The organism is Proteiniphilum sp. (genome assembly GCF_040307845.1).
In the GTDB taxonomy this organism is placed as follows: domain Bacteria; phylum Bacteroidota; class Bacteroidia; order Bacteroidales; family Dysgonomonadaceae; genus Proteiniphilum.
Genome location: NZ_JAWRIS010000058.1, coordinates 230,686 through 278,928, shown reverse-complemented (window position 1 = coordinate 278,928; position 48,243 = coordinate 230,686). Strand labels below are relative to the sequence as shown.

Below are 48,243 nucleotides of genomic sequence, written 5' to 3'. Positions count from 1 at the left end.
TTTGGATATTCGTTGATCGACATAACTTCTCAGATTGTGGAAAATCCTTAAAGTTACTGATAATCAACGAATTATCCAAATTTTTAAGCAGCTATTTTATTGATAATCAGACATCTATTTTATTTTATAACGAACCATTGTAATAAATGTACCGGCCTTATAATTCTTCATACACTCTTTTTCTGCATTTCTTGGAACAAAGATAACGGTTATTCTAAGAATAGGCACTGAAAATAGAATAAAAATAACACTATTCTATAAAAATGGCACCAAATTAGAATAACACTCTACTTATTCTACTTTTTGCTTATTGTAAAAAAGTTCAATACATAGATTCCTGATACAACCCCCATAAATTTTTACATTTTATACACAGTTTTTTGAGATATTCAAGTAATCTGATTACTTTTGCAAGTAGCATATTTCATATAGAATAAGCGAAACGACACAACAAAACCATTTGTAAAATAAGCAACAACGAATTACAATGAACAGAATTAAGGAAGTGTTGGAGCAGAAAGGAATAAAGCAAACTTGGCTGGCTGAAAAGTTAGGGAAAAGCTACAATATGGTGAATGCCTATGTACAGAATCGGCAACAACCAAGATTAGAGACCTTAATGGAAATTGCTGAAATACTTGACGTAGACGTGAAAGAATTGATAATCTCAAATAAAGAACAGAAATAATATGCCAACACTCAATTGGATAGGAAAAGATAAGGTGGTAACCCACCACCAAGACGTACCATACCGAGTATTGGAACACAAATATGGTTTTACAGTAGATAATGGAGAACAACCTGAGCTGACAAACAGCGGAAACAAAATTATTCATGGAGATAATCTCGAAGCTTTAGAGTTTATGGCAAGAAAGAATATCATTTTCAAAAAAATTCCAAGGGACATCACTAAATTTTAGATTATGAATGACTTAGTTCCTAAAAATAATTTTATTTTGTATAACGCTCCCAATGGTGATGTTACTTTAAATGTATTATTACAAGATGAAACCATTTGGTTGACCCAAAAAATGATGGCTGAATTGTTTGATGTAGGTGTTCCCGCCATCAATAAACATTTAACTAACATATTTGAAAGTAATGAGTTAGAAGAAAGTTCAGTTATTTCCATTTTGGAAACAACTGCCTCCGATGGCAAAAACTACAAAACAAAATTCTATAACTTGGACGCCGTAATATCAGTGGGCTATCGCGTAAATTCAGCCAAAGCCACACAATTCAGGATTTGGGCCACCAAAACGCTAAAAGAATACATCATCAAAGGTTTTGTACTGGACGATGATCGATTGAAGCAAGGCGAAGCTGTCTTCGGTAAGGACTACTTCAGAGAGTTATTGGAACGTATCCGCTCCATTAGAGCAAGTGAACGCAGGATTTACCAACAGATTACTGATATATTTGCTGAATGCAGCATAGACTATGACCCAAGATCTGAAATCACCAAGAATTTTTATGCGATGGTACAAAATAAGTTTCATTTTGCTATCACGGGGCAGACAGCAGCGGAAATCATCTACAAAAAAGCCGATGCCACAAAAGATAATATGGGGTTGACCACTTGGAAAAATGCTCCTGACGGTCGCATCTTAAAATCAGACGCATCCATTGCAAAAAATTATCTGCAGGAAAAAGAGATAAAACGCTTAGAGAGAACTGTAACAGGTTATTTTGATTATATCGAAAATCTAATAGAGCGTGAGAACGTATTTACAATGGAGGACCTGGCAAAAAGCGTCGACAGATTTTTGAATTTTAATGAATTCAAAATATTGGAAGGTAAAGGCACAATGTCACATCGACATGCAATTGAAAGAGCAGGCAAAGAATACGACAAATTCAACAAGACCCAAAAGATTATTTCTGATTTTGATAAACAGATCAAGAAATTGAAAAAATAGGCTATGGAATTAAAGAACTACCAACAAAAGGTGATCGAGAATCTTGAAGAGTACTTGAGGTATGTGCAAGAGCAGAAAGATTTGGGCAAGGCATTTAACCGGTACTGGGAAGATAAAATTGGCCCTTACAATCCGTTGGACGGCACAGGGATGCAGCCTTATAAAAACAACATTCCCAATGCAGCGCACGTCTGCATAAAAGTGCCGACGGCAGGAGGGAAGACTTTCATAGCGGTCAATGCCCTTCATTCCATTTTCTCGGCTTATGATTCAACCAAACCCAAAGCTGTCATCTGGTTAGTGCCTTGGAGTAACTTATTACAACAGACCGTCAACACGCTATCCAACCCGGAACATCCTTACCGGCAGAAACTGAATACGCTGTTCAATCACCGGGTGGAAGTATATCAGAAAGAGGATCTGCTACAAGGTTCCAACTTCAACCCGACGGTAGTAAAAGACCAGTTGAGTATTTTCGTGATGAGTTTTGCCAGCCTACGGGCAAGGAACAAAGACGACAGAAAGGTCTATCAGGAAAACGGACAGTTGGGAGACTTTGTATCGCAATTCAAAAACGACGAGCATATTTTAGAGGGTGTGGACGACACCGCTCTAATCAATGTGTTGCGTTATCTCAATCCCGTGCTGGTGGTAGATGAGAGCCACAATGCCGAAAGCGAATTAAGTGTGGACATGCTCAAGAACTTGAATCCTTCGTTCATATTAGACCTGACAGCTACCCCCAAAGAGAATAGCAATATCGTGAGCCTTGTGCCTGCCATAGAATTGAAAAAAGAACATATGGTAAAACTTCCGGTAATTGTGTATAACAACCACGACAAGACGGAAGTGATCAATAACGCTTTGCACTTGCAGCGGAAATTGGAAATCCTTGCGAAAAAGCAGGAGGCCGAAGGTGGAAAATATATCAGACCCATCGTCCTGTTCCAAGCACAGCCGAAGACAAATGATGACAACACTACTTTTGAGAAACTGAAAGAGCAACTATTGAGTTTGGGAATCCCGGAAAATCAAATCAAGATTAAAACGGCCAATATCGACGAACTGAAAGGCGTCGATTTGATGAGCAAGGATTGTGAAGTCCGCTATATCATTACCATCAACGCCCTTAAAGAGGGATGGGACTGTCCTTTTGCCTACATCCTGGCATCGTTGGCAGATAAGTCGAGTGCAGTCGATGTGGAACAGATCTTGGGGCGTATATTGCGTCAGCCTTACGTACAAAAGCACGGAGCATACCAATTAAACGTCTCTTATGTACTGACCGCTTCGGTAAAATTCAATGAGACGTTGCAAAGCATCGTAAAAGGATTGCAAGAATCGGGATTTAGTGACAATGATTATCGTAAGGTCGATAAAATGACGCTCGAAGAAAAGAAAACGGTTACCAAAGATCCGGTTGAAACGTTCTTGTTTCCGGAACGGCAAACAACACCCGAGGAAGAAGAGGTCATCGATTCCGGCCGTGTGACTTTTAATCCAAATGCGAATGAAGAGGAAACTGTGCTTCCTGCTGCTATCGAAGAGATCGAAACCATGACGGAGATACAAGACCGTCAAATGGAGAAACAGATAAAAGAACAGGAACAACAACCAGTCGACGAAAATATATTTCAGGAAATGGGAAATAAGGTAAAGCGATATCGGGTAAAAGAGGCTTATAAAGAGGCCATTGACAAAATCAAGTTTCCGCAATTTTTCATCAAGGTTACAGCAAGTGATCTGTTCGGCACGGATGAGGAACTACTGAACCGTGAATCCTTGCTCAAAGATTTTAAATTGTCGGGAGAAGACATCAAGATTGATTTCGACCAGATCTCTTCCGATTTGTATAAAATCGATTTGGAAGAAGCAAGGAAAAACGAATACACACCTTCGTTTACCAAGATTGAAGACAGCATGTTGAAAGACCCAATAGCAGAATACATCTTAGCCAAGCCAAAAGAGAGCCAGATAACCGATATCACCCATCAGTTGATGCAAATTATCGGGAATATGTATCCCATTCCGGATCAAGAGATCAAAGTATATATCGGACGTATCCTTAACAGCATGAACACAGAACAACTGAGAGATATTTTGACACGTAAATTAAGTTATACCGACAAGATCAAAGCTAAAATCAGACAATTAGCCGATTTGTATGCGGAAGGCCGATTCATGGATCTGATCAAATCGAAGCGAATCAATACCAAAGCAAACTGGAATCTGAGCAAAGAGATTGTTCCGAGCAATACCGGCTCTGCCATTGGAAACTCGCTCTACGAAAAAGAGGGGGCAATGAATAATTTTGAAGAACGGGTAGCGATGGAAATCGGGACTTCTTCCAATATTATATTTTGGCATAGGAATCTGGAACGTGGCAAAGGTTTTTATATCAACGGATTTAAAGCCAACCACTACCCCGACTTTATCATGCAGACAAAATCAGGAAAGACCATTTTGATAGAAACCAAAGGAGATCATCTGGACGGAACCGACAGTACCGCAAAATGCCGGCTTGGAAACGAATGGGAAAAACAGGCAGGTCAGGACTTTGCCTATTTTATGATATTTGACAAAAAAGAAATTGACGGAGCATATACATTGGATAAGGCAAAAGAACTGATTAGTAAGATGTAAATGCCGATATGAATGAAGACAACTAAGACAAATGCAGTCCGTTTGCTGGACAAAGCCAAAATTGCGTATGACCTGATTCCGTATGAAGTGGATGAGTCGGATCTCAGCGCGACACACGTGGCTAACCAGCTGAAAGAACCTGTTGAACAGGTATTCAAGACATTGGTACTAAAAGGAGATAAAACCGGCTATTTCGTCTGTATCATTCCGGGAGCGGAAGAGTTGGATCTCAAAAAGGCGGCAAAAGTGTCGGGAAACAAGAAGTGCGATATGATCCCGATGAAGGAGTTGCTTCCAACAACAGGATATATACGCGGCGCTTGCAGTCCGTTTGGCATGAAGAAACTGTTTCCGACCTATATTCACGTTTCCTGCGTGACATACGACCGGATCTACGTAAGTGCCGGGCAAAGGGGGTTACAAATACACCTTACACCATCCGACCTGATCAAGGAAATTCATGCGGAAATTACGGACTTAGTCCAATCTGCTTGAGTCATGGAAAAGATTTATCTTTGGTCATGTCATCAATGTCCCGAGCAAAACTACTCTATAAAATGTTATCCGGCAACGTCTCTTTTGGAAGACAGAATTTCAACCAGAGATATCCCAATATTCCAGACACTATACTTCCGGCTATAACTCCCATTTTGGCATCATTCAGAAATTCCGGATCTATCATCTCATAGGAGAGGTTTGCAAGAAACATGGATACCGTAAAGCCGATTCCTCCCAGTAAGGATACCCCAAAAATCATCTTATAGTTGAGAAATTCAGGCATCTTTATCAACTTGCTTTTTATCACTATCCAAGTAAAAGAAAATATGCCAAGAGGCTTACCAATTACTAATCCCAAAAACACGGCAATGGAAATACCGCTGATAGCTGAGAATGAAAAACCGTCGAATGATATTCCGGCATTTGCCAAAGCAAAAAGCGGTAAAATCAGATAATTTACAAGAGACGTAAGATTGTCTTCGAGTGATTGCAAAGGACTGATTGCCTTATCCGATATGCTCTCAATATTTTTCAGCGTGGATAATTCCGAATTACTTAACAATCTCACTTCTGACTGGTTTTGCGGCAGTGTTTTCAAACTGGCTCTCATGTCGGCGATATAAGAGGACAGATTGAGTTTGGGACGGGCAGGAATGGTTAATGCAGAAAGCACTCCTGCTATAGTGGGATGTATCCCTGCGTGCAGAAATAAACACCAAACTATAAAAAAACCGACCATATAAAACAGTTTGGAGGTAATTCCCATCTTTCCTCCCACATACATCAAAACAAGGGTGACCAATGCAAAAAACAACAAAGAAAGGGATAGGTGTGAACTGTAGAAAAGAGCAATCACTATGATTCCTGCGATATCGTCGACCACTGCAAATGTGGTCAGGAATATTTTCAACGAGATGGGAACACGTTTTCCCAATAAAGACAATACAGCTAACGAAAAGGCGATATCAGTAGCCATTGGTATGGCTGCACCGCGTTGTGCCGCACCTTCGGGAGAGATAAGAAAGAAAACAATCACGGGAACAATCATCCCCCCGCATGCAGCTATGACAGGTAGCATAGCTTTACGCCACGACGAGAGTTCACCTATCAATATTTCGCGTTTAATCTCCAGCCCTACTGAAAGAAAAAACAGAGCCATCAAAGCATCACTTATCAACGAAGCCAACGTCATCGGTTGCCCGTTATGATTGAAAATATCTACCCCGAAAATACCCAAAGACATCTCCTGCGACAATATATGCTCATACATTTCACCCCAGGGCGAGTTTACAGCGACTATTGCTATTACGGCAGATACTATTAACAAGGCTCCTGCGCTGACTTTCTCCTGTATTAGCCTGCGTAGAGGAGTTTTATAGATTTCCTGGTTCATAATATTGAATAATTAGTTTCGAATTATGTATGCCTATTCTCAAAAATAACATAGAAAGGATTCGCGGTACACATATACCGGAATCTGGTCTTTTCTAATTTCATCATTGTTTTAATTAGAAGTATATTTCCGAAAAGATTTGGTTTAATTCAACATAAAGGGTATCACCCTTCTCAAACAATTTTACTTTATCCTCCCGCGCAAGCCAACCTAATGCAAGAATAATATTCTGCCCTTCAAAGTGGGTATACTCGGCTATCTGCCTTATCGATAATATCCTCTGTTCCGATAACAAATTCCATATAATTTCGGCATTGATGTTAATATCTCTTCTTAGCATAGATGTATTTTTTTGAGATTATTTATTCGTATTGTTCCACACGCCAAATTGAATCTGCCTATTTGCCTATTGATTACAATTCAGATGCTTTATCTGTTGAATGAGTCGGATTTTAGTATTTTTCAGTCTACTAATCACACTCAAAACAACCTATCTGAGTATATTTGCAGTCACTATATTTTGTTCCTAATTATCATTGTATGAAATCGAGCAACCCCATTCCCGTAGTGAGCCTCACTGAAGAGATCCGTCTGGAATCACACGTGGAAGATGAAAATCTCGCTAATTATTTTTATCCTCATCGTTTAGATCCGGGGTGTCTGCTATTCGTGACCGAAGGAACAGCCGACGTGACTATTAATCTTTTGCATACGGTTATCCACAAGCATAACATTGTCACTTTAATGCCGGGAAGTATTGTGCAACTTACCAACCATAGTGATGATTTTAATGCGGAGATTCTCATATTTTCCCGTGAAATCATAAAAGATATCTCCTTCATTAAATCGGCCTTTCCATACATTGAGATCATCCGTGATAATCCTGTGCTGACCGTCAGTAATGATTATGCGGAGCTAATGGCCGACTATTACTCTATCTTGTCCCGTCTTTATCGCAAGCTAAAAAAGGATGTGGTTGACAAGGGCGGCAACATCATGCAAAATCTGCTGTTTTCTTTCTTCCACGGTGTCATAGCGCTATACGAACGTATCAGCATCAACAACGACAATTCCCCTTCCTCACGGGGAGATGAAATTATCCGTGAACTGCGAAATCTTATCATTGCACATTATCAGAAAGAACGCTCACTCAGCTTCTACGCCGATAAATTACACCTCACCCCCAAATATCTGAGCGAGGTGTGTAAAAGAATGACGGGAAAAAGAGTGGCCGATTTCATATCGGAATTGGTGATCTTCGACGTCCAATCGCAACTCAAATCAACCACCCTGACCATCCAACAAATATCCGACTCGTTGAATTTTCCCAATCCTTCTTTTTTCAGTAAATATTTCAAGCAACACGCAGGCATGTCACCCAAAGAATACAGGGACAGCGGAAAATAAATCCGCAAGGGAGCAGTTAAGGAGCAGGTACTACACTGGCGATTCCGCTTCCCTGTATTATGTGAATTTTTTTCTTCCGTTCTTCATAAGGGAAAAACAGTGCCAGCAATGTGCATCCTATCCCGGCAAATATTGTCCATCCGGTAATTTCCTTTAATGCAACAAGGGTGGCCTGCACTTGTACACGCCCCTTCGTGGAAATTGCCGCCATTTGTTCAGCTTGTTCATAGCTCTTGCCCTGCATCATCATTCCCATCCGTGTGCCATCATAGGTGGCGGCAACTTCCGGATTCATCCGGTCCACATCCTGCGACAAACGCACAATATAATGCTGCGTGCGCTGGTTGAGGGCGTTGGCATAGAGCGAAGTCCCCGCCACCGGCCCGATAACGGATCGTGCGGCCAACATCAAAAAGATCCATGTTCCCAGGAATTTGTCCGCCCGCAAACCAGTCATCCCTAAGGTTCCAAACAGGGCGTACAGCATCAGCATTCCCGTCGCCCTCGTGATAACGGGAAAGATCATATTTCCATATACTCCCATACTCTGGTATTGGAAATACAGGTAGACAGCCGATAGTGTGATCAAGGCGAATCCGAGGCCGAACATATACCTATACGGTACCCTCTTATAGGTCATCACCACTGCAATGAGACATCCTATCAGATAACCCACCAACGACCAATTGCCCAGGCTGGCGCTCCGGTAATTGTCGAGTTTCATTGAAACCGCCGTGAAAGCATTCACCAGCATCGAACTGGAGTTGAGGATCATGAACAGGGTAAAAAAGAGCAGCGCTGCAACCACTTTTCTGACTTTGAAGATATTCAGGTCAAAATAGGGTTTCCTGGTGTTTACCACCAGAAAGAGCAGCACTCCCGAGGAGATAATGAAAATCGCGCTCGCCAGCCGTATGGAAAAGTTATCGAACCAATCGAGTGTTTTCCCGTAAATCAATATATACGAGAAAGCAGCCAACGCCGCGGAGGCGGCAATGATATCCCCCGAATAGGAAAAATTGATTTTCACCCCTTTCTTTCTGGGCATATACCGCATGGTCACTGAAACAAGCAACAGCGCTATCAGGATAAGCACGCAGATTGCCCAATAGACGTACTGCCATTCATATTCGTAGGCGAACCACGCCGTCACGGCAGATCCGACTTGTCCAAGCGACACAAAAAAGAGGTAAAGCACGGGCAATCCCAACGATTTAAGCCTCTCTCTCTTGGCGACCTCTTCGGGTGCTTCATGGGGGTTGTACACCGTGAAGATTCCGAGGATATCGATTCCGGTCAGGTATTCCGCCATTGCAAAGAGCGTATTTAAAATCAATGCTACCTTCAACAGCCCCATCAGGAAACTGCAGAGGAAGAGCAAGGGCATGTAGGTAGTTTGCGCGGACACCCAACTCAAGAAGAAGAGGAGGAGGAAACCGGTCTGGAACACCATTTTAGGCCTCCTTATACGTATATAGGGGACCAAAAGAGGGCCGAAAACCGCCATCCCCACCGCCGAAAGGAAATTGGCGAACTGTATATGTTCGGAGATGATGCCCAGTCCCGCCGTCATTTCGCCTGCCGTGCTGCTGTACGCGCCGTTCACGAAAAGGATCGGCAAAAACAACAGGAACAGCACGATTACGGCAAGCCACTTGGGAACCCAGCTATGAAAAAACGCGAAATCACGTTTCGATGATAATGAAAGATCCATAGTTAGCGGATGTTTGCTTTTACAACAGCCATCATGCCGGCTACCAGCATGCGGTTATCCTCGTCTGAAAAGTCCTTGAAATCGATACGTACCGGCACCCGCTGTTGTATTTTGACAAAATTCCCGGCTGAATTATCGGTGGGGACAAGGGAGTATTTCGAGCCGGTAACGCCGGATATGGCGGTGATATTTCCCGTAAATACCTTGCCGGGAAAAGCGTCCACTTTAATTTTTATCTCCTGCCCGATATGCAGGTTTTTCACTTGTGTTTCCTTATAATTCGCGATGATCCATTTAGGAGTATCGGGCATGATATAGGTGATGGTTTGCCCGGCGTTCACCAATTGCCCTTCTTCCAATGCCCGACGTCCCAGCCATCCGTCAGTCGGTGCGGTGATCACCGTGTACGAAAGGTTGAGTGAGGCCATATCCACGGCGGCTTCGGCACGCATGATCCCCGCTTCTATATTCTGTTTGCGGGTTGATACTTCGTTTACCGACGACTCTGCCGTCCGTTTCTGTTGTTTGATGGCCGCCAGACGGGCTTCGGTAGCCGTTAGTTCGGTCTCAATCTGTTCCAGTTGAATGGGGGTGGCCGCATTACGTTCCACGAGGTTTTTGTAGCGGTCGCGGTCGCGGCGCAATTTTTCGATCCTTGTCTCCACTTCGGCGAGCGACGCATCGAATACCGACACGTTGCTGCGGGTGGTGTTGATGGTAGCATCAATCACATTCCCGCCTGCCTGCGCGTCTTTCAGTGCGGCCTGCGCCTCCATCAGCCTGATTTTGTATTCCCGGTCGTCGATGACCAACAGGGTATCGCCCTTACGGACAAATTGGTGTTCGGTGAAACGGATTTCCCGGATATACCCGGGTACTTTCACATTGATGGGTGAGACGTATTGTTCTACCTGCGCGTCGTTGGTAGTTTCCGTCCGTTTATAGTCGATGAGTGTTGCAATGGCTGTCCAGATTCCGAATACGATGACGATGGCGCCTATCACGGTAAGTACGATACGGGTGGTACGTACTTTTCTCATTTTCTTTGCTTTTTTAACTCTATCGGGTGTCATATATTGGTTTGTTGTTAGCGAGTCAGCAGGTCGAGTTGCCCGGTAAGTTTCAGTAACCCGAGTTCTGTGCTCATATAGTTGTATAATGCTGTGGTATAATTTATTTGCGCTTCATTCATGCGGAGTTCATCCTGCAGCAACTCGGTCATCGAAGCCACTCCCTCTTTATACCGGTCAGTTGTAACAGCATAGACCTCTTCCGCCAACCGGTAATTATCGACCTGTTTTTGCAGGTTCCGGCTATTCACTTGCCATTCATTCAACGAATTCCGGTATTGCATGTCGAGTTTATTCTTCGCATCCTCGTGGGCAAACCTCAATTTATGATAATCGGTGTTATTCTTACGCGCCATGTTTCTTTTCGCAAAGCCGTCAAAAATAGGCACTTTCAGCGAAAGCCCCCAATAGGTGGTATTATACCAGCGGTTTGATTGGTGTGAATGGAAGTAATTTTTAAATTCGTCCGTGAAGTTGCTGTAAGAGAGTTGTCCGACTAATGAGAGCGACGGTATGTAGCCCTGGTTGATTATCTTCCCCTGTTTTTGTATCAACTCTTCCTGTGCGTCCAGCAGCTTCAACTCATATAAATCGGGCGACACACCTGCCAACAGATGTTCACCACCTGAAATGTCCTCACGGATCGGTGCCAGGTCGAATTCCGTTTCAGGCGACAGGTCGATCACATAGCGAAGCATGTTCAGCTGCTGTTCATACATCGCATTCAGATTATTGAGTTGTATTTGCAGGTTCTCCAGATTGATACTCACACGGCTTACATCCACATTAAGTACCATGCCATTGTCGTGGAACGCCTTCGTGATATTTTTCAACTCCTCCAGCCGGCGGATATTGTCGTGTACCAGCCTTATCTGTTCAGCAGTCGACTGCCCCATATAGTAGAGTTTGCTGATTTCCACCGTAAGATCCTCTTTTGCCTTCCCATAAGAATAGCCACTGATCTCTTCCACTTTCTTCGCGATGGAGATACCGGTATAGACGGTCTGGTCATAAAGCGGCATGGATAGCTGCAGACCGCCCGTGGTGGCATACCGTAGCGATTTACTGGGCATATACGGCAAATCGAGACCAAACAGTTCACCAAGCCCCGACCCGTCGGTCACCATGGTTCCGGGATGGACGTTGTTGGTAAAATTGCCGAATCCCTGAATGACGGGCAACAGTCGCGAACGGCTTTCGGATTTTCCTATACCCGCTTTTACGACATCCTGCCCGGCACCTTTTATCGACAAGTTGTTTTCTATGCCCCATTCAATACACTCCCGCAAAGAGAGTATATTCTCCTGTGCACTGCAATAGAGCGGCACTAAAACCCCCACTATTGCGGTTAATAAAAACTTTTTCATTTTGCTCCTTAACTTTAATTTTCTGACGTGCAAAGGTCGGGACAAACAGAAATTCAAAAAAGATTAGGATTTCGGTATAACTTGTCTAAATGTCGTATTTATCAAAACGAAAGAACTCTTATAAAACTTTAAGGTTCTGGGAAAGATAGAATTATCCAGCTCCGGTATAATGAATAATCTACTTTCGCCAATGAGGGTACATCATCAGGATTTGATTTTTGATAACGTCCCCATTTTAATGGGCCACTAGTGATTGCGAATAATGAATCAATATATTATCCAATGGAAAATATTGTTTATATTTGTACTGTCAATTATACAATAACAGATAAATAGTATGTGTAGTTATGGAAAATAAGCAAGTAACCACATTGTGCCAGATCAGAAATGTATATCGGGCCATTTATGAATTTGAATTTGAATTTCAAGACTCTTATGATCTTTGTCTTAACGAAGGGATGTTACTCTGTTCGCTGAATCAGCAGAAATATTCATCCAACGAATTGGCTGGACTATTAGGTCTTAGCAAGTCTAATACATCAAAGGTTATAAAGTCGGTCGAGAATAAATCTTTAATAAAACGAATCGTAGGCAAAGAGGACAAACGTCAAATGTATTTTGTTCTAACTGACGCGGGACAAAAGAAACTGGAATCAATCAAATGTGGAAATTTTAAAATTCCCCAATTGTTGAGACCGTTAATTAAAACAGAGGAAGTATAGGCCTTGATGAAAAACCTGTCATTCTACTTAATTTCCATCTTATCCAATATCACCTCCAACGGACAAAACTTAGTGAAAGATGACTGGATAAGATTTAATCCAACAAAAGCAGGCAGTAACAACCATTCTATTGTGACAAAATAGGCTAACGAAATGCCAATCAGCACCATCGAGCCGGCTACTATACGGATAATAAATTCACGTTTCATAACTATATCATTTTAGAAAAATTCTCTACATCCATGATGAAGGCATGCACAGGAAATGGGGTGTTGGCCTCAATGTTACAACCGTCAATTACTGCGATAGCCTCTTCCGCAATCTCTTTCGAGGTAAAACTAAAAAGCATAATCGAATTGGTTTTGGCATTGTTCCCATTGGCAGCAAACCATCCCAGATTTTCTTCCCGCTTTTTATAACCTACCATATCACTCACACTAAAACGTGTTATTCCTGCATCTTGGAGCAGGCTTGCGACCCGCTCCTGGGATTCTTTTATGCTCAGTACAACTAATAACTTCATAATTATTTTACTTTTTTCTTCAACATCTTGAAATACAATAACGGCACAACAATCAGTGTCAGCACGGTAGAAGTAATTGTTCCACCCATCAACGATATTGCCAAGCCTTGAAATATAGGGTCGAACAAAATAACGGTTGCTCCCAGCACAACGCCTCCGGCTGTCAGTACTATGGGTGTGGTTCGTACTGCCCCGGATTCTATCACAGCCTGTTTCAGAGGAATACCATCTTTCAGGCGGATGTTGATAAAATCGATCAGCAACACCGAGTTACGCACCATGATACCGGCAAGGGCTATAAATCCAATCATGGAGGGTGCACTGAAATATGCTCCCATAATCCAGTGTCCTCCGATGATTCCGATCAGCGACAAAGGGATGACTGACAACTGCACCAGAGGAGTAATAAAGTTTTGAAACCAAGCCACAATCAACACATAGATGATAATCAGCACGAACATAAACGCCAGTCCAAGATCACGGAACACCTCGTAGGTTATCTGCCATTCTCCATCCCACTTTAGGCCAAAATTGTCTTCATATTTTGGTTGCTTGCTATACTCCTCGCTCAGGGTATAACCTTCGGGCAGGTTCACTTCCGACAATCTCTTCGATACCTCAGTAATGGGATATACAGGGCTTTCGAGGCTTCCTGCCACTTCGGTCAGTACATATACCACACGTTTTTGATCTTTCCGGCTAATACTTTTTGCTTTCTCGCCTTTAATCACTTTTACCAAATCACCCACCGGAATAGCCATTCCATGCTGGTTAACAACCTTCATGCTAAGCACATCTTCGATGCTCGACTTTTCTTCTTCCGATAATTGCAATACAATTCCCACCTGATTGACTGTCGAAGGTTGATGCAACACTCCGACCGACATTCCCGACAGTGCAGCATACATATTTTGCACTACTTGTGCGGTGGGTATACCCAACTTCATTGCTTTGTCTTTGTCCACTTCAAACTTGAATTCGGTTTGGGTATCCTCTACCGACCAATCCACATCTACCACATTGCCGGTTGTCGCCAATATTTCCTTCACTTGCCTGGCTACCTCTATTTGTTGCCCATAGTCCGGACCATATATCTCGGCGACGATGGTCGACATTACAGGCGGCCCGGGAGGTACCTCTACCACTTTCACGTTGGCATTGTATTTTCGCCCAATGGCTTGCAATTCCTCACGCATCGAACTGGCTACCTCGTGGCTTTGTTCTCTACGCTTGCTTTTATCTATCAAGTTGACCTGTATGTCGGCTACATTCTCGCCCATACGCATGTCGTAGTGGCGTACCAATCCATTGAAACTGATAGGAGCAGATGTACCCACGTATGTCTGGTAGTTGGTTACCATTTTATTACGGCTCACATATACAGCCAATTCTTTGGCTACAGCAGCTGTACGTTCAAGCGTTGTGCCTTCGGGCATATCTATTATTACCTGAAACTCGTTTTTGTTGTCAAATGGCAACATTTTTACAGGCACAGATTTTGTGTAAAACAGTATGAATGAAGCAAAAAGAACTACTGTCAGCCCAATCATAAATATCCATCGATAGCGTCTGTTTTCGAGAAACGGAGTTATTATTTTCGCGTAAATCTTGTATTTTCTTGTTTCATGCAGTGCTACTTCTTCGTATGCATCTTCTTTCTCTCCTCCATTTTTATTTTTATGCCTTAAGAATAGATATCCGAAGTAGGGGGTTAGAGTAAGGGCAATAACTAACGAAAATATCATGGCAATGGATGCTCCTATGGGCATCGGGCTCATATAAGGACCCATCATTCCCGACACGAATGCCATAGGCAATACAGCCGCTATGACAGTCAATGTTGCCAAGATGGTCGGATTACCCACCTCGTTGATGGCATATAATGCGGCTTGGAGAGGGGGCAATTTCTTCATCTTGAAGTGTCGGTGCATGTTTTCGGCAATCACAATGGAGTCGTCTACTACAATTCCCGTCACAAATACTAAGGCAAAAAGTGTAATCCGGTTGAGCGTATAGCCCAAGAAATAGTATGCAAACAGCGTAAGGGCAAACGTTACAGGGACAGAAAGGAATACCACCAATCCGCCTCGCCATCCCATTGCTACCATTACAAACAAAGTGACCACGATGATGGCAACAGACAAGTGCCAGAGAAGTTCCGATACCTTGTGCGATGCTGTTTCGCCGTAGTTGCGGGTCACTTCCACTTGAATATCACTGGTAATAATGCCTTTTTTCAGATGGTCTACTTTGGCTATTACCTCCTCTGCTAACTTCATGGCATCAGCCCCCTTCTTTTTGGCAATGGAAATAGTTACTGCCGAATAGTCATCAGGCATATCTGTTTTCTTACTGTCTGATGCAATACCATAACCAAATGAAACATATTGCTTTGGGATTTCTGCCCCATCTTCCACTTCGGCAATTTGATAGAGGTAGACAGGTTGATTGTCGTTAGTGCCTACAATCAGGTTGCGGACTTCTTCTACATCAGAGAAAAAATTGCCCGTTTTTACGGAATAAACCACATCGCCCGAAACAATGTTTCCACTTTGCATCTGCGCATTATTAGCCTGTAAGGATTGGGCGACTGCCCCAAAGTCTATTTTGCTTCCTGCCATCTTATCCTTATCCAGCATCACCTTCACTTGCCTGCTTTGTCCACCAACAATGTTTACCTGAGCCACATCGGGTATTTTCTTTATCTCGTTACCCACCACTTCAGACACTTGACGCAACTGATAGTCTCCCACTTGGTCACTCCACAGGGTGAAAGCTAATGCCGGCACATCATCTATGGCTCGCGATTTTACAAGGGGCATGGTTGCCCCTTGTGGCATACGATCCATATTCTTCATCATCTCGTTATACAGTTTTACCAATGAACGTTCTACTTTTTCACCCACATAAAACTGCACGGTAAGCATGCCCATACCATTCATCGAGGTTGAATATACATGCTCTACACCTTGGATGTTCGAGATGATTTTTTCGATAGGTTGTATTACCCCCGATTCTACTTCCTGGGGTGTTGCTCCCGGATAACCAATTATGATATCCGCCATAGGAACTTCGATTTGAGGTTCTTCTTCGCGCGGAATGAAAGATATGCTGAACAGTCCTAAGAGCATAAAGGCAAGCGCGAGCAAGATGCTCAACTTTGACTTGATGAATGCACTGGCTATTTTTCCTGAAATTCCGTTTTCCATCATCGTATTTATCTATATACAGATACTTTTACTCCATTATATAACTTGCCTTCGGCTTTGGCCACAATGCGGTCGTGCCCGTCCAATCCCGAAAGGACTTCTACCTGGTTGCCTATTGTTTTTCCCAAACGTACCCAACGCAAGTTGGCTTGGTCTTGACTGTCTACCACATATACGCCCGTAAGTTGGTCGCGGCGGACAATCGAACTTTTATCCAACATAACCTTCGAAGTAAGATTTTCTCCTGTTTTGTTCGGTATCAAAATATTGGCATACATGCCCGGATGAATATTTGTTTTATCCTTTGCGTCGATAGCCAACTTCATCGAATATTGCCCTCCTGTACGGAATGCAGACGGACTTAGTTCCGATACTTTACCATCGATAGTTATACCTAACGATTTTAACTCTATTTTGGCGGCATCGCCCACCTTTACATATTGTATATAGTTTTCGGGAACAGAAGCCACCACTTGCAATTCACCGCTTTGTTCCAGCATAAGAATTGGCATTCCCGGATTTGCCATGCTACCCTCGTCCATCATCTTTTGGGTGATAATTCCCGAAAAAGGGGCACGGATATGGGTGTAAGCCAACATGGCGTTGACCTCGTTCATCTGCTGACGAGCCATCTGTACTTTGGCATTCATTGACGTGTTCTGCAAGGCTACGTTTTCCAGTTCCTTGTCCGATACGCTGTTTTGTGCACGTAAGGTTGTAAATCGTTCAAGATCGCGTCGCGAGTTGGCGGCAGCAGCTTCGGCTTCAGTAACCATGGCTTGCACTTGCGCACGTTTTGCCTGAATATCGTCGCTACTGATAGAAACGAGCAGTTGTCCCGCCGATACCTTATCGCCGGGTTTTACATATATTTTGTTGATGTAGCCCATCATGCGTGTGCTGATTGCGGCTGTTTGCTTGGCAGTAACTTCGCCACTGAGGTAAAAACCTTCATTGGATGACTGGGCCGGTGAATAGATTTCCACTTTCACCATCGGTGTACTTATCCCTGCTTTTTTGTCGGATGATGAACAGGAATAGAATGTGGCTACTCCGATAAAAACTAATGTTGTATTCCTAAAGAATTTCATTGTCATATTATTGTTTTGTTATTATTCCGTTTTTGCCAAAAATTGCCAATAAGCCGCTGTAATATTGTACGACATGATGGTCTGTGCCAATAACAGCCGCTGTTGCGATAACTGTGCTTGTGCCATCAACAAATCGGTAGTGCTTGCCAAACCTTCGCGGTGGCGGTTGCCAAGGATGCGCAAGGCTTCATCGGCTTGCTCTACACTGGTCTTCTGTTTGTTGATTTCTATTTGCGAATCGTTGAGGTCTCGTTTGGTTTTGTCCAGTTCCAACTGACTTTGCTTAATGTGCAGATTAAGTTCCTCTTGCATCTTGTCGCGTTGAAATTGAGATGACTTGATTTTACTTCGGTTCTGATTTCCCGAAAAAATAGTCCAACTCAATTGGATGCCCACCAGATACGAATCGTTTCTGAATTTGAAAGCCTTATCATCATTCAGATTGTACGTTCCAAAAGCATTAATACGAGGTAGGAACGCCATTTTGGAAGACTTTACCATCATGTTGGTGGCATCTACGGCTTTGTTTAGTGCCATAATATCGGAGCGATAGGACGATAGTGTTTGCGTTTGATGCAATGCCATTTTTTGCTGTAACGAATCAGTTACAAAAACTTCACGCTCGTTCTCCATTCCCATAATCAAGCGAAGTCCATCCGACGCGTTATGTATATTGCTTTCGGCTTTAGCCAATGCGGCTTCGATAGTGTTTACCTGCACTTGAGCATTCAGCACGTCCGATTTCTGGATTAAACCCTGATTGTAAAAATTTGTAACCGATTGATGTATTTGTTCCACATCTTCCAACGACTTTTGCAATATGTCTCGTGCCTGGTACGACATTTGTAATTGAGCGTATGCCTTACACACTTCAAATTCGATGTATTCTTCGGTTCGTTCTGTTTTATATTTATACATCTCTTCTTGCGCTTTAGCTCCTTTGCGGGCATAAATCATATCAAGATTGAATAAAGGCAATTTAGCCTCCACTTGCGTACTATAGTTTTGCGTAGATCCCGGATTGTTCAGCTTTTCCGGATCGAAATCCATTGCCGTTACCGATTCCTGCTGCAATAGAAATCCAAAAGCATTCAGCGGATTGTTTGTGCTGAATGCAGTATATCCAACACTGATTTGCGGCAAAAATATTGCATCTGTCTGGTGATAATTGGCATTGGCAGTTTTCTCATCCAGCTTCGACATTTTTATGTTGCTGTTATTTTGCAAAGCAATAGTTACCGCCTCATCCACGGAGATATATCGGATACCTTGTGCTTGAACAACGATAGCCGAAAGCGTACATGCCAGTGTTGCTACTATGGTTTTTACTCTCATCTTTTTAGTTCAATTACATTAGACTATTTGAGTCGCCTGCGCTCCTCTATTTTCAATTCTCGCTATGGCATAGAATGAGCAAGCTTATCCTCTGCTCATTTAGCTTATCGAAATAGTTCAATTTCACCAATAAATAATTATGTCCTTTGGAAATATATTACAAAGGAAATAATTATTTTCTAAGACAACAAATTTCCAACGGAAAATATTTTCCGGGTAGAATAATCGAGACGGGGATAATGTTTACCGACGATCAGGCAAGAATAAAGCGTAAGAAGCTTTATCTGACAATTTTACATTGACATGACACTTGTGAGTTAATTACAACAATAGTAAAACAAAATGCAGGTCGATATGAATTGGGATTTGAAGAAGGTATGATTTTCTTTCAACTACGGGCACGATCAAACAACTTCATTGTAAAGATTGTTTAAAGAGACATTGTCATACAAACAACAAATAAGTAAAATGAGCAACTTATTTTCTCCCATAAAAATAGGCGGGATGGAATTGAATAATCGTATAGTTATTCCCCCAATGTGCCAATACTCTGCAGGAGACGGGCAAGCCAATGAATGGCATCTGGCGCACTATGGAAATCTCGCCATGTCGGGTGCCGCTCTGCTAATCATCGAGGCAACCGGCGTTAGCCCACAGGGACGTATCAGTTATGCCGACTTAGGATTATGGGACAAGAATACTGCCCATGCTTTAAGCAAGGTAATCAACTTTATCCGTTTGCATTCCGATATCAAGATCGGGATACAACTTGCCCATGCCGGAAGAAAAGCATCTACCGATTTAGGCTGGAAGCCTCATCGATATTTTCAACCTGATGATCCTCGCGGTTGGCAAGTTTATGCACCGTCTGCCATACCGTTTGGGGCAAATGGCATGGTTCCCAAATCCCTGACAAAAGAAGAGATAAAGGCCATCATCGCTCAATTTGCTGAAGCTGCGAAACTGGCATATTCTATCGGCATCGACATGGTGGAAATACATGGCGCACACGGATACCTGATCCATCAGTTCCTTTCACCCGTCTCCAACAAACGGACGGATGAATACGGAGGAAGCCCGGAAAACAGGATGCGTTTCGGCCTCGAAGTCTTCGATGCAATCAAAGCGGCTGTTCCGGCAGATTTTCCGGTAGGCATCCGTATATCAGCTACCGATTGGATAGAGGGTGGATGGGATATCGACCAGAGTATCGAGTTCGCCCGTGAACTGGACAAAAGGGGCTGTGGTTATATCCATGTTTCGACAGGTGGTCTGGATGGATCACAACAAATGCCGGCCTTGCACCCGGGCTATCAATTACCATTTGCCGAAGCCATAAAAAAAACTGTGAAAATGCCTGTAATCGGTGTCGGGCTGATTACAGATCCGGCAGAGGCTGAACAGGTAATCAAGGAAGAAATGGCAGATTTGATCGCAATAGGACGGGCCATGCTGTATGACCCGCGATGGGGATGGCATGCTGCAGCGGCTTTGGGTGCGCAGGTTACCCCTCCTCCTCAATATGTACGGAGTGAGCCACACGGTCAAAAGGAATTATTCAAAAAATAAGATTTATATCATTCTACTTCATGATGTAAGATTAACATTTACCAATCCGTTGTAGAAATCAATCAAAAATAGCTAAAGAATAAGAAAACCAATTCATTCACAAAATAGTAGAAATATGGGTACGGAAAAGATGAAAATTGAGATCTGGGCAGATATTGCCTGTCCATATTGCTTTATAGGTAAAAAGAAATTGGAAAACGCACTGCAGCTGTTTCCTCACGCTGATCAGGTGGAACTTGTCTGGCATAGTTACGAACTTGATCCCAGCTTAAAAAAGGAACCGAAGGATACTTCCTACCTCGATTTTTATAAGAATGAAAAAGATATCCTGGACGAGCTTTATCAATTGTCGGAGGCGGTCGGCATAAAATTCAATTTCGACAGGGTGGTTATTACAAGTACAGCAGATGCGCTACGGACGGTGAAGTTTGCACGCAACTATCATCTGGCAGCGGATACCATCGAAGCTTTCTTTCAGGCTTATTTTACCAATGGGGAATGTATCAGCGACAGAAAGGTCATCACAGAGATCGCGAAGAAGGTAGGTCTGCCTGTCGATGAACTTGTCAGAACGCTCGACAGCAACGAGTATATAGCCGAGTTAACTCAAGACATCCGTTACAGTGAGGATATATTGATTTTGCAATATATCCCGTTCTATCTGTTCAATAACAAAACAGTTATTCAGGGTTCCATTCCCGATGAAGTATATCTGGAAACATTAGAGAAGTCTTTTGCCAATTGGAATGTCAATGGAATATCTACCTCCGAAGAAAAGGAATTTGCCTTCTGCTATTCACCCAATGCATCCGGGCTGTCATGTTCTATAGGATGACCGTGCTATAATCTTTCCAATAAATTTGTAATATATAAGCAAAGATGTATTTACGAGGACATGCCATATCATATTTCTTCTAACTCTTATCGGATAGCCAGAACGGATAATTCTGCGGCTGAAACTTCTACCTCGTTTTCGTCGGTATGGGTCGTAAAGCGAATACGCATTTCTTTAAGCATAGACTTTACCAAGTTGCTTTGCCTTTCGTTTCCGGTTGTAATTATTATTGTTTCCATACTGATCTCCTTTTATTTCTCGTAAAGATATACGATTTTTTCCTTTTATCAAATACAAATATTTTTATCCGATAAACAAAAAAATTAAAGAATGCCACCTTTTTAAGGTGATGAAATCAATGATTTTTCTTATGGATAAGGTGATGAAAAAATGAAGTTTTTACTCACAAAATAAGAACTATGTAGGAATCAATAAAAAGCACCTATCAAAATTCCATTGATAAGTGCCTTATTTTAAAAGTGATCCCGCTGGGAACACATTTTTATCTCGTATAGATATAATAATCAATTATTTAATTTTCACAAAAGGCAAGTCCGTAACGAATTCGTAACGATTAAAAGGATGCCTTTTTGTCCTGTTTTGGCAGACCGCTGTAAGCCTAACTTCTAATTACAAATATACATCTTTTATTTGCGAATCAAAAATAAATTCGTATTTTTACGAACTGAATAATAATTATACTATGTCAAAGAAAGAATTAACAGCGGAACAAGAACAGATAGCACGTTTTGCCAAAGCAATGGGGCATCCTATCCGTATTGCTATATTGGAGATGTTGGCTAATCAGTCATGCTGCTATCATGGCGATATGTCTGAAATACTACCCATCGCTAAAAGTACACTATCGCAGCATCTGAACGAACTCAAAGATGCAGGATTAGTGCAGGGTACGATTACATTACCCACTGTCAAATACTGTATCAATAAAGAAAATTGGGAGAAGGCAAAGAGTTTGTTTTCAACATTCTTTATAGAAGTGAGCAATGATGATAATTGCAGTACGAAATAAAAAATTTGTTTATATTATTCGTGTTTTTGCGAATTACGAATAGACTATACATTAACGAATAAAAAGATGAAAATACTTATACTTTGTACAGGTAATAGTTGCCGCAGTCAGATGGCACATGGATTTCTACAATCGTTTGATGCTGCTTTAGATGTTCATTCCGCAGGGACAAAAGCCAGCGGAAAACTAAATCCAAAAGCAGTTGAAGTGATGAAAGATGCAGGCATCGATATTTCACATCACACATCAGACAGTGTGGATAAATACCTCAATGACGAATGGGATTATGTAATCACAGTCTGCGGTGGAGCAAAAGAAACTTGTCCCATGTTTTCGGGCAAGGTAAAACATCAATTACATATCGGATTTGATGATCCGTCCGATGCCGAAGGAACTCCCGAATTTATTCAAAGTGAGTTTATTCGTGTACGTGACCAAATAAAGGAAGCCTTTTATAATTTCTACCTCCAAATAAAAAAAGAAAATGAGCAGTAAAAAAATGGGATTCTTAAATAAGAATCTGACACTTTGGATATTTTTAGCAATGGCTATTGGTGTAGGCTTGGGATATTTCATTCCCTCCTTTAGCGGATATATAGATGCCATGTCGAGCGGAACAACAAATATACCTTTGGCGATTGGTTTAATACTGATGATGTATCCGCCATTGGCTAAGGTGAACTACAAACTTTTACCGAAAGTATTTACCAATGCCAAAGTATTGACAACCTCTTTAGTTCTCAATTGGATAATAGGTCCGGTATTGATGTTCGCTTTAGCCGTTATCTTTTTGCATGACTATCCCGAATACATGGTGGGTGTTATCCTTATCGGGTTGGCACGCTGTATTGCTATGGTTTTAGTGTGGAACGATCTGGCAGAAGGCAATGCAGAATATGGAGCAGGGCTTGTGGCTCTGAATAGTATCTTCCAAGTATTCTTTTATAGTTTCTATGCGTGGTTGTTTATCACAAAACTACCTCCGCTTTTAGGCTTCGAAGGTGCAATTGTCGATATTTCCATTGGTACAATAGCCGAGACGGTTGGTATTTATTTAGGAATCCCTTTTCTGATGGGTATTCTAAGTCGTGTGATACTTGTAAAAATAAAAGGGAAACAATGGTATGAAGAAAAATTTATCCCTGCCATTTCGCCCATTACGCTGATCGCTTTACTGCTGACTATCATCTTGATGTTTAGCCTGAAAGGGGAACTGATTGTTCAAATACCTATGGATGTAGTAAGAATTGCCATTCCTCTGATTATTTACTTCACGGTGATGTTCTTTATCAGCTTCTTTGCCAGCAAAGCGGCAGGAACACCCTATGACAAGAATGCTTCTATTTCATTCACAGCCACAGGGAACAATTTTGAATTGGCAATAGCAGTAGCAATCGGAGTATTTGGCTTACATAGCGGACAAGCTTTTGCCGGTGTGGTCGGGCCATTGGTAGAAGTGCCTGTATTGATCGGATTAGTCAATGTGGCTTTTTGGTTGAGAAAGAAATATTATACAGAAAAATTATAAATCTTATGTATAAAGCTGTATTTAAAATAGATAAAATGGATTGCCCTTGTGAGGAGAATCTTATACGTCTGAAATTAGAAAATATTGAAAATATTATTCATCAAGAATATGACTTAACAAACAGGATATTAACTATAATCCATACACACAATATCAAATTGATTGAAACTGCTATTGCAGAATTGGACTTAGGCTCTGCCCTATTGGAAAATGCAGAAACAGAATACATCGAACAAGAAAACGAGGATAAAAAACAAAGAAAAGCATTATGGGCTGTACTCATAATCAACTTTGCATTCTTCATTATTGAAATGACAACAGGCATCATTTCCAAATCAATGGGATTAGTTGCCGATAGTCTGGATATGTTGGCTGATGCGGCTGTTTACACATTAAGTCTTTTTGCTGTGGGGGCAGCCATAGCCCGAAAGAAAAAAGTAGCCCTAATAAGTGGCTATTTTCAAATACTGCTTGCTGTATTAGGTTTTATCGAAGTAATCAAGCGATTTGTAGGAATTGAAGAAGTACCACACTTTCAGACTATGATTGTCATTTCTATTCTTGCCCTTATTGCGAATACAGCTTGTTTACTGATTCTTCAAAGAACAAAAAGTAAAGATGCTCATATACAGGCAAGCTTGATATTCTCGTCTAATGATGTAATAATCAATGCAGGGGTAATTTTAGCAGGGGTAACAGTGTGGTGGCTCGATAGCAATATACCAGATTTAGTAATAGGCAGTATTGTATTCGCCATTGTAATAAGAGGTGCTTTACGTATTTTGAAATTAGCAAAAAACTAAATTAATATCATGTAAAACAAATAAATCATTAATTGTATGAACAAAAGTATTTTAATCCTATTCTTAGCTGTATTCTTTATTTCATGCGGAAATAAAACAGAAAACAAACAAGTACAAGAACCGACACAGGGAGAACAAACCGCTATAACGGCTGATGCTCCTATTGTAAATGTCTACTACTTTCATGGCAAACAACGTTGTAAAACGTGTATAGCAGTAGGCGACTTAGCAAAGAAAACCATCGAAGATGCTTATTCCGGTAATAACAATGTGAAATTTATCGAAGTAGATACAAGCGACAAACAGTTCGAAGATTTAGTAAATAAATATGAAGTATCATGGAACGCTCTTATTATCGCCAAAGGAGACAATTCGGTAGATATTACAGAGCAGGCCTTTGCCAATGCAGTTAATAATCCGATTGTCCTTAGCGATCTCATTAAGAAAGAAGTAAACCAAAGAGCATCATAAGCGTATGGAGTTCCTGCAACAATTAGTAGATAATTCGGATATTCCGATACTAACGGCGTTTATCTTAGGATTGATGACAGCTATCAGCCCTTGCCCATTGGCTACCAATATCACGGCGACAGCTTATCTTAGTAAGGATATAGCCGATAAAAAGCGTGTTCTTTTCAATGGTATATTCTATACATTGGGGCGTGTGTTCAGTTATACGGCTTTGGGATTGGTGTTTTATTTCGGTGCAAGTAAGTTTCAGGTAGCCAAAATGTTGCAAAATATCAGTGGCTTGTATTTGGGAATAGCCTTAATCATTATCGGAATATTGATGCTAGATATTATAAAGTTCAATATCCCGATATTAAACAGGCTGACAGCGAAAATCGGCGAAAAGAAAATGAAAAAGAATTATCTGAATGCTTTTCTGCTAGGCGTGTTATTCGCATTAGCCTTCTGCCCATACAGCGGTGTCCTTTATTTTGGAGTGCTGATTCCGATGACAATCAGCAGTGCATCGGGGCTGCTTCTACCTCCTGTATTTGCCATCGCCACAGGATTGCCTGTTATCATTATCGCTTACTTATTGGCATACAGTATGTCGAATGTAGGGAAGTTCTATAATCGAATGAAAAGCTTTGAGGTATGGTTCAGACGTATTATCTCAGCTGTATTTATTGTAGTAGGAATCTATTATATAATCATGAATATTTAAAAGTAACCATATGGAAATAATAATATTAGGCACAGGGTGTGCCAAGTGTAAGACAACATTCGATGTTGTACAATCAGCTGTTGCCGATTCGGGGATAGATGCCACGGTATCTAAAGAAGAAGATATACTGGAAATTGTAAAATACAATATCATGTCGTTGCCTGCCGTAGTGGTCGATGGCGAAGTGAAGATAAAAGGCTATGTGCCGACCCAAGAAGAAGTATTAAAAATAATAACCGCATAAAAAGAAACCGATATGTTAGATTTGAAAGTAGATACTCGCAAAACGATGAAGATATATGATTCTGCACTTTGCTGCCCGACAGGCTTGTGTGGTGTGAATATAGATCCCGAACTTATGCGTATTGCAGTAGTGGTAGAAACATTGAAACGCAAAGGCATACTTGTAGAACGTTACAACCTGAAAGATAATCCACAGGTATATGTAGATACAAAAGTGATAAACGATTGCCTGATGAATGAGTCGGCAGACGTATTTCCCATTACGATGCTCGATAATGAAATTGTGATGAAGAAAGCCTATCCGAGCAACAAGCAAATAGCCGAATGGCTACAAGTAAAAGAGGAAGAGCTAACTACTAAACAAGAATAAAACGATAGAAAAATGAAAATATATAATCCATCTACAGCGAATTACACGCAATATATCTTCTTTACAGGTAAGGGCGGTGTGGGTAAAACCTCTATTGCTTGTGCCACAGCCGTCAATCTTGCCGATAGTGGAAAGAAAGTCCTTTTGATAAGTACCGATCCGGCATCTAACTTGCAAGATGTTTTTAATATGGAGCTGAATAACAAGGGTACACAAATCAAAGAAGTGCCGAATCTGACCGTTGTCAATCTCGATCCCGAACAGGCTGCTGCTGAATACCGGGAATCGGTTATTGCTCCATTCAGAGGGAAATTGCCCGAAAGCGTCATTGCCAATATGGAAGAACAGCTATCCGGCTCATGTACTGTCGAGATCGCAGCCTTCAACGAGTTCTCTAACTTTATTACCGATGAAGATAAACGAAAAGGCTTCGACCATATTATCTTCGATACCGCTCCTACCGGACATACCCTGCGTATGCTGCAACTGCCATCGGCATGGAATACTTTTATTGCCGAAAATACCACCGGAGCATCTTGCTTGGGGCAACTGTCGGGATTGGAGGATCGAAAAGAGGTGTATAAAGAAGCTGTGAGAACATTGTCGGACGAAACACAAACAACGATGTTTCTTGTTAGCCGTCCCGACGAAAGTCCGTTGGCTGAAGTAGAACGCTCGTCCAATGAACTATTGGAAACAGGCATAAAATCGCAGCATTTGATTATCAACGGCGTATTGGATAATTACGACCCGAATGATGCAATATCGAAACAATTATACGACCGTCAGCAAAAGGCATTGAATAATCGCTCCCAAGCCTTATTAAAATTGACTACTTATTTTGTGCCTTTACGCTCATACAATATGACCGGTATCGATAATATCCGTAATATGCTGAATGTGGATAAGATATCAGTAAACGAACAAAAGACAATTGACACAACGAATTTTAAAACGATTGATACCATCATTGATGATTTGTACACAGCAGGAAAACGAGTGATTTTCACAATGGGAAAAGGCGGTGTAGGCAAAACGACTATTGCCGGAGACATTGCCAGAGGGCTGGCTAAGAAAGGTGTAAAAGTACATCTGACCACAACCGACCCTGCCAATCATTTGGCTTTTGTGGAAACAGAAGTAGCGGGTATTACCGTAAGCCATATTGATGAAAAAGCAGTATTGGCTGCTTACCAGAAGAATGTATTGGATAAGGCAAGAGAAACAATGGGCGATGCTGATTTGAGCTATATTGAAGAAGATTTGCGGTCGCCATGTACACAAGAGATAGCTGTTTTCAATGCTTTCGCCGAAATTGTCGCTAAAGCCGACAACGAGGTAGTGGTAATTGACACTGCACCGACAGGACATACTTTATTGTTACTTGATTCTACTCAAAGCTATCACAAGGAAGTAGAGCGTACACAGGGTAATATTACTCCTGCTGTTCAGAATCTATTGCCACGTCTGCGAAATGAGAAAGAAACGGAAGTAATAATTGTTACTCTCCCCGAAACGACACCCGTTTTTGAAGCTCAACGTCTGCAACAGGATTTACAGCGTGCCGGGCTAAAAAATAAATGGTGGGTGGTTAATTCAAGTTTATTGCTTACTGATACGAATAACCCATTCCTGAAAGCGAAAGCACAGAGTGAAATACAATGGATAGAAAAGGTGAAAGAAATTTCAAATGATAATTTTGCTGTGATTGCGTGGAGTGAGAAAGGATGATAACTAAAAAATGAATTATTATGAACCCATGTTGCAATATACAAAAATCTGTACAAGAATTTTATGATTCTCTATTCTCTTTTGCACTGAGCAAAGTGGGGAATAAGGAGGCTGCCGAGGATATTGTGCAAGAAGTGATGTATCGGTTTTCAAAAGCCTATCAGGACAATGTGAACATTGAGCATATCAGAGGTTGGCTGTATCAAACCTCTAAATATGTTATTGCAGACTATTTCAGAGGTACAGACACAAATATTCCTTTTGAAGAATTGGCTGCATATGATGAGCCTGATATAGAGAATCCGATTGAAGCTGATTGGCAGAATGAATGTATCCGAAATCTGATAAAAATGCTACCCGAAGATTATTCAGTTCCGCTGTATCTTAGTGATATTGAAAATATGCCCCAAAAAGATATTGCTGACAAATTAGGGATAAAACTATCGGCAGCCAAAATGCGGATACAACGAGCACGGAAAATGCTACATGGCTCGTTCATGGATTGTTGCAATATTATTTTAGATAAAAACGGAGCTTTTGTAAAGTGTGATGTAAAAGATTCCTGTACGCCCTTATTGCTAGCCGAAAAAGAATTTTGTAAACAAAATTGCTAAATTATTCTACTGATACAGAGAGCGATTCAATTAATTGAGTCGCTTTTTTTATGTGATTATGTGTCTTTTTCTGTTTTTCTCCGACTTCTTATATGAACCAAAAATAGAAAAGATATGATAAAGAGAATCACAATTTTTGAGATGGGAGGATGCTGCTCTACCAGCTTGATGAACACTGACAGTTACACAGAACTGCAACGGCTTGATAGCTATGCAGACTTTCTTAAAACTAAAGACATCGAACTAATCCGTGTCAATGTAGCCATGAAACCCGATTTGCTCGCTCAAATTCCCAATATCGACGATTATCTGGACGAGAAAGGAATAGAAGTATTTCCTCTAACAATTATCGAGAACAAAGTAGTCAAAGACAAGTCCTATCCAACGCAGGAAGAATTGGCTGTGTGGACCGGAATAGAATTTAGTAATAACCAATAAAAATAGTTAGAATGAAAAGAGATCAATTAGTGGCATATAAGCCCGAAAGTATCGACTTGACCAAGTATATGTTTTTCACAGGTAAGGGTGGAGTAGGCAAAACATCTATTGCGTGTGCAACAGCCGTCAGCCTTGCCGATGCCGGAAATAAAGTATTGTTGATTAGCACCGATCCTGCATCCAATCTGCAAGATGTTTTCAGTACCGAATTAAATAACAAAGGAACTGTTATCCGAGATATTCCAAACCTGACAGTCATAAATCTGAATCCCGAAGATGCAGCCAAAGATTATAAAGAATCTATCATTGCTCCATACAGAGGGAAAATGTCCGAAGCAATAATCAAAAATATCGAGGAACAATTATCCGGCTCATGTACTGTTGAAATTGCTGCTTTCAATGAATTTTCCGAAATTATAACAAGCAAGGAAAAATCGGAGCAGTACAACTACATCCTATTCGACACTGCTCCCACAGGGCATACACTAAGAATGTTAGAACTTCCATCAGCATGGGGAAACTATATCAGTAATGAAGCCCCATCTGCTAATTATGTTGGGCAACTATCAGGCATGAGAGAAAAGCAGGCCATGTACATGGAGGCAGTGAAAAAATTATCTGACTCAGCTTACTACTTTGGTATTGGTATCACGACCCGATTATACGCCTTTGGAAGAGGTATCTCGCTCATCTTCCGAATTATGGGATATGGATATAAAAAATCAGTGGATGGTTGTCAATGGTTTGTTAGACCATGTAGATGAAAACGACCTTATATCCAAAGAACTATACGATAAGCAGACGAATGCGTTGGAACAACAACCTCACAATTTGGATTCATTGAAAAGTTTCTTCGTACCGCTTCGGTCCTACAATCTGACAGGAGTAGAAAATTTGCGAAACTTCTTTACTCTAGATATGGTGCCCGATAGTAAAGAGCAAGAATCGGTTAGCGAGTATCAGACATTGAAAGAATTGGGCAACTATCTGCGGGAAACCAACAAACGTGTGATATTCACGATGGGAAAAGGTGGTGTAGGCAAAACTACAATGGCTGCATCAATAGCTATTGACCTTGCGTCAAGAGGTCAAAAGGTACATTTGACAACAACAGATCCGGCAGACCATTTGAAGTTTATCATTCATGGAGAAAATAATATCACAGTGAGTCGTATAGACCCCGAAGCCGAATTAATCGCTTATGAAAATGAAGTGATTGACAAGGCAATCAAAGCAGGGAAGACCGAAGAGGAAGTTGCTTATGTGAAAGAAGATTTGAAATCTCCCTGTACCAAAGAGATTGCTGTATTCCGAGCATTTGCAGATATAGTAAAGAAAGCTGATACCGAAGTCGTAATTATCGATACCGCTCCCACAGGACATACTTTGCTGCTTTTAGACACTACCCAAAGCTATCACAAAGAGGTAGAAAGAACGCAAGGAAATATCCCTGAATCAGTAAGAAACTTGCTTCCTCGTCTTCGAGATAAGAATGAGACAGAAGTTATTATCGTTACATTACCCGAAGCAACACCTGTTCTTGAAGCCGAACGTCTGCGAGAAGATTTACAACGAGCAGGAATAGAAAATAAGTGGTGGATAGTGAATAACAGCATGGTAAATACGCCTACCCAAAGTCCGTTACTGAAAGCAAGGGCAGTTGCCGAAACAAAATGGATCAATGAGGTGAATCGTATTTCGTCGGGCAACATGGTGTTAGTTCCTTGGCAAAACCAAGAGTTGAAGGGTGAAAATCTGAAATTATTACTTCAATAAAATCAAAGTAAATATGAAAAAGAAAAAAGCGAAAGATTCTTGGGATAAATTGTTTGCAACAACTTCTAAGGATTGTTGCTGCTGTACGCCAAATAAGAAATCTGAAACAGATATTCAGAACGGCAAGACAGAGGAACAAAAATCATCTGTAAATAAATAAGATGGACGGTTCTGTATCAAAACAAGATGCAGGACTTTCCTATTTCTTTACATTCATTAAAACATATAAATCATGAGTAAATTAAGAACAATCGGCTCAGCTATTGTGGGCATTTCATCATCTATATTGGCATTTCTTGGTATGATAACGTGTTGTGGTCTGCCTATTATTGCAGGAATACTGGCATCAATCGGCATCGGAGCTTCTCAGTTAACATTCTTTGCACAATACAAGAATATTTTCATTGGAGCAGCTATATTATCCTTGCTATTTGGATTTTACCAACTATACTTTAAGAAAGAGAAGAGTTGTTGCAGTTCTACCGATACTTGTTGCAACTCGAACGAAGAAACCGAAAATAATAAAAGCCGTAAATCAAATCGGATTCAAAAAATAATTCTTTGGCTCGCAGCAGCAATTGTCATATCTATATTAGTTTGGGGAGACAAACTTAGTAATACAGACAATAGTCTCAATAATGTGTCTATTGAAACGACAAAAAAAACAAGTTGTTGTCCTACCAAAGATTCGATCTTGGAGGAACCTGAGCCTGTTGGTTGTTGTCAGTCTTTATATATTTTTATCCAAAAAGTTATTCCTTAATATATAAAAATCATCTTATTATGAAAAAAACAAAAGGCATAAATAAATTCACTCACTTTAAAAGGATCTGTCAAGAGAAGATTTTTTATGAGTGGGGGTTTACTGTAAAAGAAATTGTTGGTATGTCTGTATTCATTCTTGCCCTGGCCGGTATTCTCACATTCTGGATAGTTGGTGAGAAAAGAATTAATGAACAATATGCCAGAGAGTACTGGGAATTAAATAGATATTATCGGCAAAAAGAAAAAGAAATGAATTTAGACAGAAGAATATATGGAAAAGAATTCGACATAGAAAAAGAGTTCGATCATTATTTCAGGGAAAAGCGTAGTTTGAGGTAAAACGGCGTTTGATCCCCCAAATTTTGAAATATTTTTTCTTCCTTACCTTACATTCAAGCCAACTTATTACTCATCAGATATTGATTAAGTGCAACAGCTCCTATATCTTGTAAATAATAGACAAGATCATCTTCGGTATTAAGGGAAAATTTAAGAATATCCCCTCCTTCATACGTTCTGTAGGAACAATCTAAACCAAGTTGAGCATTGAATTTTGTTGCTTTAACTTTTGTTTCACACAAGCTAGTAATTCGATTTTAGATGTTAATTTAAAAAGGGAAAGTTCGTGATGTCATTTCCAATTATGTTCCTCACCAAGCCATTTGAAAATGAGATCAACTCCTTTTACGCCGAGACTCCGTAAACGAAGTAAATCCTGTTTGGTATAATAAGTTAGTTCTCCAACCGTTTCAATTCTTCTTCCTCTAAGAACACAAATTATTATTGTTATATTTTTTGGAGCTACTTTATTTTTTTCTCCCCAATTGCGGAAGTCTGGAGCAAAGGGCATATTATATGGTACCTCTCCTATGATTTTTATGATCGCTTTCCTTTTTAATTCCACATAATATTTACTAAACTCTGAGAATGAAATAAGATGATTAAAAAGAAGCGAAGGAAGGCTATCCATAGCAACAAATCGATCACATGAAGTCAGGAAACCATAGATGACTTTTTCATCATCACTCAAGGGCCTGTTTAATAATTTATTAATTTGCAAAATACAGTCGGAGTGGGTAATTCCTCCGATAACAGCTTCATTAACGGAAACTGCTGGGCAGATTACTTCTTCTTTTACCATTCTATTAAGGATTACTATATTCTGTACAAAGTCAAAAAATACTCTCCGTAAAAGGCAAATTTCTTTTGCTTCTTTTCTTTGTTTGCCTTTTTTCCAAAGAAAAGAAGTTCCGGAAATTTTCTCATTTAGGGAACAACAAACATAATAAAAAAAATAGAAATATCAACTGATTTTGAGCGGTTGAGTACGAAAATCTTTCAGGTTTAGAAAGAATCCGCGTATATCAGTCAATCCGTTCCGGAACAAGTTCCAAAGGAGCGAACAACCCATTTGCGCCAACGTTGCATTGATAAACAAATCCTGCTTTTCGAGTGCTTCAGCAAGAGAGCAACTCGGCGTGTCGTCCGATAATTCGGACTGCTTCAACAGTTCGCCAAATTCATCCGTCACAAAAGGTAGATTGTCGACAAGCATAAACTTTTCGGATTTTGGTTGGTGCAATTCGCCAACGGTGGAGAGAATAACCTGCCCTGCGTGTTGGCTGTTGCCGAAGTCGAGCCAGTAAGCAGGTGTACAACTGTAATAACGTCTGTTCTCTTTTAGCTCCGTCAGTATCTCAGCGATCTCGAAACGAGTCTTTACGTTGTCCACACACGAAATGGTAATCGTAGCGCTTGCCTGTTTGGGGATATTACCCTGCGTATCTTTTTCAAATTTTCGGCTTTCGGCTTTCCAATTCGTGCCGAAAAATCGGTTAGTCCGGTTAATCAATGCTAAACAAAAACGGGCGGATAGAAATTGGCCGGACTTGCCCGCATTTCTACCCGCCGGTTTTTGACACTTTAAAATGAATCCTCCCTTCGACTTATTGACTGACAAAAACCTGTGTTGTGAGGCAATATGCCGAGAGTGAGGAAAGAACCAACATATTTAAAAGAAAGTATGCAAAAAAGGGAATTGTCCGAACGTGTTCGGGTTTTTTCCTTTTTTGTATTTTTTCGTTTACAGATAGTAGAATTCGGTGAGGCTTACCGGATAATTTTGTAACTGAATGGAACGGAAGTGGAATGATGGCTTCAACAAAATCAGACGGTGTGCCACAATCGTTCAGTTCGCTGAATTTCTAAACTTTTTTTTAGTCTAGTGGCCAATTAAAGCCAAATAATGCCACGGAGAGACAATAGTAAAAGATCTTAAATCAACTATTTAAGTTTACCAATGCGGAATAATCCGTCATGGTAAAATAGTTAAAATAAAGTTGATGATGGAAAAAGAAAACAAGCATGGATTAACTCCTGAAAGAGTTATCCAAATCTTGAAAAAAAAAGGAACCTATGTAAATTTGGAAGAAGCAAAAATAATCTTAGATTTTGTTAATAAAATTGCTCACATCGCAGTTAATCAATATCTTAGAGGTTGCATTTGAATTTATATGGATAATTAAAGAAACTGTTATGAAACCAGCAGATTTGTATATACGAGTATCAACTGAGGAACAGGCAGACAAGGGCTATTCTCAGCGCGACCAGGAAGATCGTTTAAGGAAGTATTGTGAAATAAAGAGCATTCCTATAAGAAATATTTATATAGAAGATCACTCTGCCAAATCATTCAAACGTCCCGAATGGCAAAAATATTTATCTAACTTACGTAAATTAAAAAACAACAAATCAGGTATATTGTTACTTTTTACCAAGTGGGACAGATTCAGTAGAAACGCAGGTGATGCTTATCAAATGATTAATCTATTGAGGACATTTGGAGTCGAGCCAGGGGCTATTGAACAGCCATTAGATTTAACCGTTCCTGAAAATAAAATCATGTTGGCATTCTATCTTGCGGCGCCAGAAGTTGAGAATGACAGGAGAGCACTTAACGTCTTTCATGGAATGCGAAGGGCGAGGAAAGAAGGTAGGTATATGGGACCAGCTCCGCTGGGATATATCAATAAAATAACCGAAGATAAAAAGAAATATATTGGTTTACATGAGTTTGAGGCTCCAATTTTAAGGTGGGCATTTGAACAGATTGTCTCTAATAATTTCAGTACCGAACAGATTTGGAAAAAGGTTCGGGAAAAAGCAAATGGAAAAGGACGGTTTAGTAAGAACAATTTTTGGCTAGCTGTACGAAACCCATTGTATTGCGGTAAAATTTTCGTTCCCCCGTTTAAAGAAGAAGAAGGATATTTTGTTATAGGACAACATGAACCACTCATTAGTGAAAAGATGTTTTATGATGTTCAAGCTGTCCTTGATGGGAGAACACGAGTTGTAAAACCGAAAATAATGTCAATGGACAATTTACCGTTAAGAGGGTTTCTTAAATGCCCTAATTGTAATCGAATGTTGACGGGAAGTGCTTCCAAAGGCAAAATGGGCGTATACTATTATTATTATCATTGTACTTCATCATGTGGAACAAGATTCAGGGCTGAAGAAGTTAATGAGGCTTTCGTGAAACAGTTACGTTATTTATCCCCAAAATCTGGTATTGTTGATGTTTTTATTGAAGCATTCCTAAAAGATTTCAATATGCAGACTAAAACCCAAAATGCTGAACGGGCTAATATCATAGCCCAGATTGATACTTTAAACAAACGTTATCAAAATGCTCTTATAAAGAATGCAGATGGAGAGTTGGATTACGATGATTTTCAAGAACTAAAGAAATTGACTAAATCAAGGATTGAGGCATTGGAAAAAGAACTAAATAATTTGGCAGTCGCAAGTACAGAAATAAGAGATCTAATGGCTTCTTCATTAAAAAAGGTTGCTAATATTGACAAACGGTATGAGTATGGAAATATAGAAGAGAAAAGAACTATTATAAGTTCGATCTTCCCTGAAAATCTTGTTTATGACGGGACAAGATATCGAACTCAAAGAATAAATTCCGCCATAAGCCTCATATATCAGAATACCAACAAATTAAAGGGCAAAAAAAATGGGACAAATCTCTTTTTTTCAGACTTGTCCCGAGAAGTGATCCGAGCGGGATTCGAACCCACGACCCACAGCTTAGAAGGCTGTTGCTCTATCCAGCTGAGCTACCGGACCATCCTTTTGAATCAGGCTGCAAAAATAACACAATTCTCAGAATAAAAAAAATATATGAATCGCTAATTTATATATCTTTGTGGGATTCGGATATTATATTCCTTAAACCGTTTTTGATTCAACAATATGGACAGAAGAACATTCATCAAGAGATCATCCCTGGCAACAGCCACAGTGGCAACGGGATTTCATTCTCCGCTGTTCGCACAACATACCTCCAATTTAAAGATCGGATTGATCGGGAGTGGATGGTATGGCATGGTGATCGCCAAAGCGGCACTGCAAGCCGGCGGAGTGGAGATTACAGCTATCTGCGATGTGGACACTGCCCACCTGAGAAACAGTGCCACTGAACTGGAAACATTACAGGGATCAAAACCCGGAGAGTTTAAGGATTACCGGGAACTGTTGAATCTGCCGGGATTGGACTCGATACTAATAGGAACGCCTCCCCACTGGCATGCCCTGCAATTTATAGCTGCCTGCAAGAAAGGGCTGCCTGTTTATTGTGAAAAGCCGTTGGCTTATGATGTGGATGAAGGGAAAACGATGATGGAAGCGGCACGGAAAGCAGGAAACATTGTGCAGATAGGTTTTCAACGACGCCAGAACAAAGCGTTCCAAAAGGCGAGGGAATTGATTCAAAACGGAGATTTAGGCAAAATCCGTCAGATAGGTGCACAGATACATTATAATCCGGGAAATGCAGATACCACTGTACAGGATCCCCCCTCCTCTCTGGATTGGGGCGCATGGTGCGGCCCCGCCCCAAAGCTACCCTACAGCCCATCCATCGGACATGGTAGCTGGAGGCTCGAGAAAGAATACGGCAACGGCCACCTGGTCGACTGGGGTATCCACCATATAGACATCATCCGCACTATTATGGATTTCGGAATGCCGGAATCAATCCTGGCTACCGGAAGCCTTGACGTGTTGGAAGGAAGGATAACCACACCCGATACACTTCTGGCAGCCATGCATTTCAAAGATTGCCCGGTTATCTGGCAACACAGGCTTTGGGGTACAGGGGATCTGAATCCTCAATTCAACAACGGTATATTCTTCTACGGAGAGAAAGGCACCTTGTTTGCTTCCGACAATAAATTGATACTGACGCCCTCTGGAAGGGAGATGGAACAACAGGTGATGGATATCGATACACCCGATATGCAGGAGAAACATCTGGCTGAATTTATCAATGCAGTCAGGACAAAAGATAAAAGTCTGGTAAGTTGCGATGTGGAAGATGCTTTCCAATCGACTGCCACAGTTCAGTTAGCCATGATCGCCTATGAAACCGGTAGTGAAGTGGAATGGGATACTGTCGGGAACAGAATCTCAGGAAATGAAGAAGCCGGAAAACTATCGGCACGTCCATACCGCCAGGGGTATATAAGGCCTATTTATTGATATATAAACTGTCATACAGATATCTTTAACACAACAGGACAAACATGTCAACACTCTTTTTAATCTTTATCATCTTATCGGCAGTGGCCATTCTGCTGTTTATGGTCCTGAAACTCAAGATCAGTGCATTTATTGCATTGCTGATCACCTCCATTTATGTAGGTATCATCTCCGGGATGCCGCTGAACGCCATTACCCACTCCATTCAGGAAGGGATGGCAGGTACACTCGGGTTTGTCGCCACAGTCGTAGGATTGGGAGCGATTTTCGGGCAGATGCTGGAGAGTTCGGGAGGTGCAGAGTCGCTTGCTCATTATTTAGTGAACAAGTTTGGCAAAGAACGGGCGCCCTGGGCAATGGTATTAACGGGGTTTATTGTCGCGATCCCTGTCTTTTTCGACGTAGGGTTTATCATTCTGGTTCCCATCGTGTACGCACTATCGCGAGATACCAAACGGTCGCTGCTCTATTATGCCATACCCCTGCTGGCCGGACTGGCAGTTACCCACAGTTTTATTCCGCCTACCCCGGGGCCGGTTGCGGTGGCAGACATTATCAATGCGCAGTTGGGATGGGTTATCCTGATGGGATTTATACTGGGTATTCCGACCGCCATTATTGCAGGACCTGTTTTCGGTAAATATATTTCACAAAAGATATATCTGGAAGCTCCTTATAGTGATGAGGAGACCCCTACAGCGTTCGATGAAAAGGCATTTCCATCATTCAGGATGATCGCGGTTATCATCTCGATACCATTGCTTCTGATCCTTCTCAACACATTCACTACCGTAGCGGTCTCAAAAGAAATTGTAAGGAAATCGGTCCTCACCGACGTACTGGAGTTTCTTGGGCATCCTTTTTCCGCACTGATCATCGCGACCCTTGTTGCCACCTATTTCTTGTGCATAAAAAGAGGAATGGATAAGCAAAAAGTTCTCGACCTGAGTACAAAGGCGCTGGCTCCCGCCGGGATTATTATCCTGATCACCGGTGCAGGGGGAGTGTTGAAACAGGTGCTGGTCGATAGCGGAATCGGTCAGATCATGGCAGAATCAATGGCCAATTCACCTCTACCCCCTATCCTGCTGGCATGGATCATTGCCGCCGTGGTAAGGGTAACGCAGGGTTCCGCTACGGTAGCGATGATCACCGCAGCAAGTATCATCGCCCCTATTATCAGTGAATTCGGGTTGAACGATCCTCAGCGGGCACTGGTGGTGATATCTATCGCCTCAGGGGCTACCTTGCTGTCGCATGTCAACGACAGCGGATTCTGGCTGGTCGGAAAATACCTGGGGATGAATGAAAAGCAGACATTACAAAGCTGGACAGTAATGGAGACTATCATCGCTTTTTGCGGATTGGTATTCACATTACTGGCCAGCCTGTTTTTTTAGTGAATTGGCCATTATAAGATCCCCTGGCTCATCATCGCTTTGGCAACCTTCATGAATCCGGCAATATTTGCGCCTTTCACGTAATTAATATAACCATCACTTTCAGTGCCGTATTTCACGCAATTTTCGTGGATATTGCCCATGATCCATTTCAGTTTTTCATCGACTTCTTCCGCAGTCCAACTGTAACGTTCTGAGTTTTGGGTCATTTCCAGTCCGGAAACCGATACTCCTCCCGCATTGGCTGCCTTACCGGGTGCATATAGTATTTTATCCGCCTGGAACACCGCGATAGCTTCGGGGGTACTCGGCATATTGGCACCTTCCGACACAGCGATTACACCGTTCTTCACAAGCGCTTCGGCATCTGCCTGGTCGATCTCGTTCTGGGTGGCCGAAGGAAGGGCAATATCGCCTTTCTCTCCCCACGGACGTGCTCCGGGGACATATTTACATCCGTACTCTTCCGCATATTCACGAATACGACCGCGGTAAAGATTCTTCAGTTCCATCACAAATTCCAGTTTTTCTCTGGTGATACCGTCGGGATCATAAATATAACCGTCGGAATCGGACAGGGTGACGGGAATAGCACCTAATTCCAGCAACTTCTCGCAGGTATACTGAGCCACATTACCCGATCCGGATACCAGGCATTTTTTTCCTTTGATATCAATATTTCTGGTTTTCAGCATCTCCAACAGGAAATAAACATTCCCATAGCCGGTGGCTTCGGGACGGATAAGCGATCCGCCGAACTCGCGCCCCTTGCCGGTAAAGGTGCCGGTGAATTCCTCAGCCAGCTTCTTGTATTTACCGAACATATAACCTACTTCACGGCCACCCACACCTATATCGCCGGCAGGCACGTCGGTATTGGGCCCGATAACTTTCCACAGACCTTCCACAAAAGCCTGGCAGAACCGCATCACCTCCGCATCGGATTTACCTCGTGGTGAGAAATCAGAACCTCCTTTGGCTCCTCCCATCGGCAAGGTAGTGAGTGCATTTTTAAAAGTCTGTTCAAAAGCAAGGAACTTCAAAATAGAAGGCGATACCGAAGCATGAAAACGAATCCCGCCCTTATACGGGCCAATAGAATTGTTATGCTGTACGCGGTAACCCATGTTAGTCTGTACATTTCCCTTATCATCTACCCATGTAACACGGAAAGTATGGATCTTGTCGGGGATGACCAACCGTTCGATCAGGTTTGCTTTTTCGAACTCGGGATGTTCGTTATATACATCCTCAATGGATTCCACTACTTCCTCTACTGCCTGATGATATTCAGGCTCATTGGGAAAACGCCTTTTTAGAAGACCTAAAACTTCTGAAGATTTCATACGATTATTTTATTTTTTCTTGTCGGTGTATGGAACTCGCGATAATCATCATCTTGGGTATAATGATGTTCATGCTCGTTTCATACGTCAATATTAATCTTTTACACTAAGGTCGTATGGAAGGAACCCCCGGTACAGTGAGACAAACCGGGCAAACCTCACAACAATCACGAGTCCGGCCCTCATCTGTCAGAGTCCGGCTTCCTGAAAAACCTCACAACTTAAATATTGTTATTAAATAACCACTTTGAAATGCAAAGGTAGGAATAAATTTCTAAAACAAAAATATTCCATACTTTTTTATTAAATATGTTACTAAAAGAACTATTTTTTTAGATTTCTGTAAATAGGGATAAAAACTATTGCTCCCGACATGAGAAGAGAGATAATGGTAAACGGGGTTATTACTGCATATAAAAGGATATATACAACCAATACAATCCAAAGGATTATGATAAATGCAATTTGTGTCTGAGAAAGTTTCCTTCTTGCCATATTTCTTGAAATAGATCTTTGTGATATCACAAAGATACGATCTCCTCTATCCCATGCAAAATAATATAACGCAAAATTTTAAAGATAGATCATTTACATTTTTACAAACATTTTGATCTATAATAATCTAATATAACATTAAAATGATAGTTATATTAGTTATTTTATATCATTAACACATAGGATCAAATATTAAATCCCATTTTTTCTTTGAAATCTCAAAAAGTTAATGCACTTTTGCACGTCCATTATGAAGGCAACCGGAATATTTTGTCAAGCAATACGCGCAAAATAATAAACACAAACCTCAAATTGAATTATATGTGTGGAATAGTTGGATATATAGGTAACAGGCAAGCTTACCCCATTTTAATAAAAGGGCTCCGCCGGCTGGAGTACCGTGGATATGACAGCGCCGGGATTGCGTTGATCGACAATGAACATCTCAAAGTATACAAGGCGAAAGGGAAAGTGGAGGAACTGGAGCAGTTTGCCCGGCAAAAAGATATCACAGGAACAATTGGGATCGCACATACCCGGTGGGCAACCCACGGCGAACCGACGCATAATAACGCGCATCCTCATTATTCGCAATCGGAAGAGATTGCCATCATTCACAACGGGATTATTGAGAATTATGCCGTGCTAAAAGAAGGGTTGATGAAAGAGGGATATATATTCCAAAGCGAAACCGATACCGAAGTACTGGTACAGTTGATAGAATATATGAAAAAAACGAACGGCACGGATCTTCCTACTGCCGTACAGTTGGCCTTGGGACAGGTTGTCGGTGCCTATGCCATTGCCGTTCTCGACAAACATAATCCCGACCTGATCGTTGCTGCCAGAAAAGGAAGTCCTTTAGTAGTAGGAATAGGGGAAGATGAATATTTTATCGGTTCCGACGCGACCCCCATTATCGAATACACCAATAAGGTCACTTATATCGGTGAGGAAGAGATTGTCACTATCATACGGAACGAACCACTAAAGATCAAAACAATAGGAAACATTGAAAAGACTCCGCAGATCCAGCAACTTGAGATGACGTTGAGTCAACTTGAGAAAGGGGGTTATCCCCATTTCATGTTGAAGGAGATATTCGAGCAACCTCACTCATTGAGTGATTGTATGCGTGGAAGGGTGAATGTGGACAAGGATAATATCACCCTGGCCGGTTTTATCGACAACAAGGAAAAATTCCTGAATGCCAAGCGGATCATCATCACAGCCTGCGGCACTTCCTGGCATGCCGCGCAGATCGGTATGTATGCCATTGAAGAGTATGCCCGCATCCCGGTGGAGGTCGAATATTCATCGGAATTCCGTTACCGGAAGCCGGTCATCCACAAAGACGATATCGTCATCACCATCTCCCAGTCGGGTGAAACTGCCGATACACTGGCGGCGGTAGAGCTGGCCAAACAGCATGGGGCATTTATCTTCGGTATCTGTAACGTTGTCGGTTCTTCCATACCCCGGAATACACATTCGGGTTGTTACACCCATGTGGGTCCCGAAATCGGTGTAGCCTCCACAAAAGCGTTTACGGCGCAGGTCACAGTGCTTACCATGCTGGCCATCCTTATCGGAAAGGAGAATGGGACAATTTCACAGGATAAGTATCTGGAACTGATCAGGGAATTAAGCCTGATACCTGATAAGATAGGTAAAGTATTAAAGAAGAACGACCAGATCGCAGAACTGGCGAAGACTTTCACCTATGCCAGCAACTGTATTTATCTGGGCAGGGGATATAATTTCCCGATCGCCCTGGAAGGTGCCCTGAAACTGAAAGAGATCTCCTATATACATGCCGAGGGTTATCCTGCGGCAGAGATGAAACATGGCCCGATAGCGCTTATCAGCAATGAAATGCCGGTAATAGCCATTGCAACCCAATCAGAGACTTACGAAAAAGTATTAAGCAATATACAGGAAATAAAAGCCCGCAAAGGGAGGATCGTTTCGATAGTCACTGAAGGCGACGAAATAATAAAAGGCCTATCATCCCATACGATTGAAGTACCCGAAACGTTACCCTGTCTGGCTCCCTTGCTTTCGGTGATTCCCCTTCAGCTACTCGCCTATCATATTGCAGTGGTGAAAGGATGCGATGTGGATCAGCCCCGTAACCTGGCAAAATCAGTAACGGTCGAGTAGCAGTGAGGCGGCATTCCGTTCCGATACCGACTTGTTATACTGTTCCTTGAAGTTACGGTGCGATTTCATCAGATTACTCGATTGCAGGGTGATAATCTTCGATTCATTGACTAGATTGAGGAAGAGAATACTGCTACGGGTAGTCGACTCACCCGCTTTTACCCGTTTTATCTGGCGTTTGGTCAATTTCGGATTCAAATCGAGGATTGTCTCCCGCATATTTACAATCAGGGCAAACTGGCTGTAGTCACCTGATTTTTCCATCTTTTTATATGCTGCAAATGCGTCGGAAAGAATTTTATAGATAATGATCAGGTCTTCGATCTGTTCTCTTGAGAAGGCTGAGTGATTATTGTCGATATGCCGGAAAGCAGCCTCTGTAATGGCTTTCAGCGATTTGGTAATCTCATAGGAAAAACCCACTAACTGCACATACTCCTGTTCGAGTTCCAACGCATTCATTTGTATGGTCTCCAGCGTGGGAACCACTTCATAATCCCGCTTATCCTTGAATTTCTCATAGAGTTCATATGCCTCACCCATCGCTTTCTTTACAACCTTCCTATCCTCATCTCTCATTCCTTCCACGACGCTTTTATAGATAAAGAGCGTTTTATCCAGCATCAGGTGGATTTCATTATCACAGGAGGCGACCAGTTGCTGTTCACTGGAAAGGATTTGCTGATGTTGCTCTTCTTTGGATTTCCGCCTGGAATGTAACCTTCCCGATTTAAACAGGATAAAACCGACCAGCAATACCATCACGACAATAGCGATCTTTCCACCCCACATCAGGAATAACCCTACAAGCATAGAAACGGAAAACGCTATGAGGGCGGTAAGCAACCATCCAGCCACCACCGTAAGGACACCATTGATACGGTACACGGCACTCTCACGTCCCCAGGCCCGGTCGGCAAGCGAACTACCCATCGCCACCATAAAAGTCACATAGGTGGTAGACAAGGGCAATTTCAATGAGGTTCCAAGTGAGATCAGCAGGGCGGCAATGGTAAGGTTGACGGATGCCCGTATCAAGTCGAACGAAGCTCTATTTTCCAATTCTACCGGTTCAAATTGCCTGTCAATAAATTCTTTTGCCGATACCGGCATTATCTTGTCGATAGATTTGCTGAGATTGAGGCTGCTCCTTACCATACTGCGGGAGAGAGGTGACGAGGAAAATCGCTCTACTCCATCCCCTTTGCGGGCCAGATTCACTTCCGTTTCAGTGACGGAGCGGGATTTTTTGGAAAACCAAAGCGCCAGTACCATAATTACACCTGCACCCAGCAACCACCGGATATTGGCTACCACCGGTTCTGATAAACGCCCCATATGGAGTTGGCTGATATCACCGCCCGTTGCAGCCACTTCCTGTGCTATATTGAATGAATCGTAGCCGGCCATGAACACGCCGATAAAATTCACCAGGTCATTCCCTGCAAAGGCCATCGCCAGTGCGGCTGTTCCGGTCAATACGATCACCTTTAATATCTTTACCCGGAAAAGATGTTGCAATATACCCATGAACAACGTCCAGCTGACAAAAGTATACAGAAGAGCCATTGCCATGTTGCGTTCCAGATAGTGAAGCATATCGGCGCTCACCAGCACACTACCCTTCAATCCCTTAAAAATGGCGAAATACGTAATTGCCGTAAGAGCGATTCCACCCCAGACAGCCCCCAGGTACTTAAATGTTTTGTTGTAATTGAAAGAAAATATCAAACGGGAGATATACATGATCATACTACCCGCCAGAAATGCAATAGCAATGGAAATGAATATACCACCTATGATAGCCAGCGCTTTTCCACTATTAATAAATTCCCCGATATGCTCAGCCGACCCGGAAGTCCAAACGGAAAAAAGGGCCACTGCCACCGCTGCACCCAATAACTCGAATACCAGGGAGACGGTAGTGGAGGTAGGTAATCCAAATGTATTGAAGAGGTCAAGGAGAATGATGTCTGTCAGTATCACCGCCAGGAACAACATCATAATGGCCGGGAATGTGAATTTCTCCGGATAGAAAACGCCGCTCCGGGCAATCTCCATCATCCCGCTGGAAAACATCGTACCGATCATCACTCCAACAGAGGCTACGGTAAGGATTACCCAAAGGGGGGCTACTTTTGATCCGATACTGGAATTGAGAAAGTTTACCGCATCGTTTGCTACTCCCACAACAAGGTCTAATGCCGCCAGGCCTAACAGGATAATTACAATAATCAGGTAAATAGGATCCATCTTATGCTAAAAAAAATTCGGCACAAAGGTCTCCTATAAATGTTACAAAACGGTTACATCCCGGTTACAATATTGTTAAGATTTGAAATACGATCCGGGGCAAATAAATTTCTCTTCGATCTTTGATGCCTATTGCTTATTTTTGCAGCAGGCTGACATTCAATTTTTGGTTTTTCGTAAGATCGATTTCAATTACATAAGGTTCGTAAGAAATCAATTCAACCTTTACTTCGTGTTTACCGGGATTTACATCAGTGATGGTAAATTGCCCGTCAAGATCGGAATAATATTTCTTTCCGTCCACGATAATAGCAGCACCGGCAAGCGTTTCCTTGTTCTTATCGTCTACTACTGAGCCGGTAAGTTGTAAGACCAATGTGGTCTCTTTATTTTTATTCTCGCTTTTCCTGTCGGTGGAAGCAAAAGCAGACACCGAAATCAATAAAGCACAAGCAAACATTATCAGAGTTCTCATAATGGAAATTATTTTGTATACTTAATCTAAACCCATACAAAAGTAGGGAGTAACCACAAATAAACCGTTACGATTTGATTAAGATGCCGTTAAGTTTTTGTTACGATAAAATGTTCAATTGCATTAGGCGTTTTCTCGCCATGACATAGCTCAAGCAAGCTTGACTCTGTTCATTTGGCTTAACGAAAACGTTCAATTGCATTAGGCGTTTTCTGCGCTCGGCAAAACAAATAAATTTGTTCTGCTCTTGCTTAACGAAAACGTTCAGTATCTTTTTTCGTCCAACAACTCGCCCTCCTCATTCCACATTTTCCAGATACCGGTTTTTTGGCCGTTGTAATAATTCATTTCATACCGCTGGTTTCCCAGTTCATCCCAGATCCGCCAGGTACCGTGCTTTTGGCCATTCTTGTACTCAGCTTCAGAAATCAGTTGCCCCGATATATCATAATTTCTCCACAGACCATGTAGCTTCCCGTCTTTATAGGAGCGCACCTCTTTGGGTTTCCGGTTTTCGAAATAGATGATATAAGAGCCTTCCGGCAGGCCGTTTTTTATCTGCATTTCCAGCTTGATCGTATTGTTGTCATAATACTCCCTGTAATCGCCCGTATAGAGTTCTGTCTGTGCCCTGTCGCGATAGTAGATACCATCCGACTGGTACAATTGCGGCATATCCTGTCGTTTCTGCGCCAGCACTCCTACAATTATAAGCAGGCCGGTCAATATCAGCAATACTTTAACTTTCATTCGAATTTTCTTTTGTAATGTTATATCCATTTGGTAATAAGGTATACTTTAATCTGCGTGTAGATAACAAAAAACACCTTGATTTTCACCAAGGTATTTTTTATCCCTTCATAAAATAATATTCTGCCTTAGAACTGATATCCCGTCCAGGAGAAGATATCAGTAGCACAACCGGCATTACCGGGTCCCACAGTTATATTGGCTGTTCCGTTCTTCTCTACGCCGTTCAATGTGGTTGTCAATGAGTTGGTGATATTGATCACGGAAGTAGCATCCCCCGCACCTTTTCCATCCGTCATATCCACAAGGTCTTTTGCTTGTCCCGGGCCTTTTACCAAAGCATTTTCGATGGTTGCTTTTGCACCACGGCGCACTTTGATCACATCGTGCATATAATATCCTTCGGCTGTGTTGGCAGCCAGACGCAGGTCGATGGTCATATTTTTGATCGTGAAATCAGACTGTCCTGTCTGATCCGGCTTGTTTCCGTCCAGGTTACCGTCGGCTTCTACTCCGCGGGGATCTTCTTCTGAGCTGACATATCCGGTTTTCCAGATACCATAGGCATTTTCCAGCGTTCCGGTATAACCCTGCGTCACGTCGAACATATCGTCATCAGAATTTACCACCAGCAGGTTTTTTACATTCACGGAACCGCCGAAAAATTCTATACCGTCATCGGCACCATCGGGAACGTAAATATTTTCGATCTTGGTGCCGTTACCCACACCGTTGAGTGTAAGTCCATTATGTTCCACATCGGCACTTGAGCGGGCACCAGTGTAGGCAAGCACTAAATAAGCGATAGACCCCGAATTATCGGCAGCATTGGTTCCACCATAGGTATAAGCATTATTGATTTCCGTCTTACCGGTCTCACCACCCGAGAGAGGCGCCCTTCCGTTGATAATCAGTCCACCCCAGTGCCCCTGCTCCGCATTCTCTATGTCGGCAGTCATCGTCACTGGCTTTTCGGCAGTACCGTTTACATTGATCTTGCCTCCCTGCAATACCAGTATATAACTTCCAAACCCTTTCTGGGCTTTAATAGTCGTTCCTGCAGGGATATTCAAAGTAGCGCCGTCTTCCACGATCAGCGGACCGGTCAAGAGGTAATTTACAGAAGCATCGAGTGTTCTTGTATCCTGAATTGATCCGGACAATTTATTATCATCCCCCGGATCGGTTCCATTGTCATTGTCATCATCATCGCAGGAAGTCAACACAGCGGGCGTCAACATCGCGGCAAATAACATAAAACTAAAAAAAATCTTTTTCATCTTGTTGATCAATTAGTAAATAAATAATGTTGTAAAGTATATTGCAATTAAAATTGATAACTCACTCCTAAACTGATATTCCGGCTCTTCCTGAATTCATTGAGCACCACTTTTTCGTTCGCAGTACTGCTCTCCCTCGATAACCTGTAAGAGGCATTCAAGAGATTGGCGGCCCCGATTTTCAAGGAAAAGTGTGTATTAAAATTGTAGGACGAGGCAAAATCGAGTGTGGGAACTCCCTCTTCAATAATATCATTGAACCCTCTCGCTCCGATGGTGTGGATCCGGTCACTGAAATAATTGAAAATAAGGGAGGCCACGAAACTCTTCTCTCTTTTCGCGTAATTATAAGAAAGATCAAAATTCGCAAGGAAGGGCGAGGCACCTTCCAATTCGGTATCCCGGGGATTTGTATTGAGTACATCCAACCGGAGGTTGGTGTAGATATAAGAAGCATTCAACCCGGCAGAGAGCCTGTTCATTTGTTCCCGTTCCGTATTGAACCGGCTGAAGATATTTTTCCGTAGTTCCAGTTCCACACCTCCCACCAAAGCATGGTCGCTGATATTGTCATAGGTCAGCAGCCCGGCAGAATTTCCCTGGTCCACACGTCCGATCGGATCGACGATATATTTAAAAAAACCGGTGACGGACAACAGTTCGCCGGGACTCATATAATAGTCCCATTTCAGGTCGATATTATAATTGTCCGAAGGTTTCAGGTCGGGATTACCCTGGTCTGTAAACGAGATATTCACATA

Annotated in this window: 46 protein-coding genes, 1 tRNA gene and 2 pseudogenes (1 of these 49 only partly in view); 29 read left to right on the top strand and 20 right to left on the bottom strand. The window is 41.8% G+C overall.

Features of this window, described 5'->3' with window-relative positions; genetic code table 11:
• Positions 1-487 precede the first annotated feature (487 nt).
• Genes ABV001_RS14180 through ybaK form a run of 5 tightly spaced genes read left to right on the top strand, consistent with a single transcriptional unit; the run spans position 488 to position 5,057 of the window.
• Positions 488-688 (top strand): helix-turn-helix domain-containing protein, encoded by a 201-nt coding sequence (locus ABV001_RS14180; RefSeq protein WP_352423416.1) that lies wholly within the window; start codon positions 488-490, stop codon positions 686-688.
• A gap of 1 nt (position 689) precedes the next feature.
• Positions 690-920, top strand: coding sequence for a hypothetical protein (locus ABV001_RS14175; RefSeq protein ID WP_352423415.1), 231 nt, complete (start codon positions 690-692; stop codon positions 918-920).
• Positions 921-923: 3 nt separating this feature from the next.
• Positions 924-1,919, top strand: a complete 996-nt coding sequence (locus ABV001_RS14170) for a virulence RhuM family protein (RefSeq protein WP_352423414.1) — start codon at positions 924-926, stop codon at positions 1,917-1,919.
• Positions 1,920-1,922: 3 nt separating this feature from the next.
• Positions 1,923-4,562 carry a DEAD/DEAH box helicase gene (locus ABV001_RS14165; RefSeq protein ID WP_352423413.1) on the top strand — a complete coding sequence of 880 codons (2,640 nt, stop codon included), beginning with the start codon at positions 1,923-1,925 and terminating at the stop codon, positions 4,560-4,562.
• A 12-nt stretch (positions 4,563-4,574) separates the two neighbouring features.
• Complete coding sequence (gene ybaK / locus ABV001_RS14160) at positions 4,575-5,057, top strand: Cys-tRNA(Pro) deacylase (protein ID WP_352423412.1); 483 nt, start codon at positions 4,575-4,577, stop codon at positions 5,055-5,057.
• A gap of 55 nt (positions 5,058-5,112) precedes the next feature.
• Here ybaK and nhaA read toward each other — a convergent pair whose 3' ends face one another.
• Together nhaA and ABV001_RS14150 are read right to left on the bottom strand one after the other, a co-directional pair.
• Positions 5,113-6,453 (bottom strand): Na+/H+ antiporter NhaA, encoded by a 1,341-nt coding sequence (nhaA, locus tag ABV001_RS14155; protein WP_352423411.1) that lies wholly within the window; start codon positions 6,451-6,453, stop codon positions 5,113-5,115.
• Positions 6,454-6,568: 115 nt separating this feature from the next.
• Positions 6,569-6,793, bottom strand: a complete 225-nt coding sequence (locus ABV001_RS14150; protein ID WP_352423410.1) for a winged helix-turn-helix domain-containing protein — start codon at positions 6,791-6,793, stop codon at positions 6,569-6,571.
• Positions 6,794-6,993: 200 nt separating this feature from the next.
• On the opposite strand from ABV001_RS14150, the gene ABV001_RS14145 reads away from it, so the two are divergent.
• Positions 6,994-7,860, top strand: coding sequence for a helix-turn-helix domain-containing protein (locus ABV001_RS14145; protein WP_352423409.1), 867 nt, complete (start codon positions 6,994-6,996; stop codon positions 7,858-7,860).
• Between the two features lie 16 nt (positions 7,861-7,876).
• Here the strand turns inward: ABV001_RS14145 and ABV001_RS14140 are convergent, their stop codons facing one another.
• From ABV001_RS14140 to ABV001_RS14130, 3 genes are read right to left on the bottom strand one after another with little or no spacing between them, the layout of a single operon-like run.
• Positions 7,877-9,574: an MFS transporter gene (locus ABV001_RS14140; protein WP_352423408.1), complete on the bottom strand. Its 1,698-nt coding sequence runs from the start codon at positions 9,572-9,574 to the stop codon at positions 7,877-7,879.
• Positions 9,575-9,576: 2 nt separating this feature from the next.
• Positions 9,577-10,647: an HlyD family secretion protein gene (locus tag ABV001_RS14135; protein WP_352423407.1), complete on the bottom strand. Its 1,071-nt coding sequence runs from the start codon at positions 10,645-10,647 to the stop codon at positions 9,577-9,579.
• Positions 10,648-10,661: 14 nt separating this feature from the next.
• Positions 10,662-12,011 (bottom strand): TolC family protein, encoded by a 1,350-nt coding sequence (locus ABV001_RS14130; protein WP_352423406.1) that lies wholly within the window; start codon positions 12,009-12,011, stop codon positions 10,662-10,664.
• Positions 12,012-12,358: 347 nt separating this feature from the next.
• Here ABV001_RS14130 and ABV001_RS14125 point away from each other — a divergent pair, with 347 nt between their 5' ends.
• Complete coding sequence (locus ABV001_RS14125) at positions 12,359-12,733, top strand: transcriptional regulator, SarA/Rot family (RefSeq protein WP_352423405.1); 375 nt, start codon at positions 12,359-12,361, stop codon at positions 12,731-12,733.
• A gap of 23 nt (positions 12,734-12,756) precedes the next feature.
• Here ABV001_RS14125 and ABV001_RS14120 read toward each other — a convergent pair whose 3' ends face one another.
• The 5 genes from ABV001_RS14120 to ABV001_RS14100 are packed head-to-tail and all read right to left on the bottom strand — an operon-like array spanning position 12,757 to position 18,891.
• Entirely contained in the window at positions 12,757-12,942 is a 186-nt protein-coding gene (locus ABV001_RS14120; RefSeq protein ID WP_352423404.1) for a YgaP family membrane protein, read from the bottom strand.
• Between the two features lie 2 nt (positions 12,943-12,944).
• Complete coding sequence (locus tag ABV001_RS14115) at positions 12,945-13,256, bottom strand: hypothetical protein (protein ID WP_352423403.1); 312 nt, start codon at positions 13,254-13,256, stop codon at positions 12,945-12,947.
• A gap of 2 nt (positions 13,257-13,258) precedes the next feature.
• Positions 13,259-16,468, bottom strand: coding sequence for an efflux RND transporter permease subunit (locus tag ABV001_RS14110; RefSeq protein ID WP_352423402.1), 3,210 nt, complete (start codon positions 16,466-16,468; stop codon positions 13,259-13,261).
• 5 nt (positions 16,469-16,473) lie between these two features.
• Positions 16,474-17,556, bottom strand: a complete 1,083-nt coding sequence (locus ABV001_RS14105) for an efflux RND transporter periplasmic adaptor subunit (protein WP_352423401.1) — start codon at positions 17,554-17,556, stop codon at positions 16,474-16,476.
• A gap of 21 nt (positions 17,557-17,577) precedes the next feature.
• On the bottom strand, positions 17,578-18,891 hold the full coding sequence (locus ABV001_RS14100) for a TolC family protein (RefSeq protein WP_352423400.1): 1,314 nt from the start codon (positions 18,889-18,891) through the stop codon (positions 17,578-17,580).
• A gap of 468 nt (positions 18,892-19,359) precedes the next feature.
• On the opposite strand from ABV001_RS14100, the gene ABV001_RS14095 reads away from it, so the two are divergent.
• Together ABV001_RS14095 and ABV001_RS14090 are read left to right on the top strand one after the other, a co-directional pair.
• Positions 19,360-20,460 (top strand): NADH:flavin oxidoreductase/NADH oxidase, encoded by a 1,101-nt coding sequence (locus ABV001_RS14095; protein WP_352423399.1) that lies wholly within the window; start codon positions 19,360-19,362, stop codon positions 20,458-20,460.
• A gap of 115 nt (positions 20,461-20,575) precedes the next feature.
• A complete protein-coding gene (locus ABV001_RS14090; RefSeq protein ID WP_352423398.1) occupies positions 20,576-21,295 on the top strand; it encodes a DsbA family oxidoreductase in 720 nt (239 codons plus the stop codon).
• 86 nt (positions 21,296-21,381) lie between these two features.
• Here the strand turns inward: ABV001_RS14090 and ABV001_RS14085 are convergent, their stop codons facing one another.
• Positions 21,382-21,534 (bottom strand): hypothetical protein, encoded by a 153-nt coding sequence (locus ABV001_RS14085; protein ID WP_352423397.1) that lies wholly within the window; start codon positions 21,532-21,534, stop codon positions 21,382-21,384.
• A 464-nt stretch (positions 21,535-21,998) separates the two neighbouring features.
• Between ABV001_RS14085 and ABV001_RS14080 the strand changes: the two genes are divergently transcribed.
• The 15 genes and pseudogenes from ABV001_RS14080 to ABV001_RS14010 all read left to right on the top strand — a co-directional run bounded on the left by ABV001_RS14080 (position 21,999) and on the right by ABV001_RS14010 (position 32,106).
• Positions 21,999-22,325 carry an ArsR/SmtB family transcription factor gene (locus ABV001_RS14080; protein ID WP_352423396.1) on the top strand — a complete coding sequence of 109 codons (327 nt, stop codon included), beginning with the start codon at positions 21,999-22,001 and terminating at the stop codon, positions 22,323-22,325.
• A gap of 66 nt (positions 22,326-22,391) precedes the next feature.
• Positions 22,392-22,820: an arsenate reductase ArsC gene (locus ABV001_RS14075; protein WP_352423395.1), complete on the top strand. Its 429-nt coding sequence runs from the start codon at positions 22,392-22,394 to the stop codon at positions 22,818-22,820.
• A complete protein-coding gene (gene arsB, locus ABV001_RS14070; protein WP_352423394.1) occupies positions 22,810-23,853 on the top strand; it encodes an ACR3 family arsenite efflux transporter in 1,044 nt (347 codons plus the stop codon). Before ABV001_RS14075 ends, arsB begins: the two co-directional genes overlap by 11 nt.
• A gap of 5 nt (positions 23,854-23,858) precedes the next feature.
• The gene (locus tag ABV001_RS14065) at positions 23,859-24,656 is read left to right on the top strand and encodes a cation efflux transmembrane domain-containing protein (RefSeq protein WP_352423393.1); all 798 of its coding nucleotides are present in this window, start codon (positions 23,859-23,861) and stop codon (positions 24,654-24,656) included.
• 36 nt (positions 24,657-24,692) lie between these two features.
• Positions 24,693-25,127, top strand: a complete 435-nt coding sequence (locus tag ABV001_RS14060) for a nitrophenyl compound nitroreductase subunit ArsF family protein (protein WP_352423392.1) — start codon at positions 24,693-24,695, stop codon at positions 25,125-25,127.
• Positions 25,128-25,131: 4 nt separating this feature from the next.
• The gene (locus tag ABV001_RS14055; protein ID WP_352423391.1) at positions 25,132-25,830 is read left to right on the top strand and encodes an aromatic aminobenezylarsenical efflux permease ArsG family transporter; all 699 of its coding nucleotides are present in this window, start codon (positions 25,132-25,134) and stop codon (positions 25,828-25,830) included.
• 10 nt (positions 25,831-25,840) lie between these two features.
• Positions 25,841-26,074 carry a thioredoxin family protein gene (locus tag ABV001_RS14050; protein ID WP_352423390.1) on the top strand — a complete coding sequence of 78 codons (234 nt, stop codon included), beginning with the start codon at positions 25,841-25,843 and terminating at the stop codon, positions 26,072-26,074.
• Between the two features lie 12 nt (positions 26,075-26,086).
• Positions 26,087-26,443 carry an arsenite efflux transporter metallochaperone ArsD gene (gene arsD, locus ABV001_RS14045; protein WP_352423389.1) on the top strand — a complete coding sequence of 119 codons (357 nt, stop codon included), beginning with the start codon at positions 26,087-26,089 and terminating at the stop codon, positions 26,441-26,443.
• A 12-nt stretch (positions 26,444-26,455) separates the two neighbouring features.
• The gene (arsA, locus tag ABV001_RS14040) at positions 26,456-28,174 is read left to right on the top strand and encodes an arsenical pump-driving ATPase (protein ID WP_352423388.1); all 1,719 of its coding nucleotides are present in this window, start codon (positions 26,456-26,458) and stop codon (positions 28,172-28,174) included.
• A gap of 20 nt (positions 28,175-28,194) precedes the next feature.
• Positions 28,195-28,788: a sigma-70 family RNA polymerase sigma factor gene (locus ABV001_RS14035; RefSeq protein ID WP_352423387.1), complete on the top strand. Its 594-nt coding sequence runs from the start codon at positions 28,195-28,197 to the stop codon at positions 28,786-28,788.
• 114 nt (positions 28,789-28,902) lie between these two features.
• Positions 28,903-29,226 (top strand): arsenic metallochaperone ArsD family protein, encoded by a 324-nt coding sequence (locus tag ABV001_RS14030; RefSeq protein ID WP_352423386.1) that lies wholly within the window; start codon positions 28,903-28,905, stop codon positions 29,224-29,226.
• A gap of 11 nt (positions 29,227-29,237) precedes the next feature.
• A pseudogene (gene arsA / locus ABV001_RS14025) lies at positions 29,238-31,002 on the top strand (arsenical pump-driving ATPase).
• 13 nt (positions 31,003-31,015) lie between these two features.
• Positions 31,016-31,162, top strand: a complete 147-nt coding sequence (locus ABV001_RS14020) for a hypothetical protein (RefSeq protein ID WP_352423385.1) — start codon at positions 31,016-31,018, stop codon at positions 31,160-31,162.
• Between the two features lie 72 nt (positions 31,163-31,234).
• Positions 31,235-31,765, top strand: coding sequence for a hypothetical protein (locus tag ABV001_RS14015; protein ID WP_352423384.1), 531 nt, complete (start codon positions 31,235-31,237; stop codon positions 31,763-31,765).
• A gap of 20 nt (positions 31,766-31,785) precedes the next feature.
• Positions 31,786-32,106, top strand: coding sequence for a hypothetical protein (locus tag ABV001_RS14010; RefSeq protein ID WP_352423383.1), 321 nt, complete (start codon positions 31,786-31,788; stop codon positions 32,104-32,106).
• A 292-nt stretch (positions 32,107-32,398) separates the two neighbouring features.
• On the opposite strand, the gene ABV001_RS14005 is transcribed toward ABV001_RS14010, so the two are convergent.
• Entirely contained in the window at positions 32,399-32,908 is a 510-nt protein-coding gene (locus ABV001_RS14005; protein ID WP_352423382.1) for a hypothetical protein, read from the bottom strand.
• A 162-nt stretch (positions 32,909-33,070) separates the two neighbouring features.
• Positions 33,071-33,727: a PRTRC system ThiF family protein gene (locus tag ABV001_RS14000; RefSeq protein ID WP_352423381.1), complete on the bottom strand. Its 657-nt coding sequence runs from the start codon at positions 33,725-33,727 to the stop codon at positions 33,071-33,073.
• A 382-nt stretch (positions 33,728-34,109) separates the two neighbouring features.
• Here ABV001_RS14000 and ABV001_RS13995 point away from each other — a divergent pair, with 382 nt between their 5' ends.
• Positions 34,110-34,274 (top strand): hypothetical protein, encoded by a 165-nt coding sequence (locus ABV001_RS13995; RefSeq protein WP_352423380.1) that lies wholly within the window; start codon positions 34,110-34,112, stop codon positions 34,272-34,274.
• Between the two features lie 28 nt (positions 34,275-34,302).
• A pseudogene (locus ABV001_RS13990) lies at positions 34,303-35,307 on the top strand (recombinase family protein); the annotation flags it as partial.
• 526 nt (positions 35,308-35,833) lie between these two features.
• Here the strand turns inward: ABV001_RS13990 and ABV001_RS13985 are convergent.
• A tRNA-Arg gene (locus ABV001_RS13985) sits at positions 35,834-35,907 on the bottom strand.
• A 126-nt stretch (positions 35,908-36,033) separates the two neighbouring features.
• Here ABV001_RS13985 and ABV001_RS13980 point away from each other — a divergent pair.
• Both ABV001_RS13980 and ABV001_RS13975 read left to right on the top strand, forming a co-directional pair.
• Positions 36,034-37,320, top strand: a complete 1,287-nt coding sequence (locus ABV001_RS13980; protein ID WP_352423379.1) for a Gfo/Idh/MocA family protein — start codon at positions 36,034-36,036, stop codon at positions 37,318-37,320.
• A gap of 44 nt (positions 37,321-37,364) precedes the next feature.
• On the top strand, positions 37,365-38,720 hold the full coding sequence (locus ABV001_RS13975) for a GntT/GntP/DsdX family permease (RefSeq protein WP_352423378.1): 1,356 nt from the start codon (positions 37,365-37,367) through the stop codon (positions 38,718-38,720).
• An 11-nt stretch (positions 38,721-38,731) separates the two neighbouring features.
• On the opposite strand, the gene ABV001_RS13970 is transcribed toward ABV001_RS13975, so the two are convergent.
• The gene (locus tag ABV001_RS13970; RefSeq protein ID WP_352423377.1) at positions 38,732-40,066 is read right to left on the bottom strand and encodes an NADP-specific glutamate dehydrogenase; all 1,335 of its coding nucleotides are present in this window, start codon (positions 40,064-40,066) and stop codon (positions 38,732-38,734) included.
• Between the two features lie 816 nt (positions 40,067-40,882).
• On the opposite strand from ABV001_RS13970, the gene glmS reads away from it, so the two are divergent.
• A complete protein-coding gene (gene glmS / locus ABV001_RS13965; protein ID WP_352423376.1) occupies positions 40,883-42,724 on the top strand; it encodes a glutamine--fructose-6-phosphate transaminase (isomerizing) in 1,842 nt (613 codons plus the stop codon).
• On the opposite strand, the gene ABV001_RS13960 is transcribed toward glmS, so the two are convergent.
• The 5 genes from ABV001_RS13960 to ABV001_RS13940 form a co-directional block, all read right to left on the bottom strand.
• The gene (locus tag ABV001_RS13960) at positions 42,707-44,977 is read right to left on the bottom strand and encodes an inorganic phosphate transporter (RefSeq protein WP_352423375.1); all 2,271 of its coding nucleotides are present in this window, start codon (positions 44,975-44,977) and stop codon (positions 42,707-42,709) included. The two genes, glmS and ABV001_RS13960, sit on opposite strands and share 18 nt — an antisense overlap.
• A gap of 136 nt (positions 44,978-45,113) precedes the next feature.
• On the bottom strand, positions 45,114-45,452 hold the full coding sequence (locus ABV001_RS13955) for a carboxypeptidase-like regulatory domain-containing protein (protein ID WP_352423374.1): 339 nt from the start codon (positions 45,450-45,452) through the stop codon (positions 45,114-45,116).
• Between the two features lie 264 nt (positions 45,453-45,716).
• A complete protein-coding gene (locus ABV001_RS13950) occupies positions 45,717-46,202 on the bottom strand; it encodes a toxin-antitoxin system YwqK family antitoxin (RefSeq protein ID WP_323425621.1) in 486 nt (161 codons plus the stop codon).
• A 128-nt stretch (positions 46,203-46,330) separates the two neighbouring features.
• Positions 46,331-47,482, bottom strand: coding sequence for a beta-helix domain-containing protein (locus ABV001_RS13945; RefSeq protein ID WP_352423373.1), 1,152 nt, complete (start codon positions 47,480-47,482; stop codon positions 46,331-46,333).
• 47 nt (positions 47,483-47,529) lie between these two features.
• Positions 47,530-48,243: the final stretch of a TonB-dependent receptor gene (locus tag ABV001_RS13940; protein ID WP_352423372.1), read on the bottom strand. The gene runs 1,995 nt beyond the window's last position; the window shows 714 of its 2,709 coding nt (coding positions 1,996-2,709); its start codon lies beyond the right edge, outside the window — the gene reads right to left on this strand; its stop codon occupies positions 47,530-47,532.

Coding starts and splice junctions, on each gene's coding strand:
- ABV001_RS14090 (WP_352423398.1), top strand. CDS start 20,576: ATGGGTACGGAAAAGATGAAAATTGAGATCTGGGCAGATATTGCCTGT.
- ABV001_RS14030 (WP_352423386.1), top strand. CDS start 28,903: ATGATAAAGAGAATCACAATTTTTGAGATGGGAGGATGCTGCTCTACC.
- ABV001_RS14135 (WP_352423407.1), bottom strand. CDS start 10,647: ATGACACCCGATAGAGTTAAAAAAGCAAAGAAAATGAGAAAAGTACGT.
- ABV001_RS14120 (WP_352423404.1), bottom strand. CDS start 12,942: ATGAAACGTGAATTTATTATCCGTATAGTAGCCGGCTCGATGGTGCTG.
- ABV001_RS14050 (WP_352423390.1), top strand. CDS start 25,841: ATGGAAATAATAATATTAGGCACAGGGTGTGCCAAGTGTAAGACAACA.
- ABV001_RS14020 (WP_352423385.1), top strand. CDS start 31,016: ATGAAAAAGAAAAAAGCGAAAGATTCTTGGGATAAATTGTTTGCAACA.
- ABV001_RS14055 (WP_352423391.1), top strand. CDS start 25,132: ATGGAGTTCCTGCAACAATTAGTAGATAATTCGGATATTCCGATACTA.
- arsB (WP_352423394.1), top strand. CDS start 22,810: ATGAGCAGTAAAAAAATGGGATTCTTAAATAAGAATCTGACACTTTGG.
- ABV001_RS14010 (WP_352423383.1), top strand. CDS start 31,786: ATGAAAAAAACAAAAGGCATAAATAAATTCACTCACTTTAAAAGGATC.
- glmS (WP_352423376.1), top strand. CDS start 40,883: ATGTGTGGAATAGTTGGATATATAGGTAACAGGCAAGCTTACCCCATT.
- ABV001_RS14180 (WP_352423416.1), top strand. CDS start 488: ATGAACAGAATTAAGGAAGTGTTGGAGCAGAAAGGAATAAAGCAAACT.
- ABV001_RS14115 (WP_352423403.1), bottom strand. CDS start 13,256: ATGAAGTTATTAGTTGTACTGAGCATAAAAGAATCCCAGGAGCGGGTC.
- ABV001_RS14130 (WP_352423406.1), bottom strand. CDS start 12,011: ATGAAAAAGTTTTTATTAACCGCAATAGTGGGGGTTTTAGTGCCGCTC.
- ABV001_RS14175 (WP_352423415.1), top strand. CDS start 690: ATGCCAACACTCAATTGGATAGGAAAAGATAAGGTGGTAACCCACCAC.
- ABV001_RS14145 (WP_352423409.1), top strand. CDS start 6,994: ATGAAATCGAGCAACCCCATTCCCGTAGTGAGCCTCACTGAAGAGATC.
- ABV001_RS14170 (WP_352423414.1), top strand. CDS start 924: ATGAATGACTTAGTTCCTAAAAATAATTTTATTTTGTATAACGCTCCC.
- ABV001_RS13960 (WP_352423375.1), bottom strand. CDS start 44,977: ATGGATCCTATTTACCTGATTATTGTAATTATCCTGTTAGGCCTGGCG.
- ABV001_RS14080 (WP_352423396.1), top strand. CDS start 21,999: ATGTCAAAGAAAGAATTAACAGCGGAACAAGAACAGATAGCACGTTTT.
- ABV001_RS14105 (WP_352423401.1), bottom strand. CDS start 17,556: ATGAAATTCTTTAGGAATACAACATTAGTTTTTATCGGAGTAGCCACA.
- ABV001_RS14060 (WP_352423392.1), top strand. CDS start 24,693: ATGAACAAAAGTATTTTAATCCTATTCTTAGCTGTATTCTTTATTTCA.
- ABV001_RS14015 (WP_352423384.1), top strand. CDS start 31,235: ATGAGTAAATTAAGAACAATCGGCTCAGCTATTGTGGGCATTTCATCA.
- ABV001_RS14095 (WP_352423399.1), top strand. CDS start 19,360: ATGAGCAACTTATTTTCTCCCATAAAAATAGGCGGGATGGAATTGAAT.
- ABV001_RS13955 (WP_352423374.1), bottom strand. CDS start 45,452: ATGAGAACTCTGATAATGTTTGCTTGTGCTTTATTGATTTCGGTGTCT.
- ABV001_RS13980 (WP_352423379.1), top strand. CDS start 36,034: ATGGACAGAAGAACATTCATCAAGAGATCATCCCTGGCAACAGCCACA.
- ABV001_RS14125 (WP_352423405.1), top strand. CDS start 12,359: ATGGAAAATAAGCAAGTAACCACATTGTGCCAGATCAGAAATGTATAT.
- ABV001_RS14005 (WP_352423382.1), bottom strand. CDS start 32,908: ATGGTAAAAGAAGAAGTAATCTGCCCAGCAGTTTCCGTTAATGAAGCT.
- ABV001_RS13995 (WP_352423380.1), top strand. CDS start 34,110: ATGATGGAAAAAGAAAACAAGCATGGATTAACTCCTGAAAGAGTTATC.
- ABV001_RS14110 (WP_352423402.1), bottom strand. CDS start 16,468: ATGATGGAAAACGGAATTTCAGGAAAAATAGCCAGTGCATTCATCAAG.
- ABV001_RS14035 (WP_352423387.1), top strand. CDS start 28,195: ATGAACCCATGTTGCAATATACAAAAATCTGTACAAGAATTTTATGAT.
- ABV001_RS14085 (WP_352423397.1), bottom strand. CDS start 21,534: ATGGAAACAATAATAATTACAACCGGAAACGAAAGGCAAAGCAACTTG.
- ABV001_RS14165 (WP_352423413.1), top strand. CDS start 1,923: ATGGAATTAAAGAACTACCAACAAAAGGTGATCGAGAATCTTGAAGAG.
- ABV001_RS13950 (WP_323425621.1), bottom strand. CDS start 46,202: ATGAAAGTTAAAGTATTGCTGATATTGACCGGCCTGCTTATAATTGTA.
- ABV001_RS14140 (WP_352423408.1), bottom strand. CDS start 9,574: ATGGATCTTTCATTATCATCGAAACGTGATTTCGCGTTTTTTCATAGC.
- ABV001_RS14065 (WP_352423393.1), top strand. CDS start 23,859: ATGTATAAAGCTGTATTTAAAATAGATAAAATGGATTGCCCTTGTGAG.
- arsA (WP_352423388.1), top strand. CDS start 26,456: ATGAAAATATATAATCCATCTACAGCGAATTACACGCAATATATCTTC.
- nhaA (WP_352423411.1), bottom strand. CDS start 6,453: ATGAACCAGGAAATCTATAAAACTCCTCTACGCAGGCTAATACAGGAG.
- ABV001_RS13945 (WP_352423373.1), bottom strand. CDS start 47,482: ATGAAAAAGATTTTTTTTAGTTTTATGTTATTTGCCGCGATGTTGACG.
- ABV001_RS13975 (WP_352423378.1), top strand. CDS start 37,365: ATGTCAACACTCTTTTTAATCTTTATCATCTTATCGGCAGTGGCCATT.
- ABV001_RS14100 (WP_352423400.1), bottom strand. CDS start 18,891: ATGAGAGTAAAAACCATAGTAGCAACACTGGCATGTACGCTTTCGGCT.
- ybaK (WP_352423412.1), top strand. CDS start 4,575: ATGAAGACAACTAAGACAAATGCAGTCCGTTTGCTGGACAAAGCCAAA.
- arsD (WP_352423389.1), top strand. CDS start 26,087: ATGTTAGATTTGAAAGTAGATACTCGCAAAACGATGAAGATATATGAT.
- ABV001_RS14075 (WP_352423395.1), top strand. CDS start 22,392: ATGAAAATACTTATACTTTGTACAGGTAATAGTTGCCGCAGTCAGATG.
- ABV001_RS13970 (WP_352423377.1), bottom strand. CDS start 40,066: ATGAAATCTTCAGAAGTTTTAGGTCTTCTAAAAAGGCGTTTTCCCAAT.
- ABV001_RS14150 (WP_352423410.1), bottom strand. CDS start 6,793: ATGCTAAGAAGAGATATTAACATCAATGCCGAAATTATATGGAATTTG.